This window comes from Marinomonas sp. BSi20584, from assembly GCF_002792415.1.
In the GTDB taxonomy this organism is placed as follows: domain Bacteria; phylum Pseudomonadota; class Gammaproteobacteria; order Pseudomonadales; family Marinomonadaceae; genus Marinomonas; species Marinomonas polaris.
On the sequence record NZ_KZ454872.1, the window covers coordinates 57,672 to 115,342 of the forward strand.

Consider the following 57,671-nt stretch of genomic DNA (forward strand, 5'->3'; position numbering starts at 1 on the left):
GAACGGTTTAAGTATTCACCCCATTCGTAAGAAACGATTTCTGCTTTCACACCGATTTTGGACCAGTCTTCTTGCATGATTTCAGCCATACGACGCGCATTTGGGTTATATGGACGTTGTACTGGCATTGCCCAGATATTGGTTGAGAAACCATCTGGATAACCCGCTTCAGCAAGTAATTTTTTCGCTTTTACTGGATCGTATGGGTAATCAACAACGTTTTTGTTGTAAGACCACATAGTTGGTGGAATTGGGTTTTTAGCGACTTTACCAGCGCCTTGGAAAACAGCATCGATGATCGCGCTCTTGTCAGTAGCTAAGCTTAGTGCTTGGCGAACACGAGGATCAGTGAATGGTTTTTTCTGCGTGTTAAATGCCAAATAACCAACGTTCAAGCCTTCTTGGCTCATTAGGTTGATATTTGGATCCGCTTCCATTTGCTTAAGATCAGCTGGGTTTGGATACGGCATAACATCACATTCGCCCGCTTTCAATTTAGCGTAACGAACAGAAGCGTCTGGTGTGATAGAGAAAACAAGACGATCGATTTTTGCTTTACCTTGCCAGTAGTCTTTAAACGCTGTGTAGCGGATCAAAGAATCTTTTTGATACTGAACTTTTTGGAAAGGACCAGTAGCAACTGGATCAATGTCCAATTTTTCTGGTGTGCCGGCTTTCATGTAAGCGTCGGCTTGTTCTTTAGAGAAAATAGACGCAAAGTCCATTGCAAGGTTAGCAATGAAAGGCGCTTCTGGTTTCGTCAAAATGAATTTCACTGTGTAGTCGTCGACTTTCACCATCTCTTTAATCAAGGTATCCATGCCCATACCAGTGAAGTATTCGTAAGAGCCGCCTGACACACTGTGGTAAGGATTTTCTTTGTTGCCTTGACGGTCAAAAGTAAAGATTACGTCGTCGGCATTAAAATCACGTGTTGGTGTGAAGTCTTTAGAAGTGTGAAATTTCACGCCTTTACGCAAATGGAAAGTGTATTCAAGGCCATCGCTTGATACATCATAGCTTGTTGCTAAGCCTGGTTCAGTTTCTGTCGTACCCAATTTGAATTCGACTAAACGGTTGAACATGTTTTTCGATGTCGCATCGAAAGTAGTACCAGCAGTATAAAATGCCGGGTTAAAGCCCTCAGGGCTACCTTCTGAACAATAAACCAGTGTTGTTGCAGCGTGAGCGGAAGTGCTGATTGCTCCAGCGGCCATGAGTGCAAGCGTCAGTTTTGCTAACCCTTTTTTCATTGTAACTCTCCATTAGCATAATTATATTCGTGTCGAACACGTGGGAAGTCGAATCAAGGTATTCGTTACTTTTGTGATTATCTTGGCAGGGTTAAGAGCCATCTTTGTCGTTCGAGTCTTTTACAGTTTTAAAACAAACCCCATCCAAACTCCTAGTTCGAATGGGGTTGCTCTGCCTCGTCCCTGAGCCCCCTTTAGCTATAAATGATGAGCCTGAATAAACAGAAGCATCAAAAATAGCGTCTCTGAAGATTACTCAAGCCAATTTAAATAACCAATCGAAATAACGATATGGCCTATGCGTGTAATGAATACAGAATCTCTATAACGAAGGGGAAGCCTTGAGCACAAAGGTTTTGCAGGAAAAAACATAAGTAAGGAATGTGAAAGAAAAAGGACAATTTTTTATAAAAAAGTTTAAAAAGGAGATGAGACATGAGGTTGCCAACTAGTTTGTTGGCCTTTAGGAAGACCGTTTAATGCTCCATCACCGAAACATTAAACGACCTAAAACACTAAAATTAGGCTTTTTTATCGAGCGCTTTCACTAGAACAGAGGTGTCTTGACGACCACGACCTTCTGCTATTAGTGCTTGGTAATCCTGATCAACGGCCTGGGTTAATGGAATCTTGATGCCCATTTTTTCAGCTTGAGCAAGACACAGACCTAAATCCTTATGCATCCATTCAATGGCGAAACCAAAGTCAAACTCGTTTTTAGCCATGGTTTCACCGCGATTCTCTAACTGCCAAGAACCCGCTGCGCCATGTTTTAGCGTATCTACAAGCGTTGCAATGTCTAAGCCCGCTGTCTGGGCGAAACGAATACCTTCAGACAAACCAGACAATACGCCACCAATAAGAATCTGATTGACCATTTTGGCGATCTGACCGTTACCTACAGGCCCCATTAAGCTGGTGGCTTTTGCATAGCAATCCAACACCGACTGAGCTTTATCTAAGTCGCTTTGCGAACCACCGATCATTACGGTTAATACGCCATTTACTGCACCCGCTTGGCCACCAGAAACGGGAGCATCCATGAAGTAGAAACCACGTTCTTGAGCGGCTTGATGAAGCTCTTTTGCCACTTCTGCCGAAGCGGTCGTGTGATCAATAAAAAGCGTGCCGGCTTTTGCTTGTTGGAATGCGCCGTCTTGTCCTAAATATACGGCGCGTAAATCGTCGTCGTTACCCACGCAGGTTAATACAATGTCGGCGTCTTGCGCAGCAAGAGCAGGAGTCGTCGCAAAGGTGCCAGTGTATTCTTCACACCAGTTTTGGGCTTTTAGAGTAGATCGATTGAAAACCACAACTGCATGACCCGCTTTACTCACATGGCCTGCCATTGGGTAACCCATAGTTCCGAGTCCGATGAAGCTTACTTTCATTGCTTTTCTCCTTACTACGTTTGTTCAAGATATGGATCTGATAGACAAATTTAATAAACAGATCATACGGATTTGCTTAGCAATTACGAGGTACAAAAAACAAGGAAATGGAGCATACAGAAGCGGATTATTGCTATTTGGGTAGCATTTCAGGCGGTGTTTTGATAAAGGGCGCTCACTCACTCTTCCTGTGGATAACTTTGTGCAAGAAAATTTGAGTGAGCGATTATTTCGTAAAAAAGCGAGTATGAACAAAGAATCGTGCATATTTTATACGATTTCCATTCTTTCCTTTTGCGCTTATAGATCTTCCCTTCTTTGTCAATAGCTATAAGCGACTTAATCTGATTAAGTCCTCTTAATAATATTATCTAGTTGCGATTGGTTCGTTTTTATAGAAATTGCCTCATTTATAGAAATTTATTAAAAAATCAATATAAAACAAATGCTTAATCTCATATTTCCATTTTTATCAAAGAATATATCGAGTTTGCTAATTGCTCATTTGCTTGCGTGTCTAAGTGCACGCCATCAACGTCGCTTGGCTGTAAGACCCCAGCAGCATTGAGAAAAATACATTGGTTGCGAATGGCGATATCTTGGTAGTACTGATGAAAATGTTGTGATTTTTCAATGGCACCGTCAAAACTTTCGGCCATAGAGCCCGTTGGGGATAAAATATTTGGCGGAGCGATCACTACAAGGGTTGGGACTGGGAAATCGTGAGTATTTGGTATTCTTGACTTCTCGATCAGTTTTTCCACACCTTTTGCTGCTTCATAGGCTCCAATATGGAAGTGTCGCTTCAAATCATTAGTGCCCAACATCAATATTAAAATATCGACAGGGCCAAAGGTTTCTAATGCCGCTTGAAGGTACGCTAGGCCATTTCTACCTTCTAAGAAGGGATCATTCCAGATCGTCGTTCTGCCTGGCAATCCAAAGTTAATCACTTGATGTTGTTGGCCTAATAAGTCGTTTAGCATGGTTGGCCAGCGTAGGTGTTTTGGGTAACGTCCTCCGTTAGGTACTCGGCCCCAAGTAAGAGAATCTCCGTAGCATAAAATAGTCGCCATGATGTGCTCCTTGCATTCGTTATGAGTCATTAGATAGTGTAGTAAATAAGCGGCATTTGATCATAAAATAATAACGAGTGTTGAAGAGGCCATCATGAAAGTAACACCTGCTATTTTTTCTTCTAAAGACGACATCTACTCGGCATTATCTCGCCTGAAAAATGTGGCTCAGCAAAACCCCTTACCATCAGCTGAAGAGCGTCGACAATGTCTTACTCGTTTGCAAGCGGCGTTAATGGATCATGAAACCTCTTTATTAGACGCCTTGCAGAAAGATTTTGGACAGCGCGCTCATGAAGAATCTAGGTTACTTGAGCTTGTTCCTTTGCTTGGTGAAATAAAGCACGCGAAACGTCATCTTGTTAAATGGATGAAACCTTCAAAGCGCAAAGTCCACATCAGTACCTTGCCAGCTAGCGCTCAGGTGTTCTATCAGCCAAAAGGTGTGGTAGGTGTCATCTCACCTTGGAACTATCCCGTGTTGCTGTCTCTGGGGCCTTTGGTGGGCGCATTGTCTGCTGGGAATCGTGTGATGATGAAACTATCGGAGTTTTGTCCTGAAACTAATCAGGTGCTATGCGACATAGTGACTCACGCTTTGGGGGAGGATTGGGTGGAAGTGGTTGAAGGTGAGGCAGAGATAGCCAACGAGTTTAGTCTGTTGCCATTCGATCATCTTTTGTTTACTGGTTCGACGTCCGTGGGGCACATTATTATGCGCAACGCCGCCGAGCATTTAACGCCTATTACTTTGGAGCTAGGCGGTAAATCTCCTTTACTGGTCGCTCCGTCGGCGGATTTACGTGATACGGCTAAGAAGCTAGTGTTTGGAAAAGTGCTCAATGCAGGACAAACCTGTGTCGCACCAGATTACGTTATGTGCCATTCCGACCAAAAGCAGACCTTAATCGATTATATAAAGCAGGAACTTGCGGATTATTATCCAGAAGGTGTGTTGAGCCCTGATTACACGAGTTTAATTAACGTCCGCCAATTAGATCGCCTAAAAGGCTATTTAGAGCAAGCACGAACTGCTGGGGTCCAATGTGACAACTTGATGCCGCAAGGGCCAGAGGAAAGCGACGGTAAGCTGGCGTTGCATGCGCTGTATCAACCAAACGATGCTTTGAACGTGATGCAGGATGAGATTTTCGGGCCTTTGTTACCGATTCTCACCTATGCTGATATGTCAGAGGCCTTGTCTTACATTCAGCAACGACCTCGTCCTTTATCTATGTATTTATTTACGCAACAAAATGAAGATCAAAAGCGCTGCGAGGAAAGCATTGCCAGCGGCAGTTTGGTGATTAATCACACTCTGGTTCAAGTCGCACAAGCGGACTTGCCGTTTGGTGGTATTGGCGCATCGGGAATGGGCGCTTATCACGCTGAAGAAGGCTTTCGCACCTTTTCTCATAGCAAGTCGGTATTACACAAACGTGGGCCGAATGTTCTTGCCTTGCTGCGTCCACCGTATCGGCGTCGTATTCATCGGTTAGTCGCAAAATTTTGGACATTCCTGTAAACGTAAAAAATCCCACTCTAACTAATTAGCGTGGGATTTGTCGTTCTACTGTATTTTATGTATCTATTTCAAGGCATTGAGTCGATTGGCAATGGCATCGATCTCTTGACTCATACGGCTAAGATGACTTGAATCGCTGGCGTTGCTGCCAGTGAGTTCTTGTAATCGAGACACAAATTGACTCAAATCATGAGATACTTTTTGCTGTTCTCCAGCCGCCACCGAAATTTGTGTCGCCTGATCGGTGATTTGAGAGAAGGCGCTAACGACTTGCTGCAAGTGGCTAGCCGTTGACTCTGCTGTTGCTACTGCACGTATGGTTTCGCTATGGCCCAGTTCCATAGAGCTGACAGATTCTTTCGACGCGATTTGTAGACGCCCTAGGACTTGTTCAATTTCCACGGCAGAGCTCTCACTCTTAGCGGCAAGGTTACGTACTTCATCCGCAACCACTGCAAAGCCTCGACCTGTTTCCCCTGCCCGAGCTGCCTCAATGGCAGCATTTAGTGCCAAGAGGTTGGTTTGCTCGGCAATGGCTCGAATAACACCCAACATGCCGTTCGCACGGCGGCTATCTTCGTCTAACTGAAGAATGTTGGCTTGTGCTTGCGTCATAGCGCTGGTAAGAGAGCGCATTGTTTCGATAACGGCATTCATTTCATTACCGCTGTTGCGTACGTCTTTGTGGATGCGCTCAACAGTTTCTCTGGTTTCATTGGCGTACATGGCAACATCATGAGAGGTCGCGCCCAGCTCTTCTGTCGCTGCCGCCAATGTGGTGTTTTCATCACTTAGGCTGTTGGCTTTATTTAAAAAGTCATTGCTAAATGTGCTTAAGCGACCAGCATCTTTCACCAGGTTGGCAGATTCAATATGAATCTGTTCTAGTAATTTTTTCAGCTTATCGCCATAGGCATTAACTGCCTGACGTAAATCGCCTAGCTCATTTAATTTGCCGACTTCAAGTTCTTGGGTGCTGCCGCCATCGGCCAGCTCTTGAATTTGCTGAGTAGTTTGGTTGATCTGACCAAGCAAGCTGCGGAAGTAAGAAATGGCAATGATGCTAACGACGACTAATAAAGCACCAATGACAATCATCAGGAACAAGCCCATGCTTTGAGCGATTTCTGTCATGCGTGCTTTAGGAACGACTAAGCCGATCGTCCAGCCCGTTTGTGGGTGCTTAAAAAGATCGACGTAGGCCGCTCCATTTAATATGTCATCATGATCGAGCGTGATTACTTGCTGCGAGCCACTGATTTTATCTAATGCTGACTTTAACCAAGGTAACTGATTGCCAAGCTCAGCCGCAGTCAACATACTGCCATCGTTTTTGACTAAATTGGCTTTGCCTTTAGGGAAACTCAGCATTTGCCCAGCTTGATCAATGGCAAATACATAGCCTTGGTTTTCGGCGCCGTATTGTTCAAGGGTGTTGGTGATGCCATCTAGCATCATATCCACCGTGGTTACACCCGTGAACGTATTTTTTTCTTTCATTGGAATGGTACAGGTCACCATTGGAATTTTGGTGACTGGATCAATGTAAGCCTCAGACCAAGTGCAACGATTAACGGGAGCTGTTTTGCCAACGGTGTACCAGCCTTCATTTTGATAACCAGAACCTGCAGGGTCATTATAATCGTCCAGATAGCTCATCTTAGAACCATCGCGGCCCCAGAAAAAACTACGACGCTGCGTTCCTTGAGTAAAAGCAGAAGGTTCTGGCCAGATACCACCACCGGCGATACTTTTGTCGTCATGGTTATTAATAATGCTCGGGAATACTTTTTTAAATAAGGCTTCGTCTTTAGGAAGCTCAGAACTGGCCAAAGCCAAAGTACTAGTCAGCAATTGAATTTTTTCTAACTTCGCACTGAGTAATTCACTCAGACCTTTTTGATTAACGGAAATTTGTTGTTGGCGTTCTGCAGTTAAGTCGGGTTTCACTTTCGTTTCTATAACAAGATAAATACTGGCAAGAGCGAGTAAGAGAATAACCACTAAACCAATATTAATCTGCTGTCGAATTCTAATAGGTGATTTCATAACAACCTCAATTCTTTGCGACGTGGGGGTAACTAAGACAATAGTCTTATATAAAGACTGAGATCAAGCGCATTTTTTACACAATTTATACAAAGGTGCTTTTATTTTAACCTCGTTATTGTTAATACAATATTTCAACGCCTTGATAACTTAGCGAGCTGAGTAAAGAAGAAGACGGTTTTTGGTCGGTAATTACACAATCATAATCGCTCATTTTTCCCCATAAACATCGGGATTCAGTATCAAACTTTGTACTGTCGATAACTAAAACTCGATAATGGCAATGTTCAACCAAGGCTTCTCGCGCCATGACCTCATCGTCAGTAAAATCAAATAAATGTCCCTGTTTGTTCACCGCTGCGACAGAAAAAATACCAATGTCCGCTCGGTAGCGCTGGAAAAAACGCATGGCGTCGCCACCTATGACATCTTGATCGCGCATTCTTACTCGACCACCTGATATGGTGAGCTCGCAGTCCGGGTGCTCACACAAATTACGTGCGGCATGAAGGTTAGTGGTCATCACTTGTAAGCCCTGAAAGAGCGAAAGCTGGTTGGCGACTTCTGCCACGGTTGAACCACTGCCAAGAAAGATTGATTGATAGTCCGCCAACTTGCTCACACAAAGGTCGGCAATGTGCTTTTTTCCGGCCGCATGGCGGATTCGTCTTTGATCAAAACTAATGTTCTCGCGATGAGGAAAAGGGATCACTTCACCATGGCTGCGCAATACCAAGCCTTTTTCGGCTAATAGCCTAATATCCGATCGAACGGTTTGCACTGAGACCGAAAATTCGTCGGCGACGGCCTGTAATGTTTGGCGTCCTTGCTTATTCACCCATTGCACGATGTCATAGTGCCTTTTGTTCATAGTGATTCAGTCCTTTTTATGAAGCTTTTTAAATGAAGATCGTCGAAACGAAAGCAAACCAGCATTAAACGAAATTTTTTCGTCACTATAGTGTCAAATTATGTCGGTATTGTTGCAGCTCACTTATCAAAAAGAGAGTTTCACCATGACCGTTAAGAAGACCTTGTTGCTATGTGCTGCGGCACTTGCTTTTCCTCTTTCCGTACAAGCTCAAGATGTTTTGACCTTGTATACCAGTCAGCCAAACCAAGATGCGCAAATGACGGTGGATGCGTTTGAAGCGGCCAATCCAGATATAAAAGTGGAGTGGGTGCGTGACGGAACGACCAAATTAATAACGAAATTGCGCGCGGAATTATCCTCTGGCGTGGTGAAACCCGATGTACTGCTTATTGCTGACAGCGTGACCATGGAATCTATGGTGTCTGATGGCTATTTGTATTCCTACATGAGCCCTAATCGCGATCAATACGAAGATAGTTTGTACAGCAAAGATGGCTATTATTACGGCACGAAACTGATTACTACAGGCATTGTCCGTCATAAACAAGCGCCGCAACATCCAACGGATTGGGCTGATTTGGTCAAGCCTGAATACAAAAACCAAGTAGCGATGCCAAGCCCTTTGTATTCTGGTGCTGCGCTGATTCATCTTGCGACGCTAACTGCTGACAAATCACTAGGCTGGAATTATTTTGAGCAATTACATGCCAACCAAGCGATGGCGCAAGGAGGCAATGGCGGTGTACTAAAAGCGGTGGCATCAGGTACTAAGCCTTACGGTGTGATTGTGGATTTCCTAGCGATTCGTGAAGCGGCGAAGGGCTCACCGATTGAATTTATCTTTCCTAAAACGGGCGTCACCATGGTGACTGAGCCAGTGGCGATCATGAAAGAAGCTAAAAACAAAGCTGCAGCAAAGCGCTTTGTAGACTTTCTCTTATCAAAAGAAGGCCAAGCCTTAGTATTAGAGCAGGGCTACTTACCGGCTCGTAGTGACATTGGTGTGCCAGAAGGTTTCCCTAAGCGTACAGATATTCGTTTGATGCCATTCGATGCGGCAAAAACATTGCGCGACAACGAAGCGAACAAAGAGCGCTTTAGCAAAATCTTTGAAGGTTAAGAAAGATGACACCTTCGTTATTAAAAAGACGTTTTATGGATGGAGCCTCCATGGATAGCCAGTTACGCTGGTTGTCCATTGGACTCTTCTTATTGATTGCTGCGTTAAGTGTATTACCCAGCCTGCGTTTATTGGTAGAGGCTTTGAGTCATACGGCCTTTTCTAACTCCTCACCTATGGCAGAAGTACTACGAAGTGAACGTACTTGGACTGCTTTACGCAATAGTTTCTATACCTCAGGGTTAGGGACGCTCATCGCGGTGATTTTAGGTTGCGGCTTTGGCTTTGTGGTGACTTTAACAAATATTCGTGGTCGTGCCATTTGGGTGTTTTGTTTTATGTTGCCGATGATGATTCCGCCACAAGTGACAGCGTTGAGTTGGTTACAACTGTTTGGTCCAGCAAGCCCAATTTTAAATACATTAGGTATAGCGCCAGCGTTGGGCAGCCCACAACCAATGTATTCGGCGGAAGGCATAGCCTTGTTGTTAGGCATACAAAGTGCGCCCTTGGTATTTCTGGCTTTGCGTACTCAGCTTATTTCATTGCCGCAGGATTTATTAGAAGCAGCTCAACTATCTCGTGCTTCTCAGTTTCGAATTTGGGTCGATATCATTCTACCTTTGTGTCGCAGTGCGATTATCGCTGGCGCCGCGTTAGCCTTTGTTTCTTCTTTGGGTAATTTTGGTATTCCTGCGATGTTAGGGATTCCTGCAGGCTACATCGTTTTACCAACTTTGATTTATCAGCAAATGGCAGGATTTGGTAACGATATGCTGAGCCAAGTGGCGGGCTTGTCGATGATTATTGCGTTGTTAGTGCTAGCGGGAATGTTGTTACAACAATGGCTACAGCAACGCAGTTGTTATGCCTTGTTAGGTCATACCGCGCAGTCGCTGTCTTTTCGTCTTAAGCAATGGCGTTTGCCTCTCGAAATCCTTTTGGCATTGATGTTGTGTTTTATTTTGGTGGCACCGCTATTTGCTTTGATTGTGAGCTCATTGGTGCCTGCTCTTGGTATGCCATTGAACGCGGATACCATTACCTTTTCCGCGTTTTACGAAATGATAGGGCGGCAAGGCGTTACTTCCCGAGCCTTCGAAAACAGCGCGTTTTTGGCTTTTTTCAGTGCTTTAGTCTTGATGCTGGTGTCTTTGCCATTGGGCTACTTGTTGATGCGTTTACCAATGCGCACCAGAGCTGTGATCGCCAGTTTGATTGAAGTGCCTTACGCCATCCCTGGTATCGTCTTAGCCATCGCTTTTATTTTGTTGTTCGCCAAGCCTTTGCCTTTTATTGAGGTCAGCTTGTACGGCACGTTGGGCATTATTTTCTTGGCGTATCTTTCTTGTTTTTTGAGTGTGTGTTTGAAGCCGGTATTAAGCGCCATGTCTCAGCTTGACCCCGCTTTAGAAGAAGCGGCACAGCTTGCAGGTGCAAGGCCGATACAGCGCTTGATAGACATTATTTTACCTCTCACTGCACCCGCCTTTTTCGCTGGTGGATTATTAGTGTTTTTGATCTCAATTAATGAACTGACGGTGTCCGCTTTGTTATGGAGTGCGGGCAATGAAACCCTCGGTGTGTTGATTTTTAATCTCGATGAAAGTGGCGACAGTGTTTTGGCCTCGGCCATTGCTGTGCTGGTGGTTTTTCTGGTCGCAGGGTTAATGAGTTTATTGAGTCTGTTTACCCCTCGTCTGCCCAAAGGAGTGATTCCATGGCACGGTTAATATTGGATGGCGTTGAAAAATCTTTTCATGGTGCGCCGGTTGTAAAAGGTTTGAATTTAACGATTGAGCCGGGTGAGTTTGTTGCCTTACTTGGGCCAAGTGGTTGTGGTAAATCGACCATTTTAAGAATGCTGGCAGGATTTGAGAAGGTTTCAGGTGGTCAAATCATTCATGGCGATGACTGTCTTTCTAGTTCGACGCGTCATGTGCCAACAGAAGAAAGAAACTTCGGCATGGTGTTTCAATCGTATGCACTTTGGCCGCACATGACGGTGAAAGAAAACGTCGGCTATCCGCTTAAAGTACAGAAAACGCCGGTGGCAGAACGCAACAAACGAATTAAAGACGCTCTGGAAATTGTTCAGTTAGAAGAATACGCAGATCGATTGCCAGCGCAACTAAGTGGCGGTCAGCGTCAGCGAGTGGCGTTGGCGCGTAGTTTGGTCACCGAGCCAGATGTGGTGTTGTTTGACGAACCGCTCGCTAACTTAGATAGACATTTGCGAGCGACGATGGAAGAAACCTTCCGCGCCTTTCACAAACGTACTGGCGCGACTATGGTTTATGTCACCCATGATCAATCCGAAGCCATGTCATTGGCTGATAAAATTGCTGTGCTGAATAAAGGGCAATTGGTGCAATGGGGAACACCTCAGGAACTGTATGCAAGACCAAGAAACACTTGGCTAGCGAATTTTATTGGTCGAGGTTCTGTGTTGTCGGTGGCTGCGGTTGCTCCTTCGCAATACGTGAGCGGTACAAATTTGACTGAGTTGATTTGCCAGCATTCACCAGATAAAGCGGCTAGCTCTGTGCTCGTGCGTCCACAAGATATTCATTTCGTCAGCGCGGACGATTCAGCACTGGCTGTAAGCGTTCACAGCTGTATTTTTCGTGGCGAGCGTTACGATATTGAATTGACGCTAAAAGATGGCCAGCGCTTACTCGCGTACAGCGATGTACCTATGACGCTAGAAAGCCAGCATCAGGTTCGTCTTGGGCAAGCTTGGTCGCTTGAGAGTGAGCCATGAGAGTCAGCATTGATATTTTAAGTGGCGCAGGAAGGAAAACTGCTGCCGCGATTTTGGTGACCTACGAAGCGGACAATCAGTCAAAACCGGTTCGTTTTTTACTCGACGCGGGCGGCGCGTTAGAGGTGGGCGAAGACAAAGGCTGGACGCAACCGGATCACTTAGATGCGATTTTCATTTCCCATGATCATCAAGATCATATGGGCGGTTTGATCGATATTGATAGCCAAGTTCCCGTTTACGCGACTTCGCCCGTTCAGCAGCAATTGCCAACGCATTTGAACCTTCATACATTGCCTATTTGTGGCTCGACGAATGTGTCTGGCATTAAGGTGACAACAGGTTCGGCAGGGCATTCTTTTGGCGGTGTGTGGCTGCATCTTGATATGGGTGAGGGCGTATTTTACAGCGGCGATTTTAGCCTAGAATCCGGCTTGTATCCTTTTACCATGCCTCCGCACGCCAGTGTTGCTTTACTCGATGCGTCTTACGGCTTGTACGATAATTCATTAAAGCAATGTAAAAACGCCTTGCTGCATTATCTGAAAGACGAGCGCGCCTTGCTGATGCCAGTTCCTCAAACTGGACGAGCGTTAGAAATGGCCTGCTGGTTAACTTCACTAGGGTTTCATGATTGGACTCTAGGAGAAGATTGCATTGCGCCTGAAACTGTTTTGGCTGGGCCTAAAGATAGTGTGTGCAGCGAGATTAGACCTGTCCTGGAAAATATGAAAAGCCAACCGTTCAATCCCAATGCCAAAGTGGTGCTGTGTGGTGATCCTGATGGATTGAGTGGCGAAGCGGCTGTTTTATTGCAACAACCAGAGCGATATTTGCCGGTTTATACCGGACATTTGCCGGAACATGCTCGTCAGGCCGTGAGCGAAGACAGAGCGCATTTTGAACGCTGGAATGTGCATCCGCGTAAGCAAGATTTGAAACGGCTGGTAGATCATCTTGGCTGCCGTATTTGTGTTCCATTGTTTTATACCATGAAAGATCTAAGTGAGTGGCGACAGGCCCTTGGCCCAAGCGTTACTGCTGATTCTTATATTGAGTTAGATTATGACCTTAATACCTAAACCTTTTGTCTTTGCGCGTCATGCGCAGAGCGAGTTTAACGCCGCGTTTCGTATAGGTGGTTTTACCGATAGTCCGTTAAGTGAAACCGGAATTCAGCAAGCCAAAGATGCAGCGCCAATATTAAGCGCCATTGATTGGAGTGTTGTGGCAACCAGTACGTTACAACGCACGCAAGAGACCGCATTTCATGCGGTGCCAAAACAAACCATTATGGCTTATGAGCAACTTAAAGAACGCAATTGGGGCGACTTAGAAGGCTGCCCGATAGAACAGCAGCTGCCTTATGACGTGACGCCGCCTAATGGTGAATCTTGGCGAGACTTCGAGACTCGAGTGCTAGGCGCATTGAATGAGATCCTCAGCGAGCATTCGTGGCCTCTGATCATCGCGCATTCTGGTGTTTATCGAGTGCTAAACAATGTTATCAACGGCACGCCGTATTGCCCAAGAATCGGCAACGTTACTCCTATTTCTTTTGTGCCTAGCCAAGACGAAAACGGCTGGGAAATTACCCCTTTTAAAGGAAGCTTTACATGTTACCAAATGCCGTAATTGTTGATTTAGATGGCACTCTTGCTGAGTTCGATCACACTGAAGTAGCCCATTGGGTGCTTGGTGCAGAAAAGCATTGGGACCCTTTTTTTGAACACATGAAACATGCACCAGTGATCGAAAATGTGCTGCGTTTGGTCAATATTCTCAAGCAACAAGGCCAACATATTTTAATTTGCAGTGGCCGTCCTGAGTCCCATAAACAGCACTCGGTTGAATGGATTCAAAAACACCAAATTCCGTGCGATGGCATTTATCTACGCCCAGACAATGCTGATGCCTTGCCAGACGAGGATGTTAAAAAAGCCTTGTTGGAGAAAATCCACGAAGATGGTTTTACGCCTTGGTTGGTATTGGACGACCGCGACGCTGTGGTTCAAGGCTGGCGTAACTTAGGACTGACTTGCCTACAGTGTGCGCCAGGGGATTTTTAAATAGAATTATTACCAGAACGACTCAACGGAGCGACAAGCAACATTGAATAAATAGCAGATTTTATCCTCATGGCTAGCCTTGTTATCTAGCTCGCGCTAGCATGAGGAAATTTTATTCGGAGCTTGGCCTATGTTTAAACTTGTTCTTCTTAGTAATCAACATCATATCGATGTAGCAAATCTGTCTCTATCCGCAGAATTAATGGGCTTACCGAAAGATATTCCGATTAGTGTGCAGCAGACGTGTCTTATGGGTGGCAAGCAAACTGGCTCACGTTTGATCACGTTGACCGTGGGCGATTCTGTGGTTCGTGTTGTACCGACTCGTGGCATGGCGGTTCTTGATGTTGTTAGGAAAGATACGACAGGAAAAGAAGTACGATTTGGTTGGGATTCACCAGTTAAAGAAGTCGTACATCCAAGCTTTGTTAACCAAGAAGCGTCCGGCGGTATTGGTTGGTTAGATGGTTTTAACGAGATGATAGTGCGTTGTGGTTACCAATGGGCTGGGCATCCCGGTCAAGACGGCGACGAGTTTTTAACATTACACGGTCGTATCCAAAACACACCCGCAGACGAAGTGGTTTTAGAGGTCGAGCAGGTACCGCCTTATCGTGTGACTTTACGTGGTCGAGTCGATGAAAAACGTTTTAAATTCACTAACTTTGAACTGCAAACGGTATTGTCATTAACGCCAGATGAGCCTTATTTATTGGTTGAAGATACCTTAACCAATAAAGGTAGTTATCCGCGCGAATACCAAGCTATTTATCACAACAACTTTGCCCAACCGATTCTTGAAGATGGCGCGCAGTTACACGTTCCTATGGCGGAACTATCGCCTTTTAACGACTATGCTGCTGGTGGTTTGAACGATTGGAATCAGATGCCAGCGCCAACTAAAGACTTTGACGAAATGGTGTTTAATATTCGTCCGATTAGTGACGAGAAAGGTTTTTCTTATGCGTTATTACATAACGCCAACGCGAGCTGTGGCATAGAAGTCAGCTATCAAACGGACACCTTGCCAGTGCTTACCGTATGGAAAAATACGGACACACTGGAACAAGGTTACGTGGTGGGAATCGAGCCGGGCACTAGCTTTGCTTATAACCGTTCTTATCAGCGCGACTTAGGTTTGGTGCCGACAATTGGTGCTGGTGAATCGAAGCACTTTGTGGTGCGTTTTGGCTTGTTAACGGATGAAGATCAAGTCCAAGCAAGTGTGGCGAATATCGCTCAATTACAAAGTGATCAAACGGCTCAAGTGGTATCTACACCGATTGTGCGCCTTGGTGAGGCATAGAGGTTCGGGAATAACGCTCCCAGTCGCCCGCTTCCATATATGGAGCGTGGTCTAGGGATTTGTTGTATACGTAAATCCAGCCACGGCCGTAGGGTGAAAAAACACGTTTTCTAATGTACAAGGAGCTTTCTGGCATCTTTGGGTCATAACCTTCAAGTTGATCCAAAGACGCGAGTATTTCGTCTGATACGTCATACCATTCAACGCGTATCCGACCGCCGTTTTCATGGGTTGATACAATACCCGGAAATTCTCCAAGATTGTGCATGCGAAACCCTGTCAGCCAACCAAGGCCGATGCGTTTGCATTCGGCAAGAAGTTTGTGATTATTCAGCCCCTCACGAAGCGTCCCATATACAGCAACAATGTTTGTAGGCATGTTGAATTCCATCTAATTACAATCAAAGTGTAGAAGATGAACTGGCTTAACAGTCATTTCAAGCCTTGTAGCGGGAAATTACGTTGCCATGACACAACCTTGATGCATTCATGAAACTACTGGCACTCTAGCGCTTGATCTCAGCTTTTTTCGAGGTTTTGACTTTCGAGGCTTTGATTTTCTAAGTATTGACTATGCGATTTTTCATGATCAAGTAGCCAGCGTTTTCGCTCTAATCCGCCAGCGTAACCGGTTAAACTGCCGTCTTTGCCGATCACTCTATGACAAGGAATAACAATGGCAACACGATTCATGCCGTTAGCTCTGGCGACCGCTCGAACAGCCTTTGGGTTATTTAACCGCGTGGCTTGTTCTTGGTAGCTGGCTGTTTCTCCAAATGGAATCGTTCCAAGGGCTTGCCAGACAGCATTTTGGAAGTCGGTTCCTGGCGTATGAAGCGGTACGCTGAATTCGCTGCGTTTGCCTGCAAAGTATTCTTCTAATTCTATTTTTAGCTGTTTCATGTGGGCGTTTTCTCCCGCAACAATCGGCGCTTTTAAACGGCGTTGTAAGTCTTCAAACTCTGTTTCTAACATGCGTCGGTCGACAAATTCCAACAGACAAATTCCTTCGTCAGTGGCGCAGACAAACATAGGGCCAATGGGCGTTGTCAGCCTATCGATTAAAATCACAGCATTCTCCAAATTTAGGGTCGGTGCATGACCGAGTAACTTTTTAAAAGTGTAACCGAAACCACTCAAAGAATCGTAGCCTGAATCTAACGCAGTATTGGTGGCGCTTTTGCCTGTCTTTAATTCTTGAAACGCATAATTGATACGATACATGCGCTGAAAGGTTTGAAACGTCATGCCGTAATGTTGATTAAACCAACGACGCACAAAGATGGGTCGTATTCCAGATTCTCTCAAGTCTTGGTCGTTGATTTTCGCCTTAGTACAGTCTCGCACAAGGTTCATTGCCGCTTGCACTTCATAAGGTGCTTCATGAGCGTTTTCAGTGGGGCGACAGACTTTACAGGGGCGAAAACCTGCGTCCATGGCGTCTTTGAAATGAGTGTAAAACTCAACGTTCTCACGTTTTGGTTTGCGTGCTCGACAAGTTGCAATGCAGAAAATAGAGGTTGTTTTGACGCCGACAAAAAATACGCCTACATAACTAGGTTCTCGGTTTAGTAAGGCTTGATAATAACCATCGGCTTGTTTTTTATCTGTTATTAACATGCGTTTGTCCGTTGTTTGAATAATGGCTGAGATCGTGTGTATTTAGGTGTTGTTTGTTGAGTTAGGTTAGCTTGATTGCCAACGAAGCAACAACCGAAAACTGGACGAGTATTTTTTATTATTTTGAATAGGGTTATCGATTATTTCCAAATACGAAATAGAAGCTTAAGGAATAGCTTATATATCTTGTTTTTGTAGAAGGATAGAGTATTCATCATACTATTAAGTGATGATTAATAAGGATTCCTCATGTCTAGTACTGTTGTGATACAAGAACCTAATTCGCCGACGCGTTTATTTTTATTATTTCACGGTGTTGGCGCCACACCACAGAGCTTGGCGCCTTTGGGTTATGTTCTCGCTAAATCTTTCCCTAAGGCTATTGTAGTGTCGCTACAAGCGCCCGATGCGTCTGATTTTGGACAAGGCTATCAATGGTTTTCAGTGCAAGGTGTGACAGAAGAAAATCGCGTGGGACGCATTGAAGCGGCGATGCCAGCCTTTGTTGAAACAGTGAAAGATTGGCAGCAAAAAAGTGGATTGAACGCAGAACAAACGACGTTAATCGGTTTTTCCCAAGGGGCAATTATGTCTTTGTCTTCGACACAAATGGTTGATGAAAAACTAGCGGAGAAAATCGTGTCGTTATCTGGGCGCTTTGCCTTACTACCAAAGAGAGATCCAAAGAAAGATCTCGTGAATACGCAAATACATTTTATCCATGGTAATCAAGATAATGTGATTGACTATCGCCTGTCTAAATCAGCGTATGATGCCTTGATAGACTCTGGTGCAATGACGACTTATGATCTTATTCCTCATCTCGCTCACAGCGTGAACCAAGCGGTGGTGGATTGTTTATTGCAGCGTTTGTGAGTTCGTTGAATAGCGCGATAAAAATTGAAAACATGGCATAGCAAATGCTTATATATTTCTTTCATCTCCATGTTAGGTCCACACTTATGAAGTTCACTGCGTCGTTTTTATTACTAGCGTCCACTATGGCTTACAGCACTATCGCGCAAGCCGATCGTTTAGAAGACATTCAAAAACAAGGCTATATCACTGTTGGAACCACAGGCGATTACAAGCCTTTTTCGTATTACGATGGCAGTACATTTTCGGGCTACGATATTGATGTGGCTAAGTACTTTGCGACAGAGATGGGCGTGGAAGTGAAGTTTGTGCAAACGACGTGGAAGGACTTATTAAAAGGTTTGGATGATGACAAATATGACATCGCCATGGGCGGTATTACTCGTCGAATTTCTCGCCAAATGGCAGCGGAACAAAGCCAAGGCTATATGACATTTGGTAAATGTTTTCTTGTTACTCAAGGTAGCGAATCCTTGTTTGATACGCTAGAAAAAGTGAATAAGCCAGAAGTGAAAGTAGGCGTAAATATTGGCGGCACCAATGAAAAATTTGCCGATCAGTATCTTAGCAAAGCAACTATCGTTCGTTTTGAAAATAATCTAGATGTACCGAAAGCGGTCGAAACAGGCACAGTTGATGTGATGGTAACAGAAACGCCAGAAGCTCTTTATTATCAAGTCATTAACAAAAATTTAGACGCGGTACGTGAAGAAAATCCGTTTACCAAAAGTCAATTTGGTTATTTGATTCCAGAGGGTGAGCAGCGCTTGTTGAATACCGTTAATTTCATGATGGATGAGATGAAATTAAAAGGTGTTGATGAAACCTTGATGGCAAACAATTCTCTTAAATAAGTCATTTTCTATCCGCTCAACTTTTTCTTAGATGAGGAAGTTGAGCCAGTTTCATCTTCCTCTCCTTAATAATCTTTTGTCAGATTGCCTAATTCTCCTTATTATTCGTTTCCTCTTTTTATTCTCTTCCGACTCGCTCAAGAGTCAATTAAGGATGATGTTATGGATTACAGTTTATTCACTGTTTCGCTTTTGATCGGTACAGGTTTTCTTGCTGGCATTATTAATACTTTGGCGGGCGGTGGTTCTAACCTGACTTTACCGGCTTTGATGGTCATGGGGATGCCGGCTGACATCGCTAATGCGACCAATCGTGTTGGGGTATTTTTACAAAACGTGGCAGCGACATTTGGCTTTCGTAAAGCCAAAAAGTTGGATAACGCTGACATCCTGCCGGTGATGATTCCATCCTTGCTGGGCGGCGTAGTGGGGGCTTTCGCAGCCAGTTATGCACCAGAAACCTGGCTCAAGCCGCTATTGTTAAGCGCCATGATAGGCATGACGTTAATTATGATTGTCCGACCTACCATGATAGCGCCACCAGAAGGCACTGTGCCGTTTAAAGTCTCGGAAAAACCGAGTGCATGGATTGCCCTATTTATCGCTGGTGTGTACGGCGGTTTTGTTCAAGCGGGTGTCGGTTTTATCCTGATTGCTGCATTGGCTGGTACTTTACGTTATGACCTAGTACACACCAATGCGCTAAAAATGGTGTGTACGCTGGGTTTTACTGGCTTGGCATTAGGCGTATTTATTTGGAATGACCAGATCCTATGGATTCCTGGATTGATCCTTGCTTCTGGCACCATGCTAGGTTCATTCCTTGCTGTAAAAATGGCCATAAAAGCCAACCCGAGCCATCTAAAATGGTTCCTTTTCATCATGACAGTTTGTGGTAGTGCTGCAGCCCTTTTAAGTGATTAAAGAACTAAAGGATCCATTCATCCGGCTTATAAAAAAAACAGTGATTTATTAAAAATAAAACATCGTTTTAATTTATTGTCTTTCCTGATAGTCTATTCTCCTATATAGAGAGCACTGCCATAGCGTGTTCTCTATATTCTTGCCAATAAAAATAAAAATGCGATTTGAAAATACGCATAGCGAGTCTTCTTAATCTGCTTATTTTCAATATCTTTGGAGAATAAAATGAATAGAAAAATTTTAGCGGCGTCTTGTTTGGCGGCCAGCTTAATTGCCGGATGTTCAGCTGTAAGCACGGATAACTCGTCACAGAAGCTGTCAAATACTGGAAAGAATAGTATGTCGCAAGATATGACGCGTGCTGTTCTTTCTCACAACGATGGCTGGGCTGCTGCCGAAGGTCAAGTTACGGGTGGATCAGATGCGCTTGATGCACATATTTACACCGTCAGTAGTCGGAAAGCCTTTGTTGATGCGCTAAAAGAAGCCGGCAACTCGCCTAAGATTATTCGAATTAGTGGCACGATTAACTTGTCATCTAATGATCAAGGCCGTGAACTGACCGAAGCAGACTATCGTGTTGCGCCTTATAATTTCGAAGATTATAAAAATGCTTATGCACCTGCTGTTTGGAACATACAGCCACTTATCAAAAAACGTCCAAATAGAGATTTAACCGGCCCTCAGGAAGAAGCTCGTTTAGCCTCGGCTAAAAAACAAAAAGATCAAATTGTCATTGATGTCCCTTCTAATACCAGCATCATTGGTTTAGGTAAGAACGCAAAAATCATTAAAGGCACTTTGCAAATTAGTGCAGACGTCGAAAATGTCATCATTCGAAATATTGCCTTTGAAGACGCATTTGACTATTTCCCAGGTTGGGATCCAGGTGACAGTTTCAAAATCGATCCAAACTATCCCGGCTGTATGGGGGAATACGTTAATGCCAATCAAGGACCACAGAAGTGTCCGGGCGGACGTTGGAATTCTGAATACGACCTGATCTCCATCAACGGCGGTAAGCGCGTCTGGATCGATCACAGCACTTTCTCAGATGGGGATCGCCCAGACTCCATGTTCCCGCCCGTCTATCCGTTCCCACAGAATGAAATCACACAAAAAGTTCAGCATCATGATGGCTTGGTTGATATTACCAATCAGGCGGATCTAGTGACGATTTCTAACAGCTATTTCCATGATCATGATAAGGCTTTCTTGATTGGTAACAGTGATGGCAAAACCGCAGACACTGGCTATTTACGAGTTACCTTGCATGGAAATTACTTTAAAAATGTCGGTCAGCGTATGCCGCGTGTTCGTTATGGCAAGGTGCATGTGTATAACAACTATTTTGTCGGTAATGCACAAGGTGACGGCGTTGGCGCCAATGCTTATGAGCGCCATGTGGATTCTTTGATTAACAAACCTAAACATAATATTGTTCGTCAAGTTTTGGGTGCGGGTAAAGAGTCAGCGATATACTCAGAAGCCAACGTGTTTGAAATTGAAAACGGTAATCCATCCCATGCGATTGGCAATATGAAAGGTAAGGTTGCTTATGATCAAGGCTCTATGTTCAACGGTAAAATGATCGATATCGTTGAAGAAGCAAACAAAGCCAGTGGCAAGCCACTTTCTAAAGATGTGGGCTGGACACCAACCTTATATGGCCCAACGCCAGTATTGCCTGCTAGTGAAGTCATTGACTACGTCAAAGAAAATGCAGGAGCTGGTAAACTTTAGATCTGAAATATAGAGTGTTTTCTTTTATGCCGATGCCATTTTATCTAAATGCATCGGCATTTTTTGTTCATCTTTTCTCAAAAAAGCAGTTTGTTTCTCCCAATAAATCGTGCCTTACACAGCTAAACCATTATTTACATTATATTTATTCTTTTTCTTAATAAGTTCGTTTACTCTTCAATAAAGGGACGATGTAGGCACATCTTTTGCTGGAGTGCTAATTAGTTACGCTAAAATTAGCACTCTACAATTACGTAAGGAATGACTTATTTTTAAAGATAGAGGTCTACTTAGTGGTATCGCTTTTAGAAAGGTGGTTTGGTACTCAACATACGCATCCTGATTTTCGTTTTCGAGGATTTTTGTTTTCAGCCTTGCTGTTTATCTCTTCTAGTTTCGTTTTCTTCATTTATTATAATTTGGTCATAGACTATTTTCCGCCAATGTTAATAGCGAACTCTGTGTCGTTGTTCTTTTGTATCATTGGTGGATATTACCTGCTGATAAAAAAACGTCCCAAAGTTGCTGCGACTATTCTTCAACTTATTGTTTCTATTGATACTTTTATACTTATCTTAATCGATGGTAATGAAGAATTTGCACTCGTTTTTGCATTTCTAACGCCGGTGATGGGGGTTTTTCTTCTAGGTTATCGTAATGGGTCGATACTCAGCCTTGTGTACTTTGCTGGTATTTTCTATTTTTGTTTTACGCAAATGGATACTTGGCAACCCGAGATATTTCTTCCTATCAGCTTGATACACTTTTCTTTTATTTATTCGTTACTGCTAATCGTGTCTTTTTTCTATGATTCTAGCCGTCGAAAAGCTTACCAAATGATGGAAGAGACTAATCGCCAGCTACAAGAGTTGGCCACCACAGACGTATTAACTAAGCTGCGTAATCGGCGCTACATGGAAGATCAATTACTAAATGCTATAGGCAATCATTATATCGCCATGCTGGATGTAGATGATTTCAAAAAAGTGAATGATCAGTTTGGTCATGATCAGGGCGATAAAGTACTGATGAAGCTGGCTGAAGTTTTAATGCATAATATTGACCTATTGGATACCGTGGGTCGTTGGGGCGGTGAAGAGTTCATTATTATTTTTGCAGAACAAAACCTTGCCCAATTAGAGGAAAAGCTAAAGCAACTAAATTTTAGTGTTGCGCATACTGATTTTGGTATTGGACGGCCGATCACTATTAGTATTGGATTGGCGAATCACTATGCTAATAGGCATCGAGACTGCATACGAGCTATGGATCAAGCACTTTATGATGCGAAAGCCAACGGAAAAAATACCTATAGTATCGCTAGTTAACACATATGGTAAGGGGCATCTAAGTGTATACACCAAAGCATTTTGAAGTAAACGATCTCCAGGAGCAGTTAGCCTTTGTTAAAACCTTTCCCTTCGCGACGTTAGTTTCGAATGGTGATGACGGTTTGAATGCCGAGCATATTCCTATGTTGGTTCATGTCGATGCAGAGAATAGGGTTGTCTTGCAAGCCCATATCGCCAAGGCCAATAAGCTTTGGCAGAACCTAGCGAATCAAGCGGATGTATTGGTTATTTTCCAAGGTGAGAATGCCTACATCACGCCAAACTGGTATCCCTCTAAAAAAGTAGATGGCAAAGTGGTTCCAACGTGGAACTATCGCGCCGTTCACATTAAAGGCACGATAGATTTTATGCATGAAGCTGAATGGAAACTATCGTTACTGGAAAAACTCACCAATACTCACGAACAAAAACAACCTGCTCCTTGGTCAATTTCTGATGCACCGCAGGAATACATCGATAGACTGCAAGCCGCTATTGTAGGTGTTGAAATCACCGTGACTGATATTCAGGCTAAATTCAAACTTAGCCAAAACCAAAGTGCCGAAAACAAAAACGGCGTACGAGATGGCTTAGCTGAAGTGCAGCATCCTATGGTTGATGTAATGCAAAAGATATCTAGTTAAATGTTTTACTTATAAAAGTGATTAGGCTATATCGCTGGTTGTAACGTTTTTCCATTTGACTTGGTTTTTTCCTTCATATTTCGCAAGGTATAAAGCTTCATCTGCGGCAGCGAATAAAGACTCAAATTTAAAGCCATCGTTAGGAATGATAGAAGAGACTCCAGCACTAATAGTGACAACATTGTCGTTTTCTTTTTTACAGGTAATGGCCATTTCTTGAACTTCACTAATGCATTTATTAAGACGTTGCAAAGCTTCTTTTTTTGAAGTTCTGGGCATGATTGCCACAAATTCTTCTCCACCATATCGTGCTACTAGATTGCTATTATGTTTAAAGTTATTAGCTAGAATAGCCGCTACTTTTTGTAAAACTTTATCGCCTGCAGCATGTCCATAAAAGTCGTTATATTGTTTAAAATTATCAATGTCGATAACGGCTAAGGATAAAGTTTCATTAATTTCTTCCATTAATTTCCATTCAGACCGGATTGTTTCTTCATACTTCCGACGATTTGCTAAAGAGGTTAATGGGTCTATGGTACTTAAGCGTTCAAGTATACGGTGTTGATTTATTAATTTAAGGTGCAAGGCTACTCTAGCTTTTATGATTGAAGCGTGTATTGGTTTTTGAATATAATCACTTGCTCCAAGTAAGAGCCCTTTTTCTTCATTTTTTATGTCATCTAAGGCCGTTATAAAGATGACAGGAATATCACATGTCCGTGAATCTTGGCTCAGCTTTTCCATGGTCTCGAAGCCATCCATATCAGGCATCATAACGTCGAGTAAAATTAGGTCTGGTGAAAGCTCTAACGCTTTACGGACACCTTGTTCTCCGCTTTTTGCCATTATAATGTCGACTTCGCTACGTAAGATATCACTGATGATCTGTAAGTTTATGATTTCATCATCGATAATAAGGACACTAAATGAATTGGGCATTCTAGCTACCTGGTAATTTTACTAAAAGTTGACGAACAAGCTTTGCCGCCTGCTCATACTCAATATCGGTAATATTTTGTATTATTTGAGTAATATCCTCACTATATTGAGTGTTCATGGATTTATGATGTAATGCATGAAAATAATTTTCTACTTTAAAGTCACTTTGCTCCAGCAATGGCAGTACCTTTCTAAGCGTGCTTTTAAGATTGATTCTTGAATCAATATCCTTGTACTCAATTTGATCAAAGACAAGATTTAGCGCTGTCAAAAGGATCGATAGTTTGCTGATCACAGCATCTAACAGTGAACCATCAACATACTCATTTTTTAGTAATTTTCGTTCAATGACTACGCAATCTTTAAATATATCTTGAGCGCCAATGTAAGCCGCATTTGATTTCAAAGAGTGTATGTCGTTTAGTAAGTTGCGATTGTCTAAGGTTAAAAATCGAGTATTAGGGTCTTCTAAAAGCGATGTATATTGCGTCCAGAAAGATCTCACTATTTTTAGGTAAATTGATGTGTCATTTTTTAGAGAATCAATAGCTTTTCCAGCTTCTAGACTACTTATCTTGAAAAGCATAGATAATTTATCGTTTAAAGCTGGTTTTACGGGCAATAGCTCAGCGTCAGCCTTTCTATTTTTTTTATTACTTATTAAGTAGTTACTCAGTGTTTTATAAAGTAAGTCAGATGGAATAGGTTTAGGGATATGATTATTCATTCCCGCAGAGAGGCTTTTCTCTTTGTCTTCTGGAGAAGTGTGAGCTGTCATGGCAATAATCGGAAGTTCATAACCAAGATCCATGCCACGAATGATAGCTGATGCGGTTAATCCATCCATAACCGGCATTTGGATATCCATAAGGATAAGGTCATACTGAGTACCTTTTATCTTATCAATGGCGATTTTTCCGTTTTCAGCGCAATCTACTTGAACCCCAGTGCTTTTTAAGTACCCCAATGCTACTTGCTGATTAATTAGATTATCTTCAACAAGTAAAATATGAAAATCCGATAGCTGAGGTATCGGAGCTATTTTTTTATTCGATATTGCTATTTTCTCAATATTAAAAAACTGATTTATTGCATCGAATAGTGTTGATTTACCAATAGGCTTCTCTATAAACTGCCGAATAATACCTGTGTCCAAGTGAGGCTGGATATGATGCTTTTCATAGGCTGATATCATCAAGATAGGCGGCGCTAATTCTTTGAATAAATTTTTTATCTTTTTTGAAGTTTCTATTCCGTCTATACCTGGCATTTGCCAATCCATGAAAACTACATCGAATGCAACGCCGGATTGATCTGATTGGTGAATAGCATCGATGGCTTCCCAGCCGCTCCCCACACACGTGCTTTCTATACCAAAGCTGGCTAATAGTTTGGCTAGAATGTCTCTAGATAACGGATGATCATCCACTACTAGAGCTTTAAGCATATTTGCAGAGTCGATTGCTGCATTTTTTGGCTGCAGAGTGGGGACTTTTAAAGGCAATAAGACGGTGAAGGTTGAACCTTTGCCAACATCACTTTCGACTTTGATTTCCCCATTCATTAATTCACATAACTGACGAGTTATTGTTAATCCTAATCCAGTTCCACCATAGACGCGTGTGACACTATTGTCTGCCTGTGTGAAGGGGCAAAATAGCTGTTCGAGTTGAGTGGATGAGATACCTATACCTGAGTCAGTGACCTCGCACTGCAGCAAAATATTCTCACCATCTAACTTATTGCAACGTAATCGAATAACAATGCTCCCGCTTTCTGTGAACTTAATCGCGTTGCTCACTAAGTTGACCAATATCTGTTGAATACGGAGCGGGTCCCCTAATAAGTATTCAGGAATGTCATCAGCGATGTCTGTTACTAACTCGAGCTTTTTCGCATAGGCTCCAAATACATTCATATTGACTGTGGTTCGAATTAATTTCTCCGTTGAAAAACGCACTGACTCAGCGGTTAATTTACCTGCTTCTATTTTGGAAAAGTCCAAGACATTGTTGACTAAACTGAGCAAAATATCGCCGGAGTCTCGTATCTTTTGTAGGTAGTCTTGCTGTTCTTTATGATTGGGGGAAGTATTGAGAGCTAGGTCACTTAGGCCGATAACCGCGTTAATAGGCGTACGGATTTCGTGACTCATTCTCGCGACAAATGATGACTTCGCTTCTAGCGCCTCTTCCAGCTCCGCTTTAGCGAGTTCCAGTGCGGCTGTTCGTTCCCTGACTTTTGCATCAAGGTTGTCATTGATTTGTTTCAGCCCAACATTGTATTCCTTCAGCTTTTCTCCTGCTTCAACGGCCATTTTTTCGGCGGTTTTGATTTTGGTCGTTTCATGGCTGATACCGCAAATAAAGGCAGGATTGTCTTGCTCATCAAATATAGGCACTAACAAGGTGTTGTAGAATAAATCCTTTCCATCATTTACGGTATATTGCTCTATTGAAATAGGCTTTCTACTGGTGATGGCTTCCCGATAAGTACTGTAAAAACCTTCGACAATCTCTTCAGGAAACATATCGCGAATGCGGTTGCGATGATAAATTTTGTTTGGCTCAATCCCCATCGCAATCCGAGAAGCTGAATTGTTATCATAAAGAGAAAATTCGCCATTCTCTTCGACAGCAACGATAAACATGAGATCGTCAGAATGACTCCATAACTGAAAAAGACATTCTTTAATCATAAAGTCATGTTCTTCTTGATCAAAAAGCTCATTAAATTTCATGACACCTCCATGTTAATAATAAAAATTTGACGATTATCGGTTGAGTTTGGCGCGTTAGATGTCTTCTTTCGTTAGCAGCTTGTCTAAAGACTCATATGATCCGTAGTAGCCAAATTGCTTTGCCAGAGCAGAAAAGACTTCTTGGTTTTCATTTTTGAGTGTTTCTGGGGCCGGTAAACTAAATAAATACACTTCTTGCCCCTCTACGACGTCTTCTACTGAAAGGCCATGCCATCCTGAAAGTGATGTATCAGCCTCTTCTTTCTCTATGCCACTGAGTGAGCTTAAACCAGCCAGAATATCATCTTTAATCGTCTCGTCTAATTTACCTAGCATGCAAATTGAATCAGGACAGATAGTCAGAGGATGATCTTTATCTTTGTCCCAAATGAGTAAGTTTTCATTTTGGTTAATGACAATTAGCTCTCTTACTCGGCCGCTAACCGTTTGAGTAAAAGATAATTTATTAAAATCAAACCCACCCTGAGAAACACTGTCTTTGCTTTTAAGAATAAAAGGTGAGTTGGTCTCAGATAAAGAGTATAGGGATATATTTAGTGTGTTTAAAAACACAGCAAGGTCATGGATAATGTTCTTATCATCGACTTTGAATTTATTCAGTTGTTCTCCAATGCTCTGCGCCATTGAGATTGTATTTGATACAAGTGCTGACTTTGCTTGATTGCCATTCATGATCCAGCCTGAAATAGCACCTACACCGTCAAAACTGCCTTCAGACGATAAAATAGGCCTAACCATATTTTCAACGATACTGGCTTGAGCTTTCTTCTTCGTTGCTTCACCTAGGTCCCCGTCACTAATTTGGGGCAAGTTTAAAACGATATCACCTTCAACAAGTACCTCTCCATGGGGGGCATTTAGTACGACAAATGGCGTGATGTTTATTTTGGAGCTATAGCTCAAGCAGGATAAGGTCGGTACTGAACGTCCCGCACCATCAGCATCAATAACAAGAGCTGGATCTAGCGTTTTTGCTGCCGCTAGCATAGCGACAAAAATATTTGATCCAGTTTCAACAGAAATGGTGAAATTGATTCTCTTTGATTTGTTTAGGTCTTGCATGACCTCAACCGCTCTTTTTTCTGCGCCTTGTAAGCCTATTTTTTCAAAGCTTTCAGGAGACCCCATTGCACCAACTACCACACCAAAATCACTGTGTTTCATCGAACCGGGTGAGCACAGTGTAATAGATTTTTTCGTTTCTACTATTTGGTTAACAAACGAGTAGGCCGTTTTAATCGAACCACCGCCGCCACTTGCTAATAATGTTGAACCATTGACGATATTGAAAAGTGCTTCTGTTGTTAAGATAGTCATTAGGTTAAGTCCTTTTAAATCGACTGATATTGATGAGTAATTGATATTTTCTTTATATCAATTTGAAAATGCATAATTATGACGAACCGATACTAAACTTATACATTAAATATATTCTTGTATGCCATAGCTCCCTTGGCGCCGTCTTATGCTTTAAGGTTATTTTTTGTATTCGGCCCAGAGGGAATGTAAAGTAAATAGAGTGTTGGCTCTATGCGTGATGTCGGAAGCAAGCATGGGCAAGGCAGCAAATTATGGTAGATAGGGCACTGCATTATTGAGCATAAGACAGTTTTTTAAAGTGATCTTAATCAAGAAGGACGTAAACAGATATGGTTGAAAAAAATGACCTCTTGTAAGGCGGTCCATATGCAAGAAAAAGAGTAATTAGGAAGTTGCCATTGCGGTAATGTTCAATTCAAAATTGTCACCGAAAGAACGTCTTGATGGTTAAAGTGCATGAGAGCAAGTTCCAACTCATCAAGGGTGAGGACAGTCTTACGGAATATCAATTCCATACTAAAACCGCGCGCCATTTCTTCTGTAAAAGCTGCGATATTTATCCTTTCCACCGCAAACGCGTCTGACTTTTTCGGCATCAATGTTTGTTGCTTAGAAGACTTCAGCACCGAAGGTATTCCGGTGCGAGCAACGATTGGCGCGGGGATGGCGTGATAGGTTTAATTTTCTCCAACCCCTCAAACTTCCCTTGCATTCAGCAGCATACCTTGTGGGCTGGTGTTGAATAACAAGACCCGATTCAAATCGACCGACATCGAGATATGCTCTTGGCGTGCTCACCGTATACAAGCTACCGTTGTACAGCATTAGACCTTTTTAATTCTTCACGCTTTAGTTAAAGGTCGATCAATCCTTCATTTTGTCGACCATTTCGACGAATCTCGCGACACCAGATGAAATCTCAGTAAGGCCTCGTGATACTTCGTTGATACTTTCTTTGCCATGAAGAGCAATGCCTGTTACCGAGCGTAACATGTCATCCATTTCATTAATTAGGTTGTGATTCTTTTCTACAACCGAGCCAATTTCTGCTGTCGCTGTGGCGGTATTGCTGGCAAGTTTGCGAACTTCATCGGCTACCACTGAGAAACCACGACCTGCATCGCCTGCGCGTGCGGCTTCTATTGCGGCATTAAGTGCGAGCAAGTTAGTTTGATCGGCAATAGAACGAATGGTCACAACGATGTCTGAAATGCTTTTGGATTGTGATTTAAGTAAATCACCTATTTCTGCTGCGTCTTTTACTTTGTCTGCAATTTCATTGGAGGTTTGAACGGATGTATTTAGAATTTCGACCGCATTCGCTGACACTTGGTTGGTTTGTTCGGACGTCGCGGCGGCAAGTTCTACAGCATTTAACGCATTGTTAACGCGTTCTGTGATGTCGGATGCAAACTTGATGACCTTATAGACACGGCCTTTCTCGTCAAAGATGGGATTATAGGTCGCCTCTAGCCAAATGACCTTTCCATCACCATCAAAACGCTGAAAACGGCCTGAAAAATACTTTCCGTGAGTTAAATCGGACCAGAAATTAGGATGTTCTTTGTAAAATTTTTCATTGCAAAACATTTTATGATGTTTACCAACAATGTCTTGTAGATCGTATTTCATTGCTCTTAAAAAATTACTGTTGGCGTGCAGTATTTTACCTGAAGGGTCAAATTCTATGGCGGCTAGAGAAAGGTCTAGAGCATTGAGTATCGCATTTTTACTTTCTAATGATTCTTCAACCTCCGTTATATCACTGGCTATTTTTAGTATTTTAATAACGTTTCCATTGTCATCTGATACAGGAAAATAGTTTGCCGCTAAATAGACTGATTGTTTATTTTTCTTGAATCGCAAGAAAGTGCCGCTGAAGCTTTTTCCTGACTTAAGACCATCCCAAAAAAATTTATAATCGGACGATTTTGTATATTCAGTGTCGCAAAATATTCTGTGATGTTTACCGATCACTTCTTCTAAGTTGTATCCGACTACTTCTAAAAAATTATCGTTGGCATCTAAAATGATACCATCAGTAGAAAAACTAATATTTGCAGTGATTTTTTTAATAGCATCTAGTTCATTTTTACGCTGTGAATTTAAAATGGCTTCTTGTTTGTATTTTTGTTCTATATCTTTTTTTTGTGAAGTGAAAAGCATGGTATGCCTCCATACTAAACGAACATTCTTATTTTTCTAACTAAATTCTAGAATGTTAACGCAAGTAAATTTTTAAGTAAGGTTCAAATCATTTTTTTGAACCGCATGATCAGTCACGATTTATAAATATGATTCTTTCGTTGTATGCTTTTAGTACTAATCCAAAGAATAAAGACGAAATATTAATGGAGTATTAAGACTACCGCTTAAAAATGTTAGTTAACGTTATGAACTGTAATGGAAGAATAAAAACTGAAAGTGTCATTTACATTATGTTTCTGAATTTATATTTTTTGTATTTTAAGAATGGCTTTTGTCTAATCTTTCATTTTGTCTACCATTTCGACGAATCTCGCGACGCCAGATGAGATTTCAGTAAGACCTCGAGCCACTTCGTTAATACTTTCTTTGCCATGAAGTGCTGTGCCTGTCACTGAGTTCAGCATTTCATCCATTTCATTGATCAGGTTGTGATTCTTTTCTACAACTGAGGCAATTTCTGCTGTCGCTGTGGCGGTATTGCTGGCAAGTTTGCGAACTTCATCGGCTACCACTGAGAAACCACGACCTGCATCGCCTGCGCGTGCGGCTTCTATTGCGGCATTAAGTGCGAGCAAGTTAGTTTGATCGGCAATAGAGCGAATGGTGACAACGATGTCTGAAATACTTTTAGATTGGATTTTCAGTAAACCACCTATATCGGCAGCGCTTTTTACCTTTTCAGCAATATCATTGGACGTTTGTACTGATGCATTCAGAATGCCGACGGCATTAGATGATACTTGGCTGGTTTGTTCCGAGGTGGCTGCGGCCAGTTCAATCGCGTTCATCGCATTATTAACACGTTCTGAAATGTCAGAGGCGAATTTAATGACTTTATAGACTCGGCCCTTTTCATCAAAGATGGGGTTATAAGTGGCTTCTAGCCAAATAACTTTGCCATTACCATCAAAACGCTGAAAACGTCCTGAAGAATGTTGCCCATGCGCTAAATTAGACCAAAAGCTTGGGTTATCTCGGTAGAATTTTTCATCGCAAAACATTTTATGATGTTTGCCAACAATGTCTTGTAGATCGTATTTCATTGCTCTTAAAAAATTACTGTTGGCGTGAAGTATGTTGCCTTCAGGATCAAATTCAATAACAGCGAGCGAGCGGTCTAACGCCGTTAATACGGCATTTTTGTTTGCCAGTGATTCCTGCATCTCGGTGATGTCGTTGGCGATTTTAAGAATCTTTGTGACCTTGCCACTTTCATCGGAGACAGGAAAGTAGCTGGCTTCTAGGTGAATAGGTTGCTTGTTTTGCTTAAAGCGTAGAAAGGTACCGTGGAAAGATTTGCCTGCTTTGAGGTCATCCCAAAATGCTTTGTATTCAGCTGACTTTGTGTATTCTGCATCACAAAATATACGATGATGTTTACCGACGATTTGCTCTAGTGTGTAGCCCACCGCTTCTAAGAAAATCGGATTGGCATCTAAGACAATGCCGTCTACATCAAAGCTGATACAGGCGGTATTTTGCTTAATGGCGCTTAACTCATCGTGACACTGTTTTAGTTTTTGGTTTTCTGGGTTCGAAGTCGATGGCTTGTCTTTTCTTTTGCTAAAAATCATCTAGGCTTATCCTTAAACTATCGCAGAAGGGGAGCTGCCTCATTGGCAATAAATAAACATTAGATGAATTATGGTTGATGAAATTAAAAAACGCCTCATTAAATAACTGTTTTTTTAACCTACTTTATTCCGTTGCGGCCTAACAAACCCCTTCCTCGCTTTATCAATTTCCTCCCGCAGAAAACAGTCTTCCGCATGGTCGTTGATGAGTCCCATGGATTGCATAAAAGCATACATTGTCGTTGGGCCGACGAATTGCCAGCCACGTTTTTTGAGCTCTTTGGAAAGGGCGATAGATTCAGCGCAAGTGGTTTGGGTTTCTGGTGGAGGAAGGGTGTTTTCGTCGGGTTCGTAGCGCCAAATGAAGGCGGCTAATGAACCTTCTTTTTCGACCATTTCTAAAGCGCGTTTGGCGTTGTTAATCACCGCGAGGATTTTGCGCTTGTTACGCACTATACCCTCGTTGTTGAGTAATTCTGCTATTTCTTTCTCACCAAATAATGCCACTTTATGAAAATCGAATTGCTGGAAAGCGAGGCGAAAGTTTTCTCTCTTAGTCAAAATAGTTCGCCAGCTCAAGCCTGATTGAAAGGTCTCTAAACAGAGTTTTTCAAACAAACGCTGGTCGTCATCAACCGGAAAGCCCCATTCGTTATCATGGTATTCAGGAAAGTCAGGTGCGGAACTGGCCCACGCGCAGCGGGTTTTATCATCGGGAAGCATGCTTTGTGTCCGGTGGAAGCTGAGTTTGTATCTCTAATTTACGTATCAATGCGTCGTAAAAATCTTTGGCGAGGCCTGATAACGGACTCAAGTTAGAGGTCAGTACTTCAAGGGGCTCAACAATGCTGGGATAGAAGGGTTTTAGCACGACGTTGGGCAATTGAAAGACTTTGTCAAAGTAGCGGAAGTTCAGTATGTCGACCAAGGTGGCGCCCATTCCCAAGTTAACAAAGGAAAGGCCATGAATGGTCGTATGGACTTCTAGGGTTCGATTCAATGGCAATCCCATTTCAGCATAAATGCGTTTTAATGCTTTTGTAGTAGCGTTTTCTGAATCCAGAGTAATCCAGCTAAGATCCAATAAATCATTAGGGTGAATAACGTCTAGCTGGGCAGCTGGGTGATCTTTTGGTACCGCGCAATAACAAGGTAAGTCGAAGGCGACTGAGTCGTGCTTTGAGGAACTTTGGGCTTTATCAACCAAGCCGATTTGATATTGTCCTGATGCGATACCTTGTCGAATGGCCGAGCAGCCGGAGAGGTGTAAACTCACATCTACGCCAGGGTTTGCTTTCATATACTCGGCAATGAGTTCAGGTAAAAATTGATAGGACGGACCGAAAATGGTGGCGATGCGTAATCTGCCTGTTTTGCTGTTTTTTGCTCGTTTTATGCTGTCTTCTAGATGGTTTACGCCTTGCAAGATGCCATAGACCTCTTCGTGCAAGTAGAGCGCTTCATCTGTCGGAATGAGCTTGCCGTTGTTACGCACAAACAATTTATAGCCAATTTCATCTTCAAAATTCGCTAGCATTTTACTGGCCGCTGGTTGGCTGACATAGCTCCGCTCTGCGGCTCTAGTGATGCTGCCAGTAACAAAGACCTCGTGAAATATACGCAATTTATTGATGTTCATCGGCATAACCTAAAGTTATTAGACTATTAAAAATATTCAGTGTGATTATAGAAAATCTTCACATAAGATCCTAACTGTTAGTTGTTTGATCTGCATCAAAAGATTTAATAAAACGATGGGATCGCGGACTCGATTCATAATAAAAATGAGTTCGAATAAAAAGAAATTACAAAATCAACAGCATATGAAAGGAACGAACAATGAAGAAATTTTCTCTAGCGTTAGCAGCAACCACCACGCTTCTAGCGGCAAACAGTTATGCAGCCGATGTCACTTCTACCCTAGATGCGGTAAAAGAACGTGGTTATGTAAACTGTGTAATTGGTAACTCTTTTCCAGGTTTTTACAGCTTAAACAAGGCTGGCGAATGGCAGGGCATGGACATTGATATGTGTCGTGGCGTGGCTTCCGCGGTTTTTGGTGATGCCTCTAAAGTAAAATTCCTGCCGGTACAGTGGGCGCAAAGCTTCACTTCTATTAAGAGTGGTAAAGGTGACATTTTATCAAAAGGCATGACGTGGACACTTTCCCGTGATTCAGCACAGGGCTTAGATTTCCTTGATACGTATTTTTATGACGGCCAAGGTTTCATGGTGCGTAAAGATTTGGGCGTGAAATCTGTAAAAGAGCTAAATGGTGCAACGGTTTGTGTATTGACCGGAACTTCTAGCGAATTGAACATCGCGGATTACAGCCGTGCGAATAATTTAGATATTAAAACCGTCGTATTTGACGACTCTTCCGTCCGTAACACTGCCTTTTTTAACAACAATTGTGACGCATTAACCAATGATAAATCGGGTTTAGCAGCGCAACGTTCTGCAGCACCGAATCCAAATGATTACGTTATTTTGCCTGAAACTATTTCCAAAGAAGCCTTATCGTTTGCAGTGAAACAAAACGACAGCGAATGGGCGAACGTTGTGAAATGGAGCTTTGCTGCCATGGTTGCAGCAGAAGAATTTGGTGTGAACTCACAAAACGTTGAGAAAATGCGCGCAGAAAGTCAAAGCCCAGTGATTCGCCGCTTACTTGGTGTTGAAGGCGATCTGAATACAGGTCTAGGACTTCCTCAGGATTGGGCATATCAAGTTATTAAAAATGTTGGTAACTACGGTGAAGTGTACGAACGTAACGTAGGAACTGATAGTGTTTTGGGTTTAGATCGTGAAGGTACATTGAATGAATTGTGGACTAAGGGCGGGTTGATGTACGCAAAATCATTCCGTTAATACACGATTATTGTGATCGAAACATCGTGTAAAGGTCTCTATATATGAATAGATAGGTCTCTTGGCCTATCTATTGCAATTTTAGTTTTCCTCCTTCGTTCGGTATATAGATATGATTCAGTCCTCTACGAGTAAACCACAGAAAAGTCCTACTAAGGGTACTGGTTTGCCTTCGTCTACGACACAGAAATGGATGTCTCTGCTTAATAATGATTCAAGTAGAGCGGTGATCCTACAAGCGATTGTCTTAGTGCTAGTGTTGTTCGGCTTGTGGTTTTTATTCGCCAATGCCAGTGAGAATTTAAACCGTTTAGGCATGACGTTTGGCTTTGATTTTCTGCAAGTGACGGCAGGATTTAATATTAGCTGGAGTTTGATCCCTTACGACCCAGGTATGACTTACTGGCGTGTATTTTTAGTCGGTATTGTGAACACGCTGATTTTGTCTTTCTGCGTGATTGTTGTCGGCACCCTCATTGGTACAGTGGTGGGAATTTTAAGACTATCCGACAACCCTTTGGTTTCTCAACTTGCGCGCTGGTATGTAGAAGTTGTGCGTAATGTGCCTTTATTAATCCAAATTATCTTTTGGTTTACCGTGGTGTTTTCGACCTTGCCTGCGCCTCGCCAAAGTTATCATCTTGGCGAATGGCTTTTTCTGAATAATCGTGGCCTTTATGTGATGACAATGGAAAGCACCTTGTCATGGGGATGGGTTGTTACGCTTGTGGTTGCCTTAATCGCTGCTCTTTACGCTTTGTTCCGTTGGTCTAAACCTTATTACACCTTGTCTGGCTCTCGCTCTACAGGATTCTATATTGGTTTGGTTGTGTGGGCGTTAGTTGCTTGTTGGGCTATCTGGACCTTTTCAAATTCGACGAGTTTGTCTGTTCCAACACTACAAGGCTTTAACTACAGCGGCGGTGCGTTTCTTCCAGCGTCATTCGGTGCGGCGTTCGTTGCCATGACGGTGTATCGATCTGCGGCTATCGCAGAAACGGTTCGTGCAGGCATGCAATCTATCGACCGAGGACAACATGAAGCGGCGTTTACCATTGGTTTCTCGCGCGTTCAGTCGCTGCGTTTGATTCTAATTCCTCAAGCGATTCGGTCCATTATTCCACCAATGACCAACTCTTGGTTGGCAGCGACAAAAGACTCGTCACTGGCGGTAGCGATTGGTTTCCCGGAATTGGTGTCTGTTTTCATGCAAACTTCCATGAACCAAACCGGACGCGCTATCGAGATCATCTTTATGGTCATGGGTTTTTATATCTTCATCAGTTTGCTGATCTCTTACTTGCTTAACAAGTACAACGATAGTGTGCAGTATAAGGTGCGATAAATGGACGATTTGAATGTGAAAAACCAACCTGTTTTAAAGCAATTTGTCCCGACGCCACCTCGTCCGCCACGTAAAAGTGAAAGAGGTATTTTCGGCACAATTCGTCATCGTTGTTTTAACAGTATTGGCAACAGCTTGCTGACCTTGTGTGTGGCGACTGTACTGTTTTATTTAGCGAAACATGTGTTGGATTGGGCGGTATTTAATGCGGTTTTTATCGCGGATAATCGTCGTCAATGTATGGATATCAGCCCAGACGGCGCCTGTTGGGCCGGTGTTATTAGCTGGTTTAATGGCTTAATTTACGGGCGCTTTCCGATGGACGAGCAATGGCGCGTCAATATCGGCGTCTTGCTCGGATTGGTTTGGTTATTGCCGCTGATGTCGAAGCGTATTCCATTACGCAATTTTATATTGTTGTCTTGGATTGGCTTGTATCCTTTTGTGGGCGGTTATCTTTTCTTAGGCGGCCGTTTTGGCGAGGAATTAGGCTTGGTACATGGCGCGATGACTTGTCTTGCCTTGGCTTTCCTAGCCATTATCTACGCAAACTGGATCTTGTCGGCGCTGGGGAAGAAAGGCTTAAACGAACTTTTTGTGCCGCTGGTATCACGCTTGGTTGAGCGCCGTATTCATCTGTTGAGCTTTGTTGCTGTTTGGCTGCTTGTTGCATTGGTGATCGCTCTTGGCCTTAGCCAAGTATCACTTGAGCCAGTGCCTATTGAGCGTTGGGGCGGTTTGTTCCTAACCTTCATTATTGCTGGTTTTGCCATTACCATGGCGATTCCTGTTGGTGTGATTTTAGCGCTAGGTCGACGTTCTAAATTGCCAGTGATTCATTGGTTGTCGATGACAGTGATCGAGCTAGTTCGTTCTGTACCCTTGATAACAGTCTTATTTATGGCGGTGACCTTGCTGCCCATCTTTTTGCCTGCGGATATGGAGTTTAACAAGCTCACACAAGTGTTGGTCGCGGTGTGTTTATTTGCTGGTGCTTATATGGCAGAAAACATTCGCGGTGGCTTGCAGGCGATTCCAAAAGGGCAGTACGAAGCGGCCGCTACGCTTGGTTTAGGGTATTTGCACACCATGGTGCTGGTCATTCTGCCACAGGCGCTAAGAATGATGATTCCAAACATCATGACCTCATTTATCAGTTTGCTGAAAGACACCACGCTGGTTTCCATCATTGGCTTATTCGACATCATGTTGATGGCGCGCAACATTGCCAACGACAAAGACTGGTTGGGAATGCACACTGAGCCATTGGTGATGATTTCCGTGCTCTTCTTTATCTTGTGCTACAGCATGTCTCAATACAGTTTGAATCTTGAAAAACGTTTAAAGGTGGATCGCTAATGACGACGTCATCAGGAAATTTAGCCCAAAAAGCCGTGACTGAAACGGCGATTAAAATCGACAACCTGAACAAGTGGTACGGAGATCATCACGTTCTTAAAGACGTTTCTCTAGACATTAGTGAAGGCGAAATCATGGTGGTTTGTGGGCCGTCGGGCTCAGGTAAATCGACCTTGATTCGTTCGTTGAACCATCTTGAAGAATACCAAGAAGGTGTGGTTTCCGTGTTTGGCCAGCGGCTTTCTCGGGATCGTCAAAGCCATAAGATCATTCACCAAACCATGGGCATGGTGTTTCAGAACTTTAACTTATTCCCTCACCTTACTGTTTTGCAGAACTGTACCTTGGGTTTGACTTGGCTGCGCAAGATGTCAGAACGTGACGCCGACAAAATGGCGATGCGTTTGTTGGATCGCGTCGGGATTGCCCATCTTGCGACACGTTATCCAGGGCAATTATCAGGCGGTCAACAGCAGCGCGTAGCGATTTCCCGATCCCTCGCCATGGAACCCAAAATCATGCTGTTCGATGAACCAACATCCGCACTCGATCCAGAGATGGTCAAAGAAGTATTGGACGTGATGATCGACCTCGCCAAAACCGGCATGACTATGGTGTGTGTTACTCATGAAATGCAGTTTGCTCGACAAGTTGCTGATCGCGTGGTGTTCATGGCCGATGGAGAAATCATTGAAGTCGGGCCACCAGAACAGGTGTTGGCGAATCCCCAGTGGGATAGGACGAGAGAGTTTTTACAACACGTACTTTGATGACTGATTTGCTCGCGACATCGTTCATACGATTTAAGTTGGCTGTTAAAGAAAAGTACGAACTTACCCTTATTTTTATGGAATGAAATCGATATGTTGGCAAAAAATATATCGACGTATACCAACATGCCTTTTTGGCTGGCAGATACGTCTTTGGCGAGCAAAATACACACAAATGCACGCTTTGAAATCCCACAAAAAGTCGACGCTGTGATTGTTGGTGGCGGCTTTACTGGAATCTCTGCGGCTATCACCTTGGCACGAGCAGGACTCAAAGTGGTTCTACTGGAAGCTGGGCATTTAGGCGAAGGCGCGAGCTGTCGAAATGGTGGTTTGCTTGGGCCAAGCTTCAGCAAATTAGGCGTCGATGGACTCGAACGCCAGTATGGTCGTGACAATGTTCATGAGACCATTCGTGAAAGCTTAGTAGCCTTTAATTGGCTGGTGGATTTTATCAAGGAAGAGGGAATTGATTGTGATTTGTCCTTGTGTGGCCGCTTCCGTGGTGCCAGTCACCCTAGTCATTACGCAGGCTTGATCGAGCAAGCGGAAGAGCTCGCGAAAGTCGTGGATTTCCCCGCTATTGCCGTGAGCCGTCAGGATCAATTCGAAGAAGTAGGTTCTAACGCGTATCACGGTGGTGTGATTTATCCGACCGATGGTACCTTACAGCCCGCCAAGTTACATCGTGGACTTTGCCAAATTGCTCAGCAAGCCGGTGTGTTAATGCTAGAGCACACCAAGGTGCGTGATGTTAGTAAACAGGGTGCTAGCTACAAGGTTCAGTACGATGGTGGTGTTATCGATGCCGATCAAGTGATTATCGCCACAAATGGCTACACAGGTGGCGAGTTTGATAAATTCAAACGTCGCATCATTCCTATTCGTTCTGCGATGATTGCCACTGAAGAATTACCTGAATCTGTGATTCGTTCCGTGAGCCCGAAATTACGCGCTCATGGTGGCACCGAGCGTTTGGTTGCCTATTATCGACCTTCGCCTGATGGCAAACGCATCTTGTTTGGCGGACGAGCATTTGGTCGTGGCGATCAGCCACAGCTGTATTCGAAATACCTACAGGACTTTATGATTCGTACTTTTCCTCAGCTTGAAGAGGCAAAAATAGATTACGCTTGGTCGGGCTATGTTGCCTACACCTTTGACCATGTGCCACACATCGGCAAAATGGACGACATGCATTATGCCATGGGCTATTGTGGTTCTGGTGTCGGTCGTGCGAATTATTTTGGTCGCAAAATCGCGCAGCAAGTGCTTAACCAAGTGGAAGGAAAAACGTCTTTTGACCAGTTCCCGTTTAATACTCGTCCACTTTACACTGGCAAGCCCTGGTTCTTGCCAGCGATCATGAGATGGCATGACTTCGCCGACCGTCGGGGTTGGTAAAAGCATCAATTAGAAACGCCTGATTTCAACCTCTCAAAACCTCAGTTAACGACTGGGGTTTTATGATTTAAATCCTTGTCTTAGAAAAGGTGTCGACTTTTGCCACAAGAAGAGTGTGTTCATTTATTATTGTATTTCTAGCAAGCGGTATCAAATTGTTTGTCCAATCGAATACAGGCGTTTTTATAAGTGAAATACTGCAGAGGGCTTAGTCTGTATGTTGTTTTTTTAGTCTTCATAAACAGAAGCCGTCTAAAATAGTTATTTGAGACGGCTTCTAGGAGCTTTAAATAGGCGGTGTTAGCTTATTGCAGGCTACTTTCTGCTTGCTGAGGCGTTTCAACGGCACTGATACCTTGTTTAAGCAAGGCTAGACGCTCAATTTGAGAAAGAGAAGTAAGGTGGGAATAAAGCGGCGCTAAATAACCTTTTGCTTTAATTTCAAGGAATTTCTTATCAGAAAGGTTATTTAGACGCTCTTCATTGATCACGTAGCAACCGGTAACGTTTTTGATCTGATCGGCGGCTTTAACACGCATGTTTAGTGGCGTGAACAAGTTGTTCTCAGCTAAAAAGTGGCAAAAGGCTATAGTAAACACTTCCATTTGTTGTAGTTCGCCTAAATAGCGTTTTACATTTTCAATAACTTCCGTTGGCTCCCCTTGATCATTGAACAGTGGTTGACCGTCTTCTGTGCCCACATACTTACTGTCTTCATCAATGCATACAGTAAAGCTGTCTTGATCGGGATTTTTAGCCAAAGCGAATGGGTAGCGACGAATGATCGCAGGAACGTAAGACGCTTGCCATTTGCCATCTTCACCAATGAACAGGTTTTCGCCAGCATCTAGGCTAAGTAAAGCAACAGGTTTAAATTCATCCTGAGACTTGTCTTCTAAAAAAACAATCGGATATACCGATGCCGCTTTAACAAACTCATGCACCATTACCGACGCGATATGAAATTTGCTGGCAAAATCGAAATTTTCAATGGCCTTCACTTTTAAGTTAGCGTGCTGTTCTTTATTTATTGGTGTCAATTTAGTGAACATCGCATTAAGTCCTTTAGTATTCTTTTTAAAATTAGCAAGAGGAATTAGCATTAGTGTATTTTTATTAGGTTAATCTAACTTTATTTGAAAAGCGATAGAATAGACAATTGGTCTAAAGGCATATGCAATCATGTTCGGTAGTTTTGCCATTTTTTCACAACGAAACAATATGATGGAGTCCTATTTAGTGGTATTCAACCAGGTTATTTCCTTGCGATTCGTCTTATCTGATTGATTCAACATAAAACTCAGCTTTCACAGTAAAATATTACTTATTTGGCGTGTGTCTCGTTAAGCGTTTTTAGGATGTAATTTTTTAAATCTGTTGTGGAAATGTTTGCCGTTCGAGGAGCATATAAAACAGCAATGTGGTCTTTTTCTAAGCGCAGACTCAGCGCATTCCAACGTTCGCTGCCTTGCCACTCTTCGCCACAAACAACTGTGTTAACGTTGAGCGATTTTATCCATTGAGCGGCGGCTTCGGTTTGAGACATGGGCGCGCTAACCAGATGGACTTCATCAACAACTGATAGTGCGCTGAGTATTGCCATGCGGTCTTGTTCAGACATGACCGGAGCATAGCCCTTACTTTGCTTGCCAAACGCATCAGGAGCGACACCAACCACCAGTGTATCGCCCTGTTGTTTGGCATGATTAAGATAATTGAGATGTCCCTGATGGAACAAATCGAAGTAACCTAATGCAAGTACTCGTGATGGCTGGGTTAGCTTGGTTGCCTGAGTCAGGCGCTCTGCGATGTCTGTCAGCATCGGATCGTCTGTTTGATGTCGTCGCAAGGTAGCCAGTATGCCAAGGGCTTTCTGTGTGTTGCCTTTACTCCATTCACCGTAAAGTCTTGAGTAGCCATAGCATAACGCGAGCCAAGAAAAGTGCCGTAAGTTAGCCGCTGATACGATAGTGTCAAAGTAGGGGTCTGGGACTCGCCAGTTTTCACCATACAATATTGCTAGAAATGCATCGGGTGCGCTTAGGTGCCATATTTCGCCTGCGGGAGAGCGTTTGCTGCTGAGTTTTATGGGAGGAAAGTAAGTAATGCGATTCCAATCAAAAGGAACTTGATCCATCCAAAGCCCTGAAATGGTTTCACCTGAGAGCGTTTCTGTTCCATAGCCACAAATATCCATGATGATGCCAGAGGCTCGATGTTTGAAACAGCGGGGATTGATTAAACCATAAGAATGAGACACTTCCTGCCAGCCCAATGTCGTTAATACCTTGATGGCGTTGGACATTTGTAACCAGTCGATACCAATATCAATATCTTTATCGTTTTCTAACAATTGTCCTGTGCGTTCAAGGCCGAGTAAGGTACCCGCGGTGGCAAAGGCGTGAATCCCCTGCCGCTTTAGTTCTGCGAGTGTTGACCATAGTAATTCCTCGGCTTTGATACGATCAAACCCTACGAATGTTTTGACTTGTTTAGGAAGCACGGAAGTAGCAGCAGATGGTTGAAAACAAAGCGCCCCAAGAGCCTGATAAAACGCCTGTGATGCTTGGGGTAGCAAGCGGTTTTGTTGATAACACAGGCCTAATGTGTGATAGGCCTCGTGCATGAAGGGCTTTTTACGCAATAACGTTTCGAGTCTCTGGATCCATACACTTCCGGTACCGTCCAACACAGCCAGCTGGGCTAAGTAAATCTGTGGAATCACAAACTCGGGAGCGTGCTCATAAACACGTTGAAAAAGTGTTTTGGCGTCTTGATATTGCTCTGCTCGAAAATGCTGAAGGGCAAGTTTTATCGTGTCGTCAATCTTCATGTTTTTCCTATGAGAGGTGATGTCTTATCTGTTTTTAGAGCCAGTGCCTTGTTTCCAAGAAGGCATTGCTTGGAAGGGATCATGTAAAGATCTTAAGGCAATATTTTTAATAAGCAAACTACACGTTCTATTTCGTTAAAACCAAGTTGTTTGTGAAGGTTGACGCTTTTTTTGTTGGAGATCGGGGCGTCGCTGCCAAGTTCCTGAAAGCCTTTTTGCTTTGCCCATTCTTCGGCAGCGTGAATCAAAGCTTTGCCGATACCTTGCCCTTGGCAATCCGGTGAAACAAACCATGCTTCGATGTAAGGTGTGGTTTGCTGGCTACTGCCGGGGACATTTTCGCGAAGATCCAGCTCTATAAAACCGACCATCTTTTGTGAGTTATCAAGCGCAATCAGCACCTCTTGTAGATTGGAAATGTTTTTTTGATCTGAATCGCAGCCTTGGAAAAAGGCGTCAACTTCCGCTTGGCTGATGTCTTTAATTTCTGGAAGAAACTCGATTCTTAGGGCTGACCAAGCGGCGGCGTCTGTTGCTTGTATGGTGCGGATCTCGATTGTCATGTGAGTAACCTTTTTAGTGGCAGCCTTGATTAGTCGTCTTTGGCGGCTTGTAACCGATTCAAATCTGCACTGGCGATGGCGTCTAAGTGTTGGGTGATTTTCTCGGCGCTCCAATCCCACCAAGCAATGTCTTGTAATGCTTGAATGGTTTGCTCGTCAAAACGGTATTTGATGACCTTGGCTGGATTGCCACCGACTACGCTGTAAGCTGGCACGTCTGATGTTACGACGGATTTGCTGGCAATGATGGCACCGTTACCTATTTTCACGCCTGGCATGATGGTGGCGTCGTAGCCAATCCATACATCGCTACCTATATTCGTATCGCCTTTGTAGGGTAAATCTCCTGCCTTTGGCGCCGCTTTTTCCCAACCATTACCAAAGATGTAAAACGGATAGGTTGAGAACCCCGCATTAGCATGGTTCGCCCCATTCATAATGAATGTGACGTCTTTTGCGATGGCGCAAAATTTGCCGATAATGAGCTTATCGCCAATAAAATCAAAGTGATAAAGCACATTGTCTTCAAAACGTTCTGGCCCTTCAGGGTCGTCGTAATAGGTGTAGTCGCCAACGATGATATTGTCGCGGGTAATAAAGTTTTTAAGATAACCTACTTGTGGGAAGCCCTTCATCGGCTCTTTGTTATCTGGATTGGGTCCTTTCATATTGTCTCCTTGTTAAGTATTTCGATGGCAGATTGTCACATAACTGTCATTTATATGCTTTTTACTGTGTGTATAGTCAAAGGGAAAGTAATAAGGGAAAAACGTTATGGCTTCAACCCCAGTAGTGTCTTCGTTACAAGAGCATGTGTCTTTTCTCTTGCATGAGGTCGAAACACACTGCCATCTTGTGGAGCTTTTTTTCACTTCCAGTTCAACAGCGTTGCTGTCGAGTATTCGCGGTCGTCGTGGCTATGTGCAAGCGCTACGCGAAAAAGCCGATATTGAAACCGCACGTTTATTAGAGCGCCGCAAAACCAATACCACCTTTCATGCTCAAGTAAGTGGCATGCATGCTCTGGTTATCGCGCTTGAGATGCTGACCAAGCATTGCTTCGATTGTATTCGAGAAGGTACGTTGTATGAGCCTTATAAACATCCAACAGGGCAAGAATGCCGCAAGCTGGTGAAACGTATCAGGCGTGCTTTACGTCTTGTGAAAGTTGGCGTGAGCGACAATCGTCGTCGTACTGGTATTAAATTAGGTCGACGCACTCACAAGTTGCTCGCCAGTTATAACGAGCTGCAAGCGCTCACTTTGCAAGCAAAGTTCGATTTGAGCGATGACCAGCTGCGTGCGGCGATTTTGAGCAATGTCAGTCTGAAACGCTTGATAGAGCAATTAGGCGTTGTGGCGGAAGCCTTGATTAAAGCGGATCTTGGCCAAGTCGCCACGTTGCAAAATTATCCTCATTTATTAGACAGTGCGACGAACCTGAATTACGACCTACGAGACTTAAGAGTACGACGTTTGGCGTTAACTCGATCTGGCAGTGCTATTGCTGCGATTACTCACAAAGATGAGTCTGGCAATGATGTGCTTGCAGTTTATAAAGAAGGTGATCGTTCCAAAATTGAAGAAGAAGTGGCTGGCGTGAATCAATGGCGCGATATTGACCCTCGGCTCGCCCCAAGCGTTCTTTGTCAGACAGGCACATCTCAAATCAATGGGAAGAGCGATGATAGCAATGAACAATCGTCTTTATTGATCGAACATATTCCGGGAAAAACCTTGGAAGCTCTGTTGCTTGCTGGCGATCAAGTCGGCACAAAAGCCGCGTTGAAAGCCTTATTTAAAACCCTGAACCAGACATGGAAAGCCACTTTGACACCTGAGTCTTGTGCGGCGAATTTCATGGGGCAACTGCAAAAGCGTATTGGCGACAGTCGTAAAGTTCACCCTGAGTTTTTTAAAGACGAAGAACGCATTTGTGGCTACACCAGTCTAAGCTTTGATGAGTTAGTCCGTCGCGTCGCGATACAAGAAACTCAGAGGCGAGCACCGTTTTCCGTGCTGACTCATGGGGATTTTAACGTCGATAATCTGATTTATGATGACGCAGAAAAGCGTGTCTATTTTATCGATCTGCATCGAGCGTCTTACTTTGATTATGTGCAGGACTTGTCGGTGTTAATGGTCTCGATTTACCGCTTGCAGGTATTAAGTGGTGAGACGCGAACACAAATGATGGAAAGTGCCAAAGAGGTGTATCGCTTTGGTCGACGCTTTGCTTCTCGTCAACAAGATGTCACCTTTGAAGTGCGCTTAGCTGCAGGTCTTGCTCGCTCGTTTGCCACTTCCACACGCTTTATTTTTGATAAAAAACTGGCTTCTCGAATGCATTTACGCGCTCGATATTTGCTGGAGCGTTTAGCAAAGCTGTCGTCAGAAGAACGCACCACAGAACAAGCCCAAACATTTACTTTACCACTTAAGGAGCTTTACGTTGAATAAGTTGAAAATCGGGGTGGTTGGTATCCCTGGAAAATGGTCCACAGAAGTATTGGCGGATCGTCTTGAAGAACGTACAGGCTTTCGTGCCGTGATTGATATGAGCCAAGTGGAATTACGCTTAGACACCAATCAGCTGATGTTCCAAGACTTAGATTTGATGACGCTGGATGGTTTGATCATCAAGAAGATCAGCGAAGTGTATTCGCCAGCGACGGAAGATCGCATTCATCTGCTGTCTTATGCCGAGCGCGCAGGCGTCAAACTGTTTAGCCCAACGGCAAGCGTCGGTAACTTGGTGAATCGTTTGAGCGGCACCTTGGCTCTGCAGAGGGGCAATATTCCCATGCCGAAAACACGCATCACCGAAAGCCCAGAGCAAGCGTTTGCCACGGTGCGTGAGTTTGGTTCAGCAATTCTAAAACCGCTGTATTCCACCAAAGCTCGCGGCATGGTCATGTTAACCAAAGACGACAGTGACGAATTTGTCCATAACGCTTTGGAAGAGTATCGTCAGAGTCAGTCCATTTATTATATTCAGCAAACCGTGAAATTGGATGGTCGAGATTTGGGTATGGTATTTGTTGGCGGTGAATACCTGTGTACTTACGCGCGTGTTGGCAATAAAGACTCTTGGAACACCACGATTAATAGTGGTGGAAAGTATGAAATGTTTGAGCCTGATGCCACGCTGATTGAATTAGGTCGTCGAGCACAATCTTGCTACGACCTGAGTTTTACCACGGTGGATATTGCCTTGACGGATCAAGGTCCTGTTGTATTTGAAGTATCGGCCTTTGGCGGTTTTAAAGGCGCGTTAGAAGGCTGTGATATAGATGCAGCCAGTGTTTACGCGGACTATATTTTAAAGGAATGTGTTTCACAAGAAGGTGTTTCACAAGAATGCACTCTAAAGGAGACTACATCATGATTAAAACCTTATTAAATTTGCCTCATGTGGATGAAGCATTAAGTCATTGTAGCGAAACAATTCGCCTTCACTTTGCCGATTTGTCGGTTATCGTGCATTCCAATGAAGCCATGTTGTTGGCTGGTATTGCTGATTATTATCGTAGTTATTTGAAGGTCGAGGCTCACACGACAACGTCTTTGAACTTGTATGTGATGGAGCAAAACGTCGTTGGCGATGAGCTAGATTGGTTAAATGTGCCACGCGAAGCAGGCAAGCAAGGCCGTAAAGAAGGTTATCTTGATGTGGCTGGTGGACGTTGGATTAAAAAATTCAAAACCGGTATGGCGTTTTTACAACGGCCTGATCATACGGTTGCTGTTGGTCCTTGTGCGTCTAACTTGGCACAAATCGTCAACTTTATTAACAACCAGTTTTTGAATCATTATTTACGCCAAGGCTTTACCTTGGGTCATGCCTCAGCGTTTTGTGTGAACGGCGAAGTAACGGCAATTGCCGCTGGGTCTGGCGGTGGCAAATCTACCCTGATGCTACGTTGTCTTGAAAATCCCGAACGTGATTTTCTCACTAACGACCGACTGTTACTAAAAAATACAGGGCCAAAAAAAACAGAATTGAAGAAAACCGAGCAAGGTACGCAAACTATCGGCTTGGCAAAACTGCCGCGAGTAAACCCTGGCACCTTGTTACATGCCGAGCGATTACGTCACATCTTGCCAGAAGATCGTCAACAAGCGTTACGTCAAACGCCGCAAAGTGAGCTGTGGTCTTTGGAAGAAAAATACGATGTACAGATCGAAGATGAATACGGCCCAAACCGTATTCGTTTAGCCGGAAATCTGTCGCGTCTTATTATGTTGGACTGGTCATTAGACAGCGCTGAACCGACGCAATTAGAGCCGGTTGATTTGTCTTCTCAGCCTGAAGCGATCGAAGGACTACGTAAACGTCCTGGGCCTTTTTATCAAGATAAATCTGGTGCTTTTGCAGATCTCAACGCCATTGATTCCGTAGAGCATTATTGCAGTGAGTTAGCGAATGTGAAGGTTTATCGACTCACTGGCAGGATTGATTTTGATCGAGCTTATGAGCTTATAGACACTTTAAAATAAAGAAATCGAGGAGCTTTATGACAGCTTTCATCTTACTGTCATAAAGCTTTGTCACAGTAAAAGGCTTAGTCTATTTTCGGGCAGCCTGTTTTGTTTGAATTTTCTGACGAAAACCATCAACCAAAAGGTAATCATTTCTTATGCCGAATCCTATTTTGAGCCCTATTCCAGCCATAACGGATCGCCCCCATCACTCCGATATCATTGCGCGTTTACCGAGTGAATGGACGGCTTGGCCTCGAGATGAAAGCTCGGTAAACAGTCACGTTTTAGAGCCGAATGAAATTCCGTCTTTGTTCAAAAAGAGTAAGCTGCGCTGGCCAAAGCGTTCTGTGGTGTTTATTTCTGACCCTCATGCCGATGCGGTGGCTTTTGAAGATTCCTTGATTGCTGCTGGCGTAGCTGAACGCAAGAAAAAATCGGGCTTGGGACATCTTTCCCTGACGAAAAAAGGCAAACAGTCGGAAATTATTGTCGGTGGTGATTGTTTGGATAAAGGGCCGAGCAATCTCAAATTACTGCGCAGTGTTAAACAGCTTTATAAACTTAAAGCACGCGTAACCTTGTTGGCTGGCAACCACGACTTGCGCTTGTTGATGGGATTGTTAGCATTGGCGCGCAAGAAGGACGTGGGCAACCAACACTTTTTCGTACGCATGGGTAAAAAAGTCGTGCCGTTGTTTCGTGAAGTCTTCGATGAATATTTAGCGGATACCCATTGGGATAAGAAAATTCCCGATGAAGAAACGTGTCGAGATCTACTTTTCCCCGGCGACGATTGGTTTAAAGAGTTTCCGTTTCATGCGGCAGGCTTTTTGACTGTGGAAGGTATTGATCGCGAAGTGCGCAAAATGGAATCTAAGAATCACAGTTTCGAGAAGCATTGCTTGTCAGCAGGATTGAGCTTGCGACAAGTGTATGCGACGTCGTTGAAATGCCAGCAGTTGTTTTTGCATAAGAAAGGCGAATTTAATTGGTTTTTCCGCAGAATGGAGTTGGTCGCCAAGCGTGGCTCCTTCTTGTTTTTGCATGCTGGTTTGGACGACAGTATGGGGCAAATGTTGCTGAAAAGCGGCACTAAGTACGCGAACAAAGCCTTCCACCGCAATTTAAAACGTCGCGATTTATTCAGCTTTTACTACAGTTCGATTGCCAATACGTTTCGGACAAAATACCGCGATGCCGATCTTCCGTTAACTGAGCGCGGCGTAAATGCGATTCACAAAGCCGGTATTCACGTTGTTGTACAAGGTCACATCAACCGTCAGCAAGGCCAGCGTATTACCATCAAAAAAGGCTTGGTGCATGTGGAAGCGGATATCACCTTGGACTGCCATTCTCGTACCGCGGAAGGTTTAAAGGGCCACGGTATCGGTGCAACCTTGATCGGCAAGGACACTGGCATTGTCGGACTAAGTTGCGATTATCCAACCGTAAAAGTAATGACTGCTACTGAATTACAAGGAATCTACGGATAAACATTATGAAATCGAAAACAGAATTCAAATATGAAGCCTTATTGGATGCCGACGATATTCAAGACGTACTAAAAGCGCTGTCGAAAGGCTTGTCTAAAGGCAAACTGGAATTTAGTGAAGAAAAAGAAGGTTCCTTAACTCTCGATCCAAAGGGGCTAATGCGTCTAAAAGTCAGTGCCTCAGAAGACGAAGACAGTCAGCAGTTTGAAGTCAAAGTGCGTTGGGAAAAACGCCCCAAGCGTCTTAATAAAACTGTTCCTAATATTTTGTCTTGATGTTTTTGCTGCTGATGAAAATGATAAAAAAAGCCGCCTTCCTTAATTTAAACAGTCAGGCGGCGAAGTTGGGAGATAGTCGTTTAGATCAGTTAACACCTGTCATATTGTGAAGAGAGCCTTTAATCCCTTTTGCCGATACTAAGATAGGATTGCCTTTAAGCAGACCTTCACCTGATAAAAAGTTATTGGTTGAGCCACCAGCTTCATCCACCATGATCAGGCCTGCTAAACAATCCCATGAGTTGATGTGAGGTTCGTAGTAGCCAATCAAACGACCAGCCGCCACGTAAGCCAACATGAGCGCACCAGAACCGTTGCGAATAAACATGCCACCTTGGTTTAACAGCTTATCGATGAAGTTCACACATAGCGATGCTGGAACTCGGTGAGACGTACCTAAGCCCATCACGCCTTCTTGTACTGAATTCACTGTTAATGTTGCGACGCTTTTGTCGTTTACAAAACAGCCCTTTCCAGCCACGGCGCTAAATAGTTCGTTACTGTTTGGGTCAAAGATCAGGCCACAGGCAATTTTATCGTTCACCATGAGCGCAACGGAAATACACCAAGAATGCATGCCATTGAGAAAACACGCGGTGCCGTCTATCGGGTCAATGACCCATAAATACTGGTTGTCGCCTTTGGTAATACCTTGCTCTTCACCAAGAAAGCCATCTTGCGGGAAGTGCTCTTGTAAGCCTTCAATAATGGTGACTTCCACATTGCGGTCAGCAATGCTGACCACGTCTTGTGGTTCCATTTTGGTTTCGACGATTAACTTTTCTCGATTTCGAAAATATTCCAACGCTTGAGCTCCAGCGATTTTGATTACTTTTTCTGCTTGATTAAATCGGTCGAGAACCGCTTGATCTATTAGGTTATGAGCTAAAAACATGAGGTGTACTCTCCACTCTAAGCCGTCTTAACTAATGCAAGACCGCGATTTGAAAACGCAATAGACACATCGGAACCGACGGGAATTGCTTGCTCAACACGATAGTCGACGACGAATAAGCTACCCACTTCGGAATCAACATCGTATTGCATTTGGTTGCCTAAGTAGGTAGCTCGTCTAACGGTGCCTGTAAGCCCAGTGGACTGCTGGTCTCGTAAGGATAAACGCACTGAACTTGGGTGCACCGCTAGCTGCACGCGGCCTTTGTCAAAGCCTCGTTGCGGTAAAGAACAGCGCAACGTGCCAACGGCAACGTCTGCGGTCTTTCCGTCTGTCGCGATGATGTCTGCTTCGATGAGATTGGCGTCACCAATAAAGTCTGCAATAAAGCTTGAGGCGGGCGCTTCGTAGAGTTCACGCGGACTGCCTTCTTGAGCAATTACCGAGCGATTCATCACGATAATACGATCTGATACAGCAAGTGCTTCTTCTTGATCGTGAGTAACATAAACAGCGGTTAAACCGATTTTTTGCTGAAGTTCGCGAATTTCTTCCCGAACATGGCGACGTAATTTTGCGTCTAGGTTTGATAGAGGCTCGTCAAGTAGCAGTACTTCAGGCTCTAGAACAAGTGCCCGAGCCACGGCAACACGTTGTTGCTGTCCGCCTGATAGCTCGCTGGGATAACGTTGCCCGTAGTCTGCTAAGCCAACCAGCTCCAATCCTTCTTCGCTCTTTTCCTTGGCTTCGATTTTATTAACGCCGCTGGCGTTTAAGCCGTAAGCAACGTTTTCGGCCACTGTCATGTGCGGAAACAAAGCATAAGATTGAAACACCATGCTGACGTCTCGGTCAGTGGCAGGTAGATGCGTAACGTCTTTATTGCCAATCATGATGCGGCCTGAGGTTGGGTGCTCTAACCCAGCCAACATGCGCAAAGTGGTGGTTTTCCCACAGCCGCTTGGCCCTAATAATGTGACAAGGTTGCCTGGCTCTATGGTGAAAGACACGTTATCAATGGCAGTGACATTGCCAAAGGTTTTAATGACGTTTTCGAAGCTCACTGAGCCTGGTTGATAATGAAGACTCATGCTTGTTTCTCCTTTAGAGAAGGACGGGAAAGAGAAGACGACTTGGTAGAATGAGAGATAGATGTCGTGCGTCTTAGACGGCGTTCTCCAACAAATAAATTAATAGCGATAATGGCTGTCAACATGACAAGAATCAGCACGCTACAGTACGCGATGGCAATACCAAATTCACCGTTTTCAACCAAGCCAATGATGTAAGACGTCGCCATATTGTGATCGGCACTGACGAGAAAGATCACCGCACTGACCGAGGTAATGGCGCGCACAAAGCTGTACACCAAAGCCGCGATGATGGCAGGACGTAGCAGAGGAAGTATCACGCGTCGGAAGGTCATTAAGCTGTTTGCACCTAAAGTAAGCGAGGCTTCGTCTAAGCTCTTGTCTAATTGACTCATGGCGGCAATACCACCACGTACACCAACGGGCATATTGCGGAAGACAAAACAGATAATCAGGATCACGCCTGTGCCAGTAAGCTCTAGCGGCGGCACGTTAAAGGCAAGGATATAGCTGATACCAATAACGGTGCCCGGAATTGCGAAGCTCAACATGGTGCCGAATTCAAAGGCATTTTTCCATTTGAACTGCTGGCGCACCAATAAGTAAGCGGTAAGCAAACCAACGATTGCCGTGAAAGGTGCTGCAATGGCGGAAATGCTTAGCGTCGTCCATAAGGAATCCCATGCTGCGCCTTCCCAGATCACACCAAACTCACCCCATCCGACAGAAAAAGCGTCTTGATAATGCTGCAAGGTAAAGCTGTTATCGTAGCCCCAGTTTTGTACAAAACCACCGAACATAATCATGCCGTAAATGACGATGGTTAATGCAGCCCAAGGCAAGGCCGTCATGTAGCAAGCTACTTTCATTCCGTGGTTTAAGCCCATGTAAGCACCGGAATCTGCTTTACCCGTTACCGTGGTATAGGATTTTTTACCGATCCAATGACGTTGAAGGAAGAACGCGCTTAAGGTGAAAATCAACAATAGAATGGCGAGGACAGCCGCATAACCTTGATCGTTTTGAGCACCGACAATGGCGAAAAATATCTCGGTGGAAAGCACGTCAAAGTCACCACCCAGTACCATTGGGTTACCAAAGTCGGCCAAACTTTCAATGAAGGCCAGTAAAAATGCATTGGCTAAACCGGGACGCATTAATGGCAGTGAAACATTGATAAAGGTGCGCCAGCGATCAGCGCGTAAGGTTTGCGATGCTTCTTCCATAGAAGGGCTAACGCCTTCCACCACGCCAATCAATACCAAAAAGGAAATCGGTGTAAAGGATAATACTTGAGCAAGTAATACGCCTGGCATGCCATACAGCCATCGACCTGGTTCAATATTAAAAGCATCGGCGAAGAATTGTGTCACTACGCCAGAACGTCCGAATAACAGAATCAGCGCTAAGCCAATTACAAAAGGAGGTGTGATAATAGGTAGAACAGTGAGCAGGCGTAAGGATCTTTTCCAGCGAAATCCTGTGCGGGTGACGACCAGCGCAAAAGACAAGCCTAGCAAGGTTGTTAATGTTGCTGTCAGAATTGCCAGCGTTAGGGAATTCCATGCAGTGCCGCAAGCGTAGCCGCCGCTGAGGCACGACAACGACCAAATATTATCGCTAAAGAACTTACCGAAAAACGCCGTTGGAGCAAACATGCCGTCGTTGTTCATGAAGGCGCTAATTAATACTTGGCTGACAGGGAAAAAGACAAATAAGCCAACCAACGCGACGATCAAACCAATGCTTCCGGTGACAAATACATCACCTTTCAAAAAGCCTGTAGCAGCAAGTCCAGTGGTTAAAAGTATCAGGAAGGACAAACCACATAGCATGGCACCATAGCCAAAACCATATTGTTGGTATTCTAGTTCGCCAAATAAGGACTCCAGTCCCGCAAATTGCCAACCACTGACGCCAATGGTGAAACCTTGGCCCATCATATAGATAAGGCCAAACGCACCAGAATAGATTAGATAGCGGCTGTATCTAGGGTCGCTTTTCGTTAATGAAATTAGGCGCAAAGGCGCAATTAAAGGTAAGGCTAATGGCAGCAACCAAAGCTTATCACCAAGTATGCCTTGCAGAATTGCTGGGGCGTAGTAGAGGTCAGTAGGGTAACCGTCGGTTAACCAGACAAATGACCAAAAGCCATCTTCGAGCAGATACCACGGCATCAGTAAAAAACCGATCCAGCCGAGTAACAGCCACGGAATAAAAGAGTGTTTCACGATCGATACTCCAAACAGTAACTTGAGTCTCTGCTGGGACTAAGGCCCAGCAGATCTCAGGAAAACCAAGGTTTGTCTGAATGATTAACGTGGTAGAGATTTGATCTCATTATCCCAACGTTGTAGCAAATGTTGGCGTGTGTCCGCAGCCCCGTATTTGGCAAAGTCGTAATCGATCAGTTTTAGCGTATCGAAGTCTGGCGCGCCCGGTGGCGTTGTCGCTGACTTATTGGATGGTACTTGGTAAGCATTGGCTTTTTCAGCCATGGTTTGAATATCTGGGCGTAAGGCAAACTCTGCCCAAATTTTCGCTTCTTTCAGATGACGAGCACCTTTGACGATACTCATTGAGCCCACTTCATAGCCTGTGCCTTCACAAGGCGCGACGGCTTTAACTGGGTAGCCTTTTTTCACTTGTTTTACTATGTCGTGAATAAAAGTAATGCCGATAGCTGTTTCACCATTGGAAGCGGCTTTAATCGGTGCCGAACCAGATTTTGTATATTGATTGATGTTTTTATGTAGTTGAGCAAGGAAATCGAAAGCTTGGTCTTCCCCCATCATTTGTACAAACGTCGCTAAAGCTGTGTACGAAGTTCCAGATGAGTTCGGGTTGGCAATTTGTACTTCCCCTTTATAAATCGGCTTGGCTAGATCTTTCCAGCATTGTGGTGCGGGCAGTCCTTTGGATTTTAGAATGTCTTCATTGTAGCCAAAACCTAGTGCACCAGCGTAAACCCCGACAGTGCGGTAGCCCGATACTTTCGCTTGATTTTGTGCCCAATCTCGTAGGTTGGGAAGGGCTTTTGGTTTGTAAACCTGAGTGAGTTTTTCCGCTGCGGCTTGTAGATGAGGGTCGCCAGTACCGCCCCACCAAATATCAATTTTTGGATTTTGAGCTTCAGCACGCAGCTGTGCGTAAGCTTCACCAGAACTCTTACGAATAAGAGAGACATCAATACCTGTTTCTGCTTCAAAGCTTGTTTCCATCAAGCTACACCAATCGGTATCTGTGGAGCAAAGAACATTTAGCTTACCTTTGGCCATAGCGGGTGCGGCGCAAAATGTCGCCGCTGTCGCGAAAGCAAGGCTAAGGATATATGGAGAGTTTTTCATTTTTATATTGCCTCCTGATGTTTTAAATAGTTGTGCATACGTATGAACAACAGAATAAGCATACTAGGCAAATCTTGATAACGAAAGGTAAATTTCAAAAATAATTTAATGTGAAATAAAAATTCTATCGAGGTCAATAGGTAACGTATTTCGTTCGGTATAAATAGTATGTTTTGGTTTCTACGTTAGTCCGTTATGGGCTTGGCTAAAGTAGAGCGATAGATTAGTTCCGCGGGAATAGCTTGCTTACTGGGTGCTGAAGTAGGGTATTTCAATCTGTTTAATAAAGTTTGCACCGCCGCTTTTGCTATCTCGGTTGAAGGTTGTTTCACAGTGGTTAAGTCATAGGCTTTAAATCGGGCTAAGGCAATGTCATCACAGCCAATGACACCGATAGACTGCATTTCTTTGGCGGTTATGAGTTGTTTGGCTGCATCTAGAAAGCCACATGCAATATGATCCATGCAGAAAAATACGCCATCTGGTTTATGCTGTGAAGTTAAGATTTTACCTGCAATTTGATAGCCGCTATCGTAGTTTCCGGTTTTACAGAGCACTTCTGTGACTTGAATTTCGTCGTTATTTATATGGGATGCTAAATAATTTAAAAAGCCTTTGGCACGCATTACGCTGCTAAAGCTTGGCTTTTTTGCTCGGACTACGACAAGGTTGGTTTTGCCTGATTTTATAAACGCTTCTGCGGCTATGGCGCCGGCACCTTCATTATCTAAATTAACTATGTCTGCTTCATCGGAGTGCTCTGTCCGGTTTACCAATACCACGGGAATACCGTGTCTTATAAAGGCTTTCCCGATGTTTTCACTGGGTGTTCCTGAAGTAATAATCACACCACTTAGCTGATATTGAATCAGTCCATGTAATTCCTCGTCTATGGTTTGTTGATTGGACACATCCATAACCATGGGACGAAGTCCGCAGTTTTGCACTTCAACGATCAGTTTATGAAGAAACTCAGCGCGAAAAGGGTCTTCCAAGCCAGCTGTGACAAGACCAACGAGATCGCTACGCTTCTTTATCATGGTTTGCGCGGCCTTGTTGATTTGATAACCAAGCTGCTCAGCGGCGGCAAAAACACGCTGACGAGTAGCCTCCGAAATTCGACTATTAGGGTCGAAACTACGCGATACAGTAGATTGGGATACACCCGCCAAAATGGCGACATCAGCAGAAGTGGCATTGCGTTTAGTCATGTGTTTGCTTGAATCCATTTCGTAAAAGAAAGCTTGAGCTGTTTTGCGGCGATTTGTTATGTCTTTGATACAAACGCTAAATCGCACACTTATTTATCAGCTATCAGGTTAAAACATTTAGGATAAAAAAGGCTATTTTTAAATCCATTATAAAAATTTGTTTAAAGCGCTTGCGGCTTGAAAGCAGCTTTCTAGTGCTCCAGCAATAATTATTACAAATAGATACAATTTTATTCATTTCATATTAGATATGACCTTCTACTTTTTAATTAGGACGTCACGTCATTAATATGAGGTAAAGGATATGCTCACATTCGCTAAAAAATTATATTTAGGTTTTTCAGTCGTTATTATTCTACTGGCCTTGGTCGGATCTACGGCCTATTTTGCGTTAAATAACGCATCAAATGGCTTTGAAGAATACCGTTCTTTGGCAAGAGCCACTAACGCTGTAGGCAGAGTTCAAGCCAATATGCTAATGGCAAGGATGAAAGAAAAAGATTTTATTTTAACTGGAAATATAAAAGATAAAGAAGAGTTCGATATTTATTGGGAACATACACTGCAATTTATGGCTGAAGCGAAACTTGATGTTGATAACGCTGAAGATGTCGATGTTCTGAAAGGATTGGATGTGACTTTAAGCTCTTATATTACTGGGGTTGAAAAAGTTGTTGATTTTAAAAAGCAAAGAAATGAATTGGTTGATAACGTTTTAAATATTAATGGACCTGCGATTGAAAAAGACCTTACTAAAATACTGATGTCTGCAAAAGACGATGGTGATGTTTCGGCTGCCTATAATGCGTCGCTGTCGACGAGAAGTTTGCTACTAGCGCGTTTATATGTGCTGAAGTTTTTGGAATCTAATACGCAATCCTCAGTTGATAGAGTTGAGAAAGAATTTGCAGACCTAGACTCCCAATTAAAAGTCTTAAGCAATGAGTTACAAAACCCTGATCGTAAAGCGTTATTGGACAGTGTTGTTAAAGATGTCGCGACATATAAAGCGGCGTTTAACAATGTGGTTGCGGTGATATCAGATCGAAATGCCGTTATTAATGATACTTTAAACCCTGTTGGCTCTAAGGTTACTAAGCTGACTGAAGACCTCAAGTTATCCATTAAGAATGAGCAGGACTTGCTTGGGCCTGAGTTGGTGACAAGCAATACGACGGCGGTTTATGTAATCGAAGTGTTGGTGGTGATTGCTATTCTGTTGGGTGGTGGCGTGGCGTGGTTGATTACCCGTGCGACGACCACTCAATTAGGTGGTGATCCTGCGTTGGTTACAAATGTTGTTCGCAGTGTGGCAGATGGCGATTTAGAAGTTCAGTTACCAAATAATAACGAGCAAGAAGCGAGTTTATACGCTGCTATCCGAACTATGGTGAAGAGCTTAAAAGCTAAGGCCGTTTTAGCGCAAAAAATAGCCGATGGAGATTTGACCGCAACTGTGGTGTTGGCCTCAGAAAAAGACAGCCTTGGACAAGCCTTACAAG

Annotated in this window: 49 protein-coding genes (2 of these 49 cut by a window edge); 25 read left to right on the top strand and 24 right to left on the bottom strand. The window is 43.6% G+C overall.

What is annotated here, in order from left to right; all coding sequences use genetic code 11:
• The 3 genes from TY87_RS05295 to TY87_RS05305 all read right to left on the bottom strand — a co-directional run.
• Positions 1-1,253 carry the 5' portion of an ABC transporter substrate-binding protein gene (locus TY87_RS05295; RefSeq protein ID WP_072838646.1) on the bottom strand. It extends 340 nt beyond the left edge of the window, so the window shows 1,253 of its 1,593 coding nt (coding positions 1-1,253); it begins with the start codon at positions 1,251-1,253; its stop codon lies beyond the left edge, outside the window.
• A gap of 521 nt (positions 1,254-1,774) precedes the next feature.
• Positions 1,775-2,644: an NAD(P)-dependent oxidoreductase gene (locus TY87_RS05300; RefSeq protein WP_100186267.1), complete on the bottom strand. Its 870-nt coding sequence runs from the start codon at positions 2,642-2,644 to the stop codon at positions 1,775-1,777.
• Positions 2,645-3,099: 455 nt separating this feature from the next.
• Positions 3,100-3,720 (bottom strand): SGNH/GDSL hydrolase family protein, encoded by a 621-nt coding sequence (locus TY87_RS05305; RefSeq protein ID WP_072838644.1) that lies wholly within the window; start codon positions 3,718-3,720, stop codon positions 3,100-3,102.
• Positions 3,721-3,814: 94 nt separating this feature from the next.
• Here TY87_RS05305 and TY87_RS05310 point away from each other — a divergent pair, with 94 nt between their 5' ends.
• Positions 3,815-5,245 (top strand): coniferyl aldehyde dehydrogenase, encoded by a 1,431-nt coding sequence (locus TY87_RS05310; protein WP_100186268.1) that lies wholly within the window; start codon positions 3,815-3,817, stop codon positions 5,243-5,245.
• 63 nt (positions 5,246-5,308) lie between these two features.
• On the opposite strand, the gene TY87_RS05315 is transcribed toward TY87_RS05310, so the two are convergent.
• Complete coding sequence (locus TY87_RS05315) at positions 5,309-7,294, bottom strand: methyl-accepting chemotaxis protein (protein WP_100186269.1); 1,986 nt, start codon at positions 7,292-7,294, stop codon at positions 5,309-5,311.
• 121 nt (positions 7,295-7,415) lie between these two features.
• Positions 7,416-8,165, bottom strand: a complete 750-nt coding sequence (locus TY87_RS05320; protein ID WP_100186270.1) for a DeoR/GlpR family DNA-binding transcription regulator — start codon at positions 8,163-8,165, stop codon at positions 7,416-7,418.
• Between the two features lie 100 nt (positions 8,166-8,265).
• On the opposite strand from TY87_RS05320, the gene TY87_RS05325 reads away from it, so the two are divergent.
• The 7 genes from TY87_RS05325 to TY87_RS05355 all read left to right on the top strand — a co-directional run bounded on the left by TY87_RS05325 (position 8,266) and on the right by TY87_RS05355 (position 15,427).
• Entirely contained in the window at positions 8,266-9,288 is a 1,023-nt protein-coding gene (locus TY87_RS05325; RefSeq protein ID WP_442919207.1) for an ABC transporter substrate-binding protein, read from the top strand.
• A gap of 50 nt (positions 9,289-9,338) precedes the next feature.
• Positions 9,339-11,021: an ABC transporter permease gene (locus tag TY87_RS05330; protein WP_100186271.1), complete on the top strand. Its 1,683-nt coding sequence runs from the start codon at positions 9,339-9,341 to the stop codon at positions 11,019-11,021.
• Positions 11,009-12,052 (top strand): ABC transporter ATP-binding protein, encoded by a 1,044-nt coding sequence (locus TY87_RS05335; RefSeq protein ID WP_100186272.1) that lies wholly within the window; start codon positions 11,009-11,011, stop codon positions 12,050-12,052. Before TY87_RS05330 ends, TY87_RS05335 begins: the two co-directional genes overlap by 13 nt.
• A complete protein-coding gene (locus tag TY87_RS05340; RefSeq protein ID WP_100186273.1) occupies positions 12,049-13,134 on the top strand; it encodes an MBL fold metallo-hydrolase in 1,086 nt (361 codons plus the stop codon). Before TY87_RS05335 ends, TY87_RS05340 begins: the two co-directional genes overlap by 4 nt.
• Entirely contained in the window at positions 13,118-13,687 is a 570-nt protein-coding gene (locus TY87_RS05345) for a histidine phosphatase family protein (RefSeq protein ID WP_072838637.1), read from the top strand. Before TY87_RS05340 ends, TY87_RS05345 begins: the two co-directional genes overlap by 17 nt.
• On the top strand, positions 13,669-14,121 hold the full coding sequence (locus TY87_RS05350) for a phosphatase domain-containing protein (RefSeq protein WP_072838636.1): 453 nt from the start codon (positions 13,669-13,671) through the stop codon (positions 14,119-14,121). The genes TY87_RS05345 and TY87_RS05350 overlap by 19 nt, the downstream gene beginning before the upstream one ends.
• Before the next feature lie 130 nt (positions 14,122-14,251).
• Entirely contained in the window at positions 14,252-15,427 is a 1,176-nt protein-coding gene (locus TY87_RS05355) for an aldose 1-epimerase family protein (protein ID WP_100186274.1), read from the top strand.
• Here TY87_RS05355 and TY87_RS05360 read toward each other — a convergent pair.
• Both TY87_RS05360 and TY87_RS05365 read right to left on the bottom strand, forming a co-directional pair.
• Positions 15,396-15,806 carry a gamma-glutamylcyclotransferase family protein gene (locus TY87_RS05360; protein WP_232617073.1) on the bottom strand — a complete coding sequence of 137 codons (411 nt, stop codon included), beginning with the start codon at positions 15,804-15,806 and terminating at the stop codon, positions 15,396-15,398. The genes TY87_RS05355 and TY87_RS05360 overlap by 32 nt on opposite strands.
• 140 nt (positions 15,807-15,946) lie before the next feature.
• Positions 15,947-17,047: a bifunctional transcriptional activator/DNA repair enzyme AdaA gene (locus TY87_RS05365; protein ID WP_100186276.1), complete on the bottom strand. Its 1,101-nt coding sequence runs from the start codon at positions 17,045-17,047 to the stop codon at positions 15,947-15,949.
• Positions 17,048-17,296: 249 nt separating this feature from the next.
• On the opposite strand from TY87_RS05365, the gene ypfH reads away from it, so the two are divergent.
• The 6 genes from ypfH to TY87_RS05395 all read left to right on the top strand — a co-directional run bounded on the left by ypfH (position 17,297) and on the right by TY87_RS05395 (position 23,419).
• Entirely contained in the window at positions 17,297-17,923 is a 627-nt protein-coding gene (gene ypfH / locus TY87_RS05370; RefSeq protein ID WP_100186277.1) for an esterase, read from the top strand.
• Positions 17,924-18,009: 86 nt separating this feature from the next.
• The gene (locus TY87_RS05375) at positions 18,010-18,777 is read left to right on the top strand and encodes a transporter substrate-binding domain-containing protein (protein ID WP_072838631.1); all 768 of its coding nucleotides are present in this window, start codon (positions 18,010-18,012) and stop codon (positions 18,775-18,777) included.
• Positions 18,778-18,939: 162 nt separating this feature from the next.
• Positions 18,940-19,701: a sulfite exporter TauE/SafE family protein gene (locus TY87_RS05380; protein WP_100186278.1), complete on the top strand. Its 762-nt coding sequence runs from the start codon at positions 18,940-18,942 to the stop codon at positions 19,699-19,701.
• A 225-nt stretch (positions 19,702-19,926) separates the two neighbouring features.
• Positions 19,927-21,444, top strand: coding sequence for a pectate lyase family protein (locus tag TY87_RS05385; protein WP_100186279.1), 1,518 nt, complete (start codon positions 19,927-19,929; stop codon positions 21,442-21,444).
• Between the two features lie 443 nt (positions 21,445-21,887).
• Positions 21,888-22,772, top strand: a complete 885-nt coding sequence (locus TY87_RS05390; protein WP_157789869.1) for a GGDEF domain-containing protein — start codon at positions 21,888-21,890, stop codon at positions 22,770-22,772.
• A gap of 23 nt (positions 22,773-22,795) precedes the next feature.
• On the top strand, positions 22,796-23,419 hold the full coding sequence (locus TY87_RS05395; protein WP_100186281.1) for an FMN-binding negative transcriptional regulator: 624 nt from the start codon (positions 22,796-22,798) through the stop codon (positions 23,417-23,419).
• A 21-nt stretch (positions 23,420-23,440) separates the two neighbouring features.
• Here TY87_RS05395 and TY87_RS05400 read toward each other — a convergent pair whose 3' ends face one another.
• The 8 genes from TY87_RS05400 to TY87_RS05435 form a co-directional block, all read right to left on the bottom strand.
• Positions 23,441-24,361: a GGDEF domain-containing response regulator gene (locus tag TY87_RS05400; RefSeq protein ID WP_100186282.1), complete on the bottom strand. Its 921-nt coding sequence runs from the start codon at positions 24,359-24,361 to the stop codon at positions 23,441-23,443.
• A 1-nt stretch (position 24,362) separates the two neighbouring features.
• Complete coding sequence (locus tag TY87_RS05405; protein WP_100186283.1) at positions 24,363-27,101, bottom strand: response regulator; 2,739 nt, start codon at positions 27,099-27,101, stop codon at positions 24,363-24,365.
• Between the two features lie 54 nt (positions 27,102-27,155).
• On the bottom strand, positions 27,156-28,439 hold the full coding sequence (locus tag TY87_RS05410) for an S-methyl thiohydantoin desulfurase family protein (protein WP_100186284.1): 1,284 nt from the start codon (positions 28,437-28,439) through the stop codon (positions 27,156-27,158).
• 413 nt (positions 28,440-28,852) lie between these two features.
• Positions 28,853-29,068, bottom strand: coding sequence for a hypothetical protein (locus TY87_RS22435; RefSeq protein WP_157789870.1), 216 nt, complete (start codon positions 29,066-29,068; stop codon positions 28,853-28,855).
• Between the two features lie 238 nt (positions 29,069-29,306).
• Positions 29,307-30,608: a methyl-accepting chemotaxis protein gene (locus tag TY87_RS22890; protein ID WP_100186285.1), complete on the bottom strand. Its 1,302-nt coding sequence runs from the start codon at positions 30,606-30,608 to the stop codon at positions 29,307-29,309.
• Between the two features lie 317 nt (positions 30,609-30,925).
• Positions 30,926-32,224 carry a methyl-accepting chemotaxis protein gene (locus TY87_RS22895; RefSeq protein ID WP_100186286.1) on the bottom strand — a complete coding sequence of 433 codons (1,299 nt, stop codon included), beginning with the start codon at positions 32,222-32,224 and terminating at the stop codon, positions 30,926-30,928.
• Positions 32,225-32,338: 114 nt separating this feature from the next.
• Entirely contained in the window at positions 32,339-32,947 is a 609-nt protein-coding gene (locus TY87_RS05430) for a DNA-3-methyladenine glycosylase I (protein WP_100186287.1), read from the bottom strand.
• Complete coding sequence (locus TY87_RS05435; protein ID WP_100186288.1) at positions 32,934-33,863, bottom strand: LysR family transcriptional regulator; 930 nt, start codon at positions 33,861-33,863, stop codon at positions 32,934-32,936. Before TY87_RS05435 ends, TY87_RS05430 begins: the two co-directional genes overlap by 14 nt.
• Before the next feature lie 200 nt (positions 33,864-34,063).
• Between TY87_RS05435 and TY87_RS05440 the strand changes: the two genes are divergently transcribed.
• The 5 genes from TY87_RS05440 to TY87_RS05460 all read left to right on the top strand — a co-directional run bounded on the left by TY87_RS05440 (position 34,064) and on the right by TY87_RS05460 (position 39,973).
• Positions 34,064-35,095: an amino acid ABC transporter substrate-binding protein gene (locus TY87_RS05440; protein ID WP_100186289.1), complete on the top strand. Its 1,032-nt coding sequence runs from the start codon at positions 34,064-34,066 to the stop codon at positions 35,093-35,095.
• Positions 35,096-35,207: 112 nt separating this feature from the next.
• Entirely contained in the window at positions 35,208-36,440 is a 1,233-nt protein-coding gene (locus TY87_RS05445; RefSeq protein ID WP_100186290.1) for an amino acid ABC transporter permease, read from the top strand.
• Positions 36,441-37,799 carry an amino acid ABC transporter permease gene (locus TY87_RS05450; RefSeq protein ID WP_100186291.1) on the top strand — a complete coding sequence of 453 codons (1,359 nt, stop codon included), beginning with the start codon at positions 36,441-36,443 and terminating at the stop codon, positions 37,797-37,799.
• Positions 37,799-38,569, top strand: coding sequence for an amino acid ABC transporter ATP-binding protein (locus TY87_RS05455; protein ID WP_100186292.1), 771 nt, complete (start codon positions 37,799-37,801; stop codon positions 38,567-38,569). Before TY87_RS05450 ends, TY87_RS05455 begins: the two co-directional genes overlap by 1 nt.
• Before the next feature lie 93 nt (positions 38,570-38,662).
• The gene (locus TY87_RS05460) at positions 38,663-39,973 is read left to right on the top strand and encodes an NAD(P)/FAD-dependent oxidoreductase (RefSeq protein ID WP_072838613.1); all 1,311 of its coding nucleotides are present in this window, start codon (positions 38,663-38,665) and stop codon (positions 39,971-39,973) included.
• 305 nt (positions 39,974-40,278) lie between these two features.
• On the opposite strand, the gene TY87_RS05465 is transcribed toward TY87_RS05460, so the two are convergent.
• The 4 genes from TY87_RS05465 to TY87_RS05480 all read right to left on the bottom strand — a co-directional run bounded on the left by TY87_RS05465 (position 40,279) and on the right by TY87_RS05480 (position 44,037).
• On the bottom strand, positions 40,279-41,025 hold the full coding sequence (locus TY87_RS05465; RefSeq protein ID WP_100186293.1) for a SapC family protein: 747 nt from the start codon (positions 41,023-41,025) through the stop codon (positions 40,279-40,281).
• A gap of 272 nt (positions 41,026-41,297) precedes the next feature.
• On the bottom strand, positions 41,298-42,806 hold the full coding sequence (locus tag TY87_RS05470; RefSeq protein ID WP_100186294.1) for an FAD synthase family protein: 1,509 nt from the start codon (positions 42,804-42,806) through the stop codon (positions 41,298-41,300).
• 92 nt (positions 42,807-42,898) lie between these two features.
• Positions 42,899-43,369 (bottom strand): GNAT family N-acetyltransferase, encoded by a 471-nt coding sequence (locus tag TY87_RS05475; RefSeq protein WP_100186295.1) that lies wholly within the window; start codon positions 43,367-43,369, stop codon positions 42,899-42,901.
• A gap of 29 nt (positions 43,370-43,398) precedes the next feature.
• Positions 43,399-44,037: a Vat family streptogramin A O-acetyltransferase gene (locus TY87_RS05480; protein WP_100186296.1), complete on the bottom strand. Its 639-nt coding sequence runs from the start codon at positions 44,035-44,037 to the stop codon at positions 43,399-43,401.
• A 106-nt stretch (positions 44,038-44,143) separates the two neighbouring features.
• Between TY87_RS05480 and TY87_RS05485 the strand changes: the two genes are divergently transcribed.
• The 5 genes from TY87_RS05485 (at position 44,144) to TY87_RS05505 (ending at position 49,622) form a co-directional block, all read left to right on the top strand.
• Positions 44,144-45,829: a phosphotransferase gene (locus TY87_RS05485; RefSeq protein WP_100186297.1), complete on the top strand. Its 1,686-nt coding sequence runs from the start codon at positions 44,144-44,146 to the stop codon at positions 45,827-45,829.
• Positions 45,822-46,757 carry a GAK system ATP-grasp enzyme gene (locus TY87_RS05490; RefSeq protein ID WP_100186298.1) on the top strand — a complete coding sequence of 312 codons (936 nt, stop codon included), beginning with the start codon at positions 45,822-45,824 and terminating at the stop codon, positions 46,755-46,757. Before TY87_RS05485 ends, TY87_RS05490 begins: the two co-directional genes overlap by 8 nt.
• The gene (locus tag TY87_RS05495) at positions 46,754-47,869 is read left to right on the top strand and encodes an HprK-related kinase B (protein WP_100186299.1); all 1,116 of its coding nucleotides are present in this window, start codon (positions 46,754-46,756) and stop codon (positions 47,867-47,869) included. Before TY87_RS05490 ends, TY87_RS05495 begins: the two co-directional genes overlap by 4 nt.
• Positions 47,870-48,009: 140 nt before the next feature.
• Positions 48,010-49,347 (top strand): metallophosphoesterase, encoded by a 1,338-nt coding sequence (locus tag TY87_RS05500; protein WP_100186300.1) that lies wholly within the window; start codon positions 48,010-48,012, stop codon positions 49,345-49,347.
• Positions 49,348-49,352: 5 nt separating this feature from the next.
• Positions 49,353-49,622 (top strand): amphi-Trp domain-containing protein, encoded by a 270-nt coding sequence (locus TY87_RS05505; protein ID WP_011977997.1) that lies wholly within the window; start codon positions 49,353-49,355, stop codon positions 49,620-49,622.
• 88 nt (positions 49,623-49,710) lie between these two features.
• On the opposite strand, the gene TY87_RS05510 is transcribed toward TY87_RS05505, so the two are convergent.
• From TY87_RS05510 to TY87_RS05530, 5 genes are all read right to left on the bottom strand, one after another.
• Positions 49,711-50,520, bottom strand: coding sequence for an inositol monophosphatase family protein (locus tag TY87_RS05510; protein WP_072838604.1), 810 nt, complete (start codon positions 50,518-50,520; stop codon positions 49,711-49,713).
• A gap of 17 nt (positions 50,521-50,537) precedes the next feature.
• Positions 50,538-51,611 (bottom strand): ABC transporter ATP-binding protein, encoded by a 1,074-nt coding sequence (locus tag TY87_RS05515; RefSeq protein ID WP_072838603.1) that lies wholly within the window; start codon positions 51,609-51,611, stop codon positions 50,538-50,540.
• Positions 51,608-53,842, bottom strand: coding sequence for an ABC transporter permease (locus TY87_RS05520; protein WP_232617074.1), 2,235 nt, complete (start codon positions 53,840-53,842; stop codon positions 51,608-51,610). Before TY87_RS05520 ends, TY87_RS05515 begins: the two co-directional genes overlap by 4 nt.
• Before the next feature lie 84 nt (positions 53,843-53,926).
• Positions 53,927-54,958, bottom strand: coding sequence for an ABC transporter substrate-binding protein (locus TY87_RS05525; protein WP_072838601.1), 1,032 nt, complete (start codon positions 54,956-54,958; stop codon positions 53,927-53,929).
• A 185-nt stretch (positions 54,959-55,143) separates the two neighbouring features.
• Entirely contained in the window at positions 55,144-56,169 is a 1,026-nt protein-coding gene (locus TY87_RS05530) for a LacI family DNA-binding transcriptional regulator (RefSeq protein WP_198432046.1), read from the bottom strand.
• A gap of 304 nt (positions 56,170-56,473) precedes the next feature.
• On the opposite strand from TY87_RS05530, the gene TY87_RS05535 reads away from it, so the two are divergent.
• On the top strand, positions 56,474-57,671 hold the 5' portion of the coding sequence (locus TY87_RS05535; RefSeq protein WP_100186302.1) for a methyl-accepting chemotaxis protein. The gene runs 788 nt beyond the window's last position; the window shows 1,198 of its 1,986 coding nt (coding positions 1-1,198); the start codon lies at positions 56,474-56,476; its stop codon lies off the right edge, out of view.

Excerpts from the sequence above, each read along its gene's own strand:
- TY87_RS05500 (WP_100186300.1), top strand. The coding sequence starts at position 48,010 with ATGCCGAATCCTATTTTGAGCCCTATTCCAGCCATAACGGATCGCCCC.
- TY87_RS05460 (WP_072838613.1), top strand. The coding sequence starts at position 38,663 with ATGTTGGCAAAAAATATATCGACGTATACCAACATGCCTTTTTGGCTG.
- TY87_RS05470 (WP_100186294.1), bottom strand. The coding sequence starts at position 42,806 with ATGAAGATTGACGACACGATAAAACTTGCCCTTCAGCATTTTCGAGCA.
- TY87_RS05310 (WP_100186268.1), top strand. The coding sequence starts at position 3,815 with ATGAAAGTAACACCTGCTATTTTTTCTTCTAAAGACGACATCTACTCG.
- TY87_RS05390 (WP_157789869.1), top strand. The coding sequence starts at position 21,888 with ATGTTAATAGCGAACTCTGTGTCGTTGTTCTTTTGTATCATTGGTGGA.
- TY87_RS05525 (WP_072838601.1), bottom strand. The coding sequence starts at position 54,958 with ATGAAAAACTCTCCATATATCCTTAGCCTTGCTTTCGCGACAGCGGCG.
- TY87_RS05380 (WP_100186278.1), top strand. The coding sequence starts at position 18,940 with ATGGATTACAGTTTATTCACTGTTTCGCTTTTGATCGGTACAGGTTTT.
- TY87_RS05375 (WP_072838631.1), top strand. The coding sequence starts at position 18,010 with ATGAAGTTCACTGCGTCGTTTTTATTACTAGCGTCCACTATGGCTTAC.
- TY87_RS05515 (WP_072838603.1), bottom strand. The coding sequence starts at position 51,611 with ATGAGTCTTCATTATCAACCAGGCTCAGTGAGCTTCGAAAACGTCATT.
- TY87_RS05440 (WP_100186289.1), top strand. The coding sequence starts at position 34,064 with ATGAAGAAATTTTCTCTAGCGTTAGCAGCAACCACCACGCTTCTAGCG.
- TY87_RS05335 (WP_100186272.1), top strand. The coding sequence starts at position 11,009 with ATGGCACGGTTAATATTGGATGGCGTTGAAAAATCTTTTCATGGTGCG.
- TY87_RS05495 (WP_100186299.1), top strand. The coding sequence starts at position 46,754 with ATGATTAAAACCTTATTAAATTTGCCTCATGTGGATGAAGCATTAAGT.
- TY87_RS05475 (WP_100186295.1), bottom strand. The coding sequence starts at position 43,369 with ATGACAATCGAGATCCGCACCATACAAGCAACAGACGCCGCCGCTTGG.
- TY87_RS05510 (WP_072838604.1), bottom strand. The coding sequence starts at position 50,520 with ATGTTTTTAGCTCATAACCTAATAGATCAAGCGGTTCTCGACCGATTT.
- TY87_RS05400 (WP_100186282.1), bottom strand. The coding sequence starts at position 24,361 with ATGCCCAATTCATTTAGTGTCCTTATTATCGATGATGAAATCATAAAC.
- TY87_RS05505 (WP_011977997.1), top strand. The coding sequence starts at position 49,353 with ATGAAATCGAAAACAGAATTCAAATATGAAGCCTTATTGGATGCCGAC.
- TY87_RS22895 (WP_100186286.1), bottom strand. The coding sequence starts at position 32,224 with ATGATTTTTAGCAAAAGAAAAGACAAGCCATCGACTTCGAACCCAGAA.
- TY87_RS05350 (WP_072838636.1), top strand. The coding sequence starts at position 13,669 with ATGTTACCAAATGCCGTAATTGTTGATTTAGATGGCACTCTTGCTGAG.
- TY87_RS05355 (WP_100186274.1), top strand. The coding sequence starts at position 14,252 with ATGTTTAAACTTGTTCTTCTTAGTAATCAACATCATATCGATGTAGCA.
- TY87_RS05365 (WP_100186276.1), bottom strand. The coding sequence starts at position 17,047 with ATGTTAATAACAGATAAAAAACAAGCCGATGGTTATTATCAAGCCTTA.
- TY87_RS05485 (WP_100186297.1), top strand. The coding sequence starts at position 44,144 with ATGGCTTCAACCCCAGTAGTGTCTTCGTTACAAGAGCATGTGTCTTTT.
- TY87_RS05360 (WP_232617073.1), bottom strand. The coding sequence starts at position 15,806 with ATGCCTACAAACATTGTTGCTGTATATGGGACGCTTCGTGAGGGGCTG.
- TY87_RS05405 (WP_100186283.1), bottom strand. The coding sequence starts at position 27,101 with ATGAAATTTAATGAGCTTTTTGATCAAGAAGAACATGACTTTATGATT.
- TY87_RS05315 (WP_100186269.1), bottom strand. The coding sequence starts at position 7,294 with ATGAAATCACCTATTAGAATTCGACAGCAGATTAATATTGGTTTAGTG.
- TY87_RS22890 (WP_100186285.1), bottom strand. The coding sequence starts at position 30,608 with ATGCTTTTCACTTCACAAAAAAAAGATATAGAACAAAAATACAAACAA.
- TY87_RS05450 (WP_100186291.1), top strand. The coding sequence starts at position 36,441 with ATGGACGATTTGAATGTGAAAAACCAACCTGTTTTAAAGCAATTTGTC.
- TY87_RS05320 (WP_100186270.1), bottom strand. The coding sequence starts at position 8,165 with ATGAACAAAAGGCACTATGACATCGTGCAATGGGTGAATAAGCAAGGA.
- TY87_RS05300 (WP_100186267.1), bottom strand. The coding sequence starts at position 2,644 with ATGAAAGTAAGCTTCATCGGACTCGGAACTATGGGTTACCCAATGGCA.
- TY87_RS05430 (WP_100186287.1), bottom strand. The coding sequence starts at position 32,947 with ATGCTTCCCGATGATAAAACCCGCTGCGCGTGGGCCAGTTCCGCACCT.
- TY87_RS05305 (WP_072838644.1), bottom strand. The coding sequence starts at position 3,720 with ATGGCGACTATTTTATGCTACGGAGATTCTCTTACTTGGGGCCGAGTA.
- TY87_RS05435 (WP_100186288.1), bottom strand. The coding sequence starts at position 33,863 with ATGAACATCAATAAATTGCGTATATTTCACGAGGTCTTTGTTACTGGC.
- TY87_RS05455 (WP_100186292.1), top strand. The coding sequence starts at position 37,799 with ATGACGACGTCATCAGGAAATTTAGCCCAAAAAGCCGTGACTGAAACG.
- TY87_RS05530 (WP_198432046.1), bottom strand. The coding sequence starts at position 56,169 with ATGACTAAACGCAATGCCACTTCTGCTGATGTCGCCATTTTGGCGGGT.
- TY87_RS05465 (WP_100186293.1), bottom strand. The coding sequence starts at position 41,025 with ATGTTCACTAAATTGACACCAATAAATAAAGAACAGCACGCTAACTTA.
- TY87_RS05480 (WP_100186296.1), bottom strand. The coding sequence starts at position 44,037 with ATGAAAGGACCCAATCCAGATAACAAAGAGCCGATGAAGGGCTTCCCA.
- TY87_RS05340 (WP_100186273.1), top strand. The coding sequence starts at position 12,049 with ATGAGAGTCAGCATTGATATTTTAAGTGGCGCAGGAAGGAAAACTGCT.
- TY87_RS05445 (WP_100186290.1), top strand. The coding sequence starts at position 35,208 with ATGATTCAGTCCTCTACGAGTAAACCACAGAAAAGTCCTACTAAGGGT.
- TY87_RS05330 (WP_100186271.1), top strand. The coding sequence starts at position 9,339 with ATGGATAGCCAGTTACGCTGGTTGTCCATTGGACTCTTCTTATTGATT.
- TY87_RS05385 (WP_100186279.1), top strand. The coding sequence starts at position 19,927 with ATGAATAGAAAAATTTTAGCGGCGTCTTGTTTGGCGGCCAGCTTAATT.
- TY87_RS05410 (WP_100186284.1), bottom strand. The coding sequence starts at position 28,439 with ATGACTATCTTAACAACAGAAGCACTTTTCAATATCGTCAATGGTTCA.
- TY87_RS05325 (WP_442919207.1), top strand. The coding sequence starts at position 8,266 with ATGTCGGTATTGTTGCAGCTCACTTATCAAAAAGAGAGTTTCACCATG.
- TY87_RS05345 (WP_072838637.1), top strand. The coding sequence starts at position 13,118 with ATGACCTTAATACCTAAACCTTTTGTCTTTGCGCGTCATGCGCAGAGC.
- ypfH (WP_100186277.1), top strand. The coding sequence starts at position 17,297 with ATGTCTAGTACTGTTGTGATACAAGAACCTAATTCGCCGACGCGTTTA.